Here is a 54,049-nt window from a genome sequence, read left to right on the forward strand (position 1 = left end):
ATCCCAACCCCCCCCCAAAAAACATCGAGAGCTGCTAACGAGCTATCGCTCACCCCGTTGAGTGGTGGAAGAGCGTGCGGTCGGCTTTTGTTTTTTCCCACGCAAAAGAAAACCCCCGGCAAACCTGAGGTCTGTCGGGGGTTTTTGATTCAAGCGTCTTGCGGCGCCTGACTCAGCTCAGCTTATTGGCAAGCTTCGCAATCCGGCTCGTCGATCGCGCAAGCCTTTGGCACTGGAGCAGGACCGGCAGGTGCTGCCAGAACCGAATCGTCGCCGTGGTTGCCGCCGCTGGAAACAGCGTTCAGCTTGCCGGTGTTGATGGTCGACTTCTCGGTGCTGGTCGCGGCCAGGGCACGGAGGTAGTAAGTGGTTTTCAGACCACGGTACCAGGCCATGCGGTAGGTCACGTCGAGCTTCTTGCCCGATGCGCCGGCGATGTACAGGTTCAGCGATTGGGCCTGGTCGATCCACTTCTGACGACGGCTGGCGGCGTCAACGATCCACTTGGTGTCCACTTCGAACGCGGTCGCGTAGAGCTCTTTGAGTTCTTGCGGGATGCGCTCGATCTGCTGAACCGAACCGTCGTAGTACTTCAGGTCGTTGATCATGACCGAGTCCCACAGACCGCGAGCTTTCAGGTCGCGAACCAGGTACGGGTTGATCACGGTGAATTCGCCCGACAGGTTCGATTTCACATACAGGTTCTGGTAGGTCGGTTCGATCGACTGCGATACGCCAGTGATGTTGGCGATGGTCGCGGTCGGTGCGATGGCCATGATGTTGGAGTTACGAATGCCTTTCTGTACACGGGCGCGAACCGGTGCCCAGTCGAGGGTTTCGTTCAGGTCGACATCGATGTACTTCTGGCCACGGGCTTCGATCAGGATCTGTTGCGAATCCAGCGGCAGAATGCCTTTGGACCACAGCGAACCCTGGAACGTCTCGTACGCGCCGCGCTCGTCAGCCAGGTCGCAGGAAGCCTGGATCGCGTAGTAGCTGACCGCTTCCATCGACTTGTCGGCGAACTCGACGGCAGCGTCGGAACCGTAAGGGATGTGCTGCAGGTACAAAGCGTCCTGGAAGCCCATGATGCCCAGACCGACCGGACGGTGCTTGAAGTTGGAGTTCTTCGCTTGTGGCACCGAGTAGTAGTTGATGTCGATCACGTTATCGAGCATGCGCACGGCGGTGTTCACGGTGCGTTCCAGCTTGGCGGTGTCCAGCTTGCCGTTGACGATGTGGTTCGGCAGGTTGATCGAGCCCAGGTTGCAAACGGCGATCTCGTCCTTGTTGGTGTTCAAGGTGATCTCGGTGCACAGGTTCGAGCTGTGAACCACGCCGACGTGCTGCTGCGGGCTGCGCAGGTTGCACGGGTCTTTGAAAGTCAGCCAAGGGTGGCCGGTTTCAAACAGCATGGAGAGCATTTTGCGCCACAGGTCTTTGGCCTGGATGGTCTTGAACAGTTTGACCTTGCCTGGGTATTCGGTCAGCGCTTCGTAGTACTCGTAGCGCTCTTCGAAGGCTTTACCGGTCAGGTCGTGCAGGTCCGGCACTTCGGATGGCGAGAACAGGGTCCACTTGCCGTCATCGAAGACGCGCTTCATGAACAGGTCAGGGATCCAGTTGGCTGTGTTCATGTCGTGGGTACGACGACGATCATCACCGGTGTTCTTGCGCAGTTCGATGAACTCTTCGATGTCCATGTGCCAGGTTTCCAGGTAGGCACACACAGCGCCTTTGCGCTTGCCACCCTGGTTAACGGCTACCGCGGTGTCGTTCACCACTTTGAGGAACGGAACCACGCCTTGCGACTTGCCGTTGGTGCCTTTGATGTACGAACCCAGTGCACGTACCGGCGTCCAGTCGTTGCCCAGACCGCCAGCGAATTTCGACAACATGGCGTTGTCGTGGATCGCGTGGTAGATGCCCGACAGGTCATCCGGCACGGTGGTCAGGTAGCAGCTCGACAGCTGTGGACGCAGGGTACCGGCGTTGAACAGGGTCGGAGTCGACGACATGTAGTCGAAGGACGACAGCAGGTTGTAGAACTCGATCGCACGGTCTTCTTTCTGCTTCTCTTCGATCGCCAGGCCCATGGCCACGCGCATGAAGAAGATCTGCGGCAGTTCGAAACGCACGCCATCCTTGTGGATGAAGTAACGGTCGTACAGGGTTTGCAGGCCCAGGTAGGTGAATTGCTGATCACGCTCGTGGTTGATCGCCTTGCCCAGTTTTTCCAGGTCGAAGGTGGCCAGCACAGGGTTCAGCAGTTCGAACTCGATACCTTTGGCGATGTAGGCCGGCAGTGCCTTGGCGTACAGGTCGACCATTTCGTGGTGAGTGGCGCTTTCGGCCACACCGAGGAAGCCCAGGCCTTCGGCACGCAGGGTGTCCATCAGCAGGCGGGCGGTCACGAACGAGTAGTTCGGCTCACGCTCAACCAGGGTACGGGCGGTCATCACCAGAGCGGTGTTGACGTCGGTCAGAGCCACGCCGTCATAGAGGTTTTTCAGGGTTTCGCGCTGGATCAGGTCGCCATCGACTTCTTCCAGACCTTCGCAGGCTTCGGTGACGATGGTGTTCAGACGACCCATGTCCAGCGGTGCCAGGCTGCCGTCAGCGCGGGTGATGCGGATCGACGGGTGCGCGTTGACCGCTTCTTCGGCCGGCGCGTGGGCAGCGCGTTCTTTCGAACGACCGTCACGGTAGATCACGTAGTCGCGCGCAACTTTCTGCTCACCGGCACGCATCAGGGCCAGTTCGACCTGGTCCTGGATTTCTTCGATGTGGATGGTGCCACCCGACGGCATGCGACGCTTGAAGGTCGCGGTGACCTGTTCGGTCAGACGGGCCACAGTGTCATGGATTCGCGACGAAGCGGCAGCGGTGCCGCCTTCAACTGCGAGGAACGCTTTGGTGATAGCGACGGTGATCTTGTCATCGGTGTAAGGAACGACAGTGCCATTGCGCTTGATCACGCGCAGTTGACCAGGCGCGGTAGCAGCCAGATCCGAATTCGAATCGGCGGCCTGCGGCAAGGTGCCCTGCGGGTTCTCGCGAGTTGTGTCGGTTTGCATGGGGGGTGGTCTCCACATTCTCTATGTTTGTTTGGCACCGTCATGGTGCTCACCGTTCTGTACCGAAGCACTGCAACCGACAAGCGTCGGCGTAACAACTTCGGAACAGTAGGAAAAAGGCTTGTAACGCCGCATCCTTGCCGAAGTCTTTGGCGCCGAGCCAAGGCTCGAGCCAAACTCCTTCCAGGGTGACAGTAATGACTGCAACACCCGTACCGTTCCGGTCGTTTCCGACCCAAAAAACGGTGCCATCCGCAAGTGCGGTTTGGGCTTTGAAAAACTTGCTTGGTTCAACCGGAAACTGGCAATAAAGCACTTGAGTTTCAGGCCCTAAATGTGGTTGGGCGTTTGAGCGGAAAACCCCATATGTAGGGTCTCTCCTCGCGCCGTGCTACAAGATAATGCGTTTCACGGGTGCTTGCAACGTACTAGCTGTGGATAAACCTGTGCGTAAATTGTGTAAGAAATCCGGAATTCGCGTGTAGGCCGCGAACCTGCTGAGCTAGACCGTCTGTCACCGTTTTTTCACCGGGAAAAACGCTTCAGCGGATTTTTAAGGGCGCGAACCCTATCACAAAAAACCGCCTTGTCCGAACGCATTTACCGACTTGTGTTCTGGCTGTACGCCGTTTATACAATCGGCCCATGCACAGGCATTCTTATCCTCCAGAAACATGACAAAAGGACGGGGGAATTCAAAATTGTGGGAGCGAGCCTGCTCACGAATGCGTCGTTAGGTTCAGCATCGATGTTGAGTGATCCGACGCTTTCGCGAGCAGGCTCGCTCCCACAGGGATTGTGTCGAGTCAGATGTTCTTCCTTTATTAATAACAATAGAAAGCAGAGGTCACCGGTGGAGCAACAAGCCTTTCAGGTATTGATCGTCGAGGATGACCAGCGACTGGCCGAACTGACGCGTGACTACCTGCAAGCCAATGGATTGCGCGTGGACATCGAAGGCAACGGTGCGCTGGCCGCAGCGCGGATCATCAAGGAGCAGCCGGACCTGGTGATCCTCGACCTGATGTTGCCCGGCGAAGATGGCCTGAGCATTTGCCGCAAGGTGCGCAATCAGTACGACGGGCCGATCCTGATGCTCACCGCACGCACCGACGATGCCGATCAGATCCAGGGCCTCGACCTCGGTGCCGACGATTACGTGTGCAAACCGGTGCGCCCACGCCTGTTGCTGGCGCGAATCCAGGCGTTACTGCGACGTAGCGACACACCTGAACCGGTCACCGAAAAATCCCGCCGTCTGCAGTTCGGCCCGCTGGTGGTCGACAACGCCTTGCGCGAGGCGTGGCTGAGCGACAACGGCATCGAGCTGACCAGCGCCGAATTCGACCTGCTCTGGCTGCTGGTGTCCAACGCCGGGCGCATTCTGTCCCGCGAAGAAATCTTCACCGCACTGCGCGGTATCGGCTACGACGGACAGGACCGTTCGATTGATGTGCGCATTTCGCGGATCCGCCCGAAAATCGGCGACGACCCCGACCATCCGCGCCTGATCAAGACCATCCGCAGCAAAGGTTATCTGTTCGTTCCTGAAGCCTGCGTAGACCTGCCGCTGTGAACTCGATCTTCCTGCGCATCTACGGCGGCATGTGCGCAGCGATCATTCTGGTGGCGGTGCTCGGCGTGCTGGCGCTGAATCTGCTCAATCAGGTGCGCAGCGAGCAGTATCGCGAGCGGCTGGCCCACGGCACGTTTTCGCTGATGGCCGACAACCTGCAACCGATGAACGAAACCGAGCGCCATCGTGCGCTGTTGGTGTGGGAGCGGTTGCTGGGGATTCCGCTGGCGCTGAAGAAATTTGCCGAAACCGATCTTGATCTGTCCCAGCGCACTCGCGTGCAGCGTGGCCAGGCGTTGGTCGAGCAGACCGGGCCGCACGCGGCGAAAGTCTATCGAATGGTCAGCGACAAAGAGCAGTTGGTTCTCACCGGCGAAGTGCAGCAGATCAGCGAGCAACTGGCGCGCGCGACCATTTACCTGCTGGCCGATGAACTGGTGCGCGTACCGGTCGGCGAACAACCCAAGCGCCTTGCACAGATAAAGGAAGAGAAGGGCTTCGGTTTCGATCTGCGCCTGGTCACGGTGAACGACGCTGACATGGACGAAGACCAGAGTCGCCGCGTGGCCGAAGGCGACACGGTCATGGCATTGGGCAAGGGTGGCGACTCGATCCGCGTATTTGCCGGAATGGTCGGCACGCCATGGGTACTGGAAATCGGGCCGTTGTATCAGATGAACCCGTATCCGCCGGAATGGCTGGTGCTGATTGCGGCGCTCGGCCTGACCCTGATCGGCCTCATTGTTTATCTGTTGGTGCGTCAGCTCGAGCGCCGTTTGCGCGGCCTTGAAGCGGCGGCCACGCGGATTGCCAAGGGCAGTCTGGAAACCCGTGTGCCGGCGCGCGGTGCCGACTCGGTCGGGCGTCTGGCGGCGGCGTTCAACGGTATGGCCGAGCACTTGCAACAGTTGCTGGCAATCCAGCGCGAATTGGTGCGAGCGGTCTCTCATGAACTTCGCACGCCGGTGGCGCGTCTGCGTTTCGGTCTGGAAATGATCGGCTCGGCGACCACCCCGCAAGCGCTGGAGAAATACCGCGAAGGCATGGATCACGACATTGAAGACCTCGATAAGCTGGTCGACGAGATGCTCACCTATGCGCGCCTGGAGCAGGGCTCGCCGGCGCTGACGTTCCAGCGCATCGATCTGGATGCGCTGGTTAATCAGGTGATCGAGGAACTGGCGCCGTTGCGCGCCGAGGTCACGGTGCAGCGGGGATTGTGCCTGTCTGCTGCGGATAACGATGATGCCTGGGTCGAAGCTGAGCCACGCTATCTGCACCGCGCATTGCAGAATCTGGTGAGCAACGCCATGCGTCATGCGCGTTCGAGCGTGACGGTGAGTTATCAGGTCGGGCAATTGCGCTGTCGCGTGGATGTCGAGGATGACGGCCCGGGCGTGCCGGAAGTGGCGTGGGAGCGGATTTTCACGCCATTTCTGCGCCTGGACGACAGTCGCACGCGGGCGTCGGGCGGGCATGGTCTGGGCTTGTCGATTGTGCGGCGGATCATTCACTGGCATGACGGTCGGGCGATTATTGGCAAGAGCAAGAGTCTGGGTGGGGCTTGCTTTAGCCTGAGCTGGCCGAGGAATCAGGAACGCCGGTAATTCTTGTGTTGGCCGCGATGCCGCCTTCGCGAGCAAGCTCGCTCCCACATTTGAAATGCGGTTTCCTGTGGGAGCGAGCTTGCTCGCGAAGAGGCCCTTGCAGGCACCGAAAGATTTCAGGCCTTGATGCTGACCAGACTCAACAACTGCCCATCCTGCACCCCGAACTGCGCGTCCAGTTCAGTGCCGTTGCGCCACTCGGCCGACAAGTCCGTCAGCAGCCGCAAGCGCACATGGCCCGCTTCAGTCCATTCCAGCACTTCAGCATGCTCGAAATAAAAGCGCTGCTGCACAATCGGATACAGCGCTTTGAACAGACTTTCTTTCACCGAAAACGTCAGCGTCACCCACAACGCCAACTGATCTCGTGAGGCGGCCGTCATGCGCTGCATTTCGGGTGGTGTCAGAATCTCCCCCGCCAGGCGCTCGGCGCGTTCGGTATTGAGCAGGTTTTCCAGGTCCATGCCCAAACCGCGCCAGTGTTGCTTGTTGGCGACAATCGCTGCCGCGCGTCCGGTGCTGTGGGTGATCGAGCCGCAAATGTGCGCGGGCCATATCGGCGCGCGATCTGCACCAATCGCCGGAACCACGCCGCTGCCTTCCAGTTGCTGCAAGGCCTCCCGGGCGCAGATCCGGCCGGCCAGAAATTCCGCCTGACGCTTGGCCACCGAACGCTGAATGCTTGGCGGCGCAACCACGGCGCTGCGTTGAAAATCATCGCCAAGCAGTTGAGCAGGATCGAAGTGGGTGCTGAGCAGCACGGTGTCGGCCAATACCGTCGGCAACGGCCAGTGGCTGTCGAGCGCGGTGCAGCAGGCGGGGAGAGTGGGGGTGAGATTCATGGCGGGCATTTTGCCGGTTAGTCGGGCCAAGGTCGAGATTGGCGGTGAAGCTTTCGCGAGCAGGCTCGCTCCCACACTGGATCTATGCCGCCCAGAAGATCCCCTGTGGGAGCGAGCCTGCTCGCGAAGGCCGCGCCGCGGTGTTCCTGTTCAGCCAAAGATTTTCTGCAAGAACGCTTTCATGTCCGCCCAGGATTTTTCATCCGCTGCCTTGTTGTACCCGATGTCCGGGCCACCGTGCTCGCCATGGCTCAGGCGATCGGCATCCGGATTGGTAAAACCGTGCTTGGCGCCATCCAGACTAACGAACTTGTAGTCAGCCCCGGCCTTGTCCATTTCCGCCTTGAACGCCGTGACGTTGTCCGCCGTAACCATGCTGTCCAGCGCGCCATGCTCGACCAGAATCTTCGCCTTCACGCTGCCAGGCGTTGCCGGCGTTTTCGTCGCCAGTGCACCGTGGAAACTCACCACACCCGCCAGCGGCACACCCTGTCGCGCCGCGTTCAACACCACCGCACCGCCGAAGCAGTAACCGATGGCGGCAATTTTATTCACGTCGGTCTGCGCCTGCTTCTTCAACAAATCCAGCCCGGCCTCAAATCGCTTGCTGGAAGCCGCCGCATCCTGAGTCGCCGCCTGCATGAACGCCATCGCGTCTTTCGGGTGCTCGGTGTTCTTGCCTTCGCCGTACATATCGATCGCCAGAGCGCTGTAGCCGAGTGCAGCCAGATCCCGCGCGCGGCGCTTGGCGTAATCGTTCAGGCCCCACCATTCGTGCACCACGACGACACCCGGACGCTTGCCTTTGATGGCGTCGTCATAGGCGTAGTAGCCGATCAGCTTTGTGCCATCGGCACTTTGGTAGGGAATTTCCTCGGTCTTGATCGCAGCCTGAGTGAGGCTGCTGACGGCCAGCAAGGTGAGGGCAAGGAACAGGCGCATGGTCGGGTCTCCTGACAATAAAAGGTCAGATCAGCCTAGTTCATTTGGTTCAGGTCAGGTTCAGAGACGGTTCAGGGGCGGTACAGGGGAGGGTCAGTAACCTTGCGCCATACCCAAACAGCACTGTGAAAGAGGAAATACCCATGACTTTTAACAAACTGTTGCTGGCATTGACCGTAATGAGCGCCAGTATCGCGGCCCAGGCCGATACCACTTCGAACTTCGCCGGCCTGTCCTTCGGCCAGACCAGTGACAAGATCAACAAGTCCCACGCACTGAACAACAACCTCGACCACCCGAACGCCACCGGTGCCATCGACGGCAACAACACCTACGGCGTACGCCTTGGCCAGCAAAACAGCCAGGGTCGCTACTACGCCACCTACGACAACGTGTCGGGCTCGCACAATGGCATTAAACTGCGTCAGGAAAATCTGCTGGGCAGCTACGATCTGTTCTACCCGGTCGGCGGCAGCACCAAGTTGTTCGGCGGTGCGACGGCGGGTTTGACCAAGCTGACCCAGGAATCGCCAGGCTTCAGCCGCGACAGTGATATCGGTTATGCCGTCGGCGGTCAGTTGGGTGTGTTGCAACAAGTATCGCAAAACACTTCGGTCGAACTCGGTTACCGTTATCTGCGCAGCAACGCCAGCACCGAGATGAGCGAGCGCGGCGGCAGCAAGCAAGGCTCGCTGGATTTGACCAGCAGCGCGCAGACTTACCTGTCGGCCAACTACAATTTCTAAGGAGCGAATCGCCTTGGAACCCTGTGGGAGCGAGCTTGCTCGCGAAAGCGATGTTTCATTCAACATCATCGTTGACTGAATAACCGCCTTCGCGAGCAAGCTCGCTCCCACAGTGGTTGTGGAGATTTCAAGTGATTAGGAGAAGTCATGAAACTGTTGGTCGTCGAAGATGAAGCGCTGTTGCGCCATCACCTGCAAACCCGCCTCACGGAGAGCGGTCACGTGGTCGAGTCCGTGGCCAATGCCGAAGAGGCGCTGTACCAGACCGGACAGTTCAACTTTGACCTGGCGGTGATCGATCTTGGCCTGCCGGGCATGGGCGGTCTCGACCTGATTCGCCAGTTGCGCGCGGGCGGCAAGACCTTCCCGATCCTGATCCTCACCGCGCGCGGCAACTGGCAGGACAAGGTCGAAGGCCTCGCCGCCGGCGCCGACGATTACGTGGTCAAACCGTTCCAGTTCGAAGAACTCGATGCGCGTCTGAACGCCTTGCTGCGCCGCTCCAGCGGTTTCACCCAGTCGACCATCGTCGCCGGGCCGCTGCTGCTCGACCTCAATCGCAAGCAGGCGACCCTCGACGAGCAACCGCTGGCGCTGACTGCTTACGAATACCGCATCCTCGAATACCTGATGCGTCATCACCAGCAAGTGGTGCCCAAGGATCGCTTGATGGAGCAGCTCTACCCGGACGACGACGAGCGTGATCCGAATGTCATCGAAGTGCTGGTCGGCCGTCTGCGCCGCAAACTCGAAGGCCCGGCCGGGTTCAAGCCGATCGACACCGTGCGCGGCCTCGGCTACCTGTTCAATGAGCGCTGCACTTGATTCGTTCTCTTCGCGTTCGCTTGATGCTCGCCGCCACCACGTTGGCGGTGTTGTTCATGCTCGCCTTGCTGCCGGCGATGCAAGGTGCGTTCAGCCTGGCGTTGCAGGATTCGATCGAGCAGCGCCTGGCGTCGGACGTGACCACGCTGATCTCTGCCGCGCGCATCGAAAACGGTCGGTTGGTGATGCCCAATCAGTTGCCGGATGAGCGCTTCAACCTCACCGATTTCCGTTTGCTCGGCTACATCTACGACCGCGAGGGGCACCTGGTCTGGCGCTCGAAAGCTACCCAGGAAGAACAGATCAACTACAAACCGCGTTATGACGGCCTCGGTAATGAGTTCGCGCGGATCCGTGAAACCAACGGCCAGGAATTCTTCGTCTATGACGTTGAAGTCAAACTGCTCGGCGGCAAAAGCGCGGCGTTCAGCATCGTCGCTCTGCAACCGGTGCGCGAATACGAAACCACCCTCGAAGGCCTGCGCGAAAATCTCTATCTGGGCTTCGGCGCAGCGTTGCTTGTGCTACTGGCATTGCTGTGGATCGGCCTGACCTGGGGCCTCAAAGCCTTGCGCCGGCTCAGTCAGGAACTCGACGAAATCGAAGGTGGCACCCGTGAGAGCCTCACCGAACAACATCCCCGCGAACTGCTGCGCCTGACCGGCTCGCTCAACCGTTTGCTGCACAGCGAACGCCAACAGCGCAGTCGTTATCGCGACTCTCTCGATGACTTGGCGCACAGCCTGAAAACCCCGTTGGCGGTGTTGCAAGGCGTTAGCGAGGACATGGCTCAACGTCCCGAAGAACGCGATCAGGCCTGGGTGCTGCAAAGCCAGATCGAGCGCATGAGCCAGCAGATCAGCTACCAATTGCAGCGGGCCAGTTTGCGCAAAAGCGGTCTGGTGCGCCATCAGGTGCGCTTGCAACCGGTGCTCAAAAGCCTCTGTGACACACTGGACAAGGTTTACCGCGACAAGCATGTGCGCGTGGCATTCGATCTGCCTGAGCACTGTTATGTGCCGATCGAGCAGGGCGCGCTGCTGGAGATGATGGGCAACTTGCTGGAGAACGCTTATCGCCTGTGTCTGGGCGAGGTGCGCATCAGCGTGCGCGAGACCCTGGCCGGGATTGAATTGTGCGTCGAAGACGACGGCCCGGGTGTGCCACCGGATCAGCGTGCGCGGATTCTCGAGCGTGGCGAACGGCTGGATGCCCAGCATCCGGGGCAGGGGATCGGGTTGGCGGTGGTCAAGGACATCATCGAAAGCTACAACGCCAAATTGGCGCTGGGCGATTCGCCGATGGGCGGGGCGGCGTTCAGGATTCATTTTCCGGCGGTGTGATCGGGATTGCCCTCACCCTAACCCTCTCCCAGAGGTAGAGGGGACTGACCGAAGTGTCTTTGGAAAGTTATCGACCTGAGCGATCAGCAGCGAATATGGATTCAATAAAGAGCTTTCAGGTCGGCGTATTTCTCAAACATCCCCCAATCAGCCCCCTCTCCCTGAGGGTGTCTGGCGTTTTACATAGACCTGAAATAGCCAGTCAACTACGGATTCAGTAGCGATGTTTCAGGTCGGCGTATTTATTGAACATCCCCCAATCAGTCCCCTCTCCCTTTGGGAGAGGGTTAGGGTGAGGGGCTTTTGATGTAGTGCCTCACTGCTCCTGCGCCCGATAAGCCCCCGGCGTCAGCCCTGTCCACTTCTTGAACGCCCGGTGAAACGCCGACGGTTCGGAAAACCCCAGCTGTTCGGCAATCTGCTGTAACGACAGATCCGCCCGGCCCAAATGATAAATGGCGATATCCCGCCGCAACTGATCCTTCAATTCCTGAAAACTCGTGCCTTCTTCACGCAAATGCCGGCGCAGCGTTTGCGGACTGATGTGCAAGTGCGCCGCGACCGCTTCCAGATCCGGCCAGTTCGCACTGTCACGGCTGAGCAAACGACGCAAACGGCTACTCAGACTGTCACCGTCGTCCGGGCGGGAGAGCAGGTCGGCGGGGGAGCGTTCGAGGAAATGTTTGAGCGTGCGTTCGTCTTGCAACAGCGGCATAGACAGATAGCGGCTGTGGAATAAAAGGCTGCTTTGCTCGGTGCCAAACGTCAGCGGGCAAGGGAACAGCAGATCGTACTCGGCGCCATGCTCGGGGCGCGGATAGCTGAAGCTCGCCTGTTCGAGGCGAATCCGCTGGCCAATCAGCCAACTGCCCAGACGATGCCAGATCACCAGCAAACTCTCGGTGAGAAAGTGATCCGGGTCCCACATTTGCGAATCATCGAGGCTCAAACGCACCCATTCGTCTTCGCGTGTCAGGCTCAGGCGCGGGGCTTCGGGGAATAGGCTATAAAACAATAAACCCCGTTGCAGCGCTTTCTCCAGATTGCGGCAGTGGATCGAGGCGTGGCACATCATGGCGAAACTGCCGGGCTTGCTCGGCGCGTTGCCGAAACCCAGGTATTCGTCGTCCAGCGCCAGCCACAGGCCCTGAATCAACCGGGTGAATTGTTCCGGAGCAATGCGCGCGCGAGGTTCGTCGAGCAATTCCGGGCTGATGCCCAGTTGCAACAACAGGCCAGAGTAATCAAAACCCATGCGGCGCGCGCCACCGAGGGCGGCACGGGCGAAATGACTGGCAATGGTGCGTTCGCGCATAAGCGGCAGATCCTTCCTCAGGCGCCGGATGGTAGCGGCGGGCTGGACGCATCGACAAGGCGGATTTCCGCCAAATTGTAGGACGAGAAGCGGCGAGTTGGCGGAAATCCGCCACACTTGAGTCACAGGATGGTGACATCCGCGGACCTGTTAACCCTGATATCAAAAGGCTTGCAGCTAATCGCACCAAAGTGGCACGACGTTTGCGATACAAGCCACAGAAGCGTGCGTTTCGCCCTGATGGAAAACGCTGCTCCAACAACAAATCCCTCCAGTGCAGGAGGGTTCGCAATTCAGGTTTCGCGGTCAACAGATGGATGTTGCCACGCGAGGCTCTTGAGGAAACCTGCAATGACGACTCGTCAGCCACTGTACAAATCCCTGTATTTCCAGGTGATCATCGCAATCATCATCGGTATTGCGCTCGGTCATTACTACCCGCAGTTCGGTGTCGCGGTAAAGCCACTGGGTGACGGGTTCATCAAGCTGATCAAAATGATCATCGCCCCGATCATCTTCTGCACCGTGGTCAGCGGTATCGCTGGCATGCAGAACATGAAATCGGTCGGCAAGACCGGCGGTTACGCACTCCTGTATTTCGAAATCGTTTCGACCATCGCGCTGCTGGTTGGTCTGGTCGTGGTCAACATCGTACAACCGGGCGCCGGCATGCACATTGACGTCGCCACCCTCGACGCTTCGAAAGTCGCCACCTACGTAGCCCAAGGTGCTGACCAAAGCGTTGTCGGTTTCTTGCTCAACGTGATCCCGACCACCATCGTCGGTGCGTTCGCCACCGGTGACATCCTGCAAGTGCTGATGTTCTCGGTGATCTTCGGTTTCGCCCTGCATCGCCTGGGTGCCTACGGCAAGCCGATCCTCGACTTCATCGATCGCTTCGCCCACGTGATGTTCAACATCATCAACATGATCATGAAGCTTGCGCCGATCGGTGCCTTCGGTGCGATGGCCTTCACCATCGGTGCCTACGGTGTCGGCTCGCTGGTGCAGCTGGGTCAACTGATGATCTGCTTCTACATCACCTGCCTGGCGTTCATCCTCGTTGTCCTTGGCGGTATCGCCCGCATGCACGGTTTCAGCGTACTGAAGATGATCCGTTACATCCGTGAAGAGCTGCTGATCGTCCTCGGCACCTCGTCGTCGGAATCGGTACTGCCACGCATGCTGATCAAGATGGAACGTCTGGGCGCGAAGAAATCGGTAGTGGGTCTGGTGATCCCGACCGGTTACTCGTTCAACCTCGACGGTACTGCGATCTACCTGACCATGGCTGCTGTGTTCATTGCTCAGGCCACCGACACGCACATGGACATCACTCACCAGATCACTCTGCTGGTGGTATTGCTGCTGTCCTCCAAAGGTGCGGCCGGTGTGACCGGTTCGGGCTTCATTGTGTTGGCAGCGACCCTGTCAGCAGTAGGTCACCTGCCGGTGGCCGGTCTGGCGCTGATCCTCGGTATCGATCGCTTCATGTCCGAAGCTCGCGCACTGACCAACCTGGTCGGTAACGCTGTTGCGACCATCGTGGTTGCCAAGTGGGTCAAGGAGCTGGACACCGACACGCTGCAAACCGAGCTGGCTTCGGGCGGTCGCGGTATCATTGATACTCGCCCTGAAGACGACCTGGGTGTCGCTGAAGGCGCAACCCCGAGCAATGTGAAGTAAGCACTGCCTGAATTGAAGAAACCCGCTTCGGCGGGTTTTTTCTTGCCTGCGATTTGAGCGTAACGGTCACACCCGCTGACATTTCCGGTGATTGCCGTGCGCGGTATCGCTGCCTAGGCTGAGTGCATCGCCCAAGGAGTTCGCTCATGTCCGCACCGCTGGCCTCACTGAAAATCCTCGATTTCTCGACGTTGTTGCCGGGACCGTTCGCCTCGTTGTTGCTGGCGGACATGGGCGCGGAAGTGCTGCGCATCGAATCACCGACGCGCCTGGACCTGCTGCGCGTGTTGCCGCCGCATGATGGCGGAATATCGGCCAGTCATGCCTACCTGAACCGCAACAAACGCAGCCTGGCGCTGGATCTGAAGCAGCCCGAGGCGCTGGAAGTGGTCAAGCAACTGCTGGGCGATTACGACATCGTTCTGGAACAGTTTCGCCCCGGCGTGATGGAGCGTCTGGGTTTGGGCTATGAAGCGCTGAAGGCGATCAACCCGAAGCTGATTTATGTGTCGATCACCGGTTACGGCCAGACCGGGCCGTACAAGGATCGCGCCGGGCATGACATCAACTATCTGGCGCTGGCGGGACTTTCCAGTTACACCGGCCGCGCCGACAGCGGGCCGTTGCCGCTGGGCATGCAGGTGGCGGATGTCGCCGGTGGTTCGTTGCACGGGGTGATTGGCTTGCTGGCGGCGGTGATTGCCCGTCAGCAAACGGGGCAGGGTACACATCTGGACGTGAGCATGACTGACTGTGCGTTCAGCCTGAATGCCATGGCGGGGGCCGGCTATCTGGCTTGCGGCGAAGAGCCTGAGTGGGAAGACCAGATGCTCAACGGCGGCAGCTTCTACGATTATTACCGTTCTCGCGATGGTCGCTGGATGTCGGTGGGCAGTCTGGAACCGGGCTTTATGCAGCAACTGTGTACAGCGTTGGGGCGGCCGGAGTTGGCGGCGCAGGGTTTGTCCCCAAAGCCTGAGCAGCAGCGGGCGTTGAAATACGCGCTGACGGTTGAGTTTGAAAAGCATGACTTTGCTGAGTTGTGCGAAATGTTTGCCGGGATCGATGCATGTGTCGAGCCGGTGTTGAGTCTAGGGGAGGCCGTGCGCCATCCGCAGTTGCAGGCACGGGAGCTGGTGACGCAGGTGCCGCGCGCGGATGGCACGACGCAGGCGCAGATGGCCTGTCCGTTGAAGTTTTCCGAAGCGTTGCCGGCGCCGCGGCATGTCGGCGCGGCGTTGGGGCAGCATACGGATCAGGTGTTGGCGGAGTTGGGGTTGAGTCCTGAGCGGATTGCCGAATTGCGTGCTTCCAAAGTGATTCTCTAGTGCCTGTACCGGCTCCTTCGCGAGCAGGCTCGCTCCCACAGTGGGCCGCATTCCAAATGTGGGAGCGAGCCTGCTCGCGAAGGGGCCGGCACAGGCACCGCAAATCCGGGCTATTCGACGCGCATCTCACCACTGAACACCAAGGTATTGCGGCAGCGCCGACACAAATACCGCCGCCCCTGCCTGACCAGACTATGGCGCTGCGCCGAAAACGGGAAATCACTGTCGGCACACGGGCATTTATAGATATAGCGGGTCACGCTGCGGCGCTTGATTGCATAGGTGTGGCAGCGATCCGGCGGCAGTTCGTAAACCCCGCGCATGATCAGTTGCCATTCTTCGCCATGGGGCTGAATGCGCTCGCCAAACAACTGATGGGCGATCAGGTGCGCAACTTCGTGGGCCACGGTCTGCTTGAGGAAGTGTTCAGCGTTTTCCCGGTACAACTGCGGGTTGAAGCGCAGCAGATTCTCGTGCAAATGCGCGACACCGGCTTTTTGCCCGCGCAGCTTGAGGCTGACGACAGGGCGAGGGAAGGAACGTTTGAAAAAGGCTTCAGCGAGTTGGTAACAATCTTCGACGCGGGTATTGAGTTGCTCGGGCATGCTTGATGGATCTCCAGAGGCGTTGAGTATGCCGCAACCCTGTGGACTTGCGAATCGCCGAGCTGCCGAATGGTCATCCGTGAAACGACAAGGCCGCCTTGCGGCGGCCTGTGATCAGCCTGTCGAGTCAGTTCGTATACACAGGCCCGACGCCCAGCCCCCAGACAATCACGGTGAATGCCATGATGGCGACCAGCACCACCAGACCCACCGCCAGCACCGAGCTGGAAAACAGGAAGCCCTCGTCCGACGGAATATTCATGAACGTCGGCAGCCCCACATACAACAGATAAACCGTGTAGCAAATGGCCGCCGTCCCGACGATCATCCCCAGCCACATATGCGGATACAGCGCTGCCAGTCCACCAACAAACAGCGGTGTTGCGGTGTAGGTGGCAAATGCCACGCAACGGGCCAGGCTCGGATTGGCGTCATAGGTGCGCGCCATCCAGTGCACGAAAGCACCCATGACCGCGACCCCGCCGAGCATGGCCAGGTACGACATGATCGTCATCCACAGTGCGCTTTCAAAGGTAAGCATCACCGGTGCGCGGTTGCCGATCACCCAGCCGACCTGAGTAGTGCCGATAAATGCCGAGACAGCGGGGATCGCCGCCAGAATCAGCGTGTGGGTGAGGTACATGTGGCTGATGCTTTCCTCTTGGTCGCCACGGATTTCCTTCCATTCCTGATCGGGGTGGGTAAAAAGTCCCACTACGTGATGGATCATGCCAGTCACTCCTCTTGTTATTGCCATCGCCCCCCAGCGGAGCGCCTACGGGCCAAGGTGGCCGAGCAAATACAGGTCTTCAGATTGTGTGCGACCTTATGTCGCAGTATAGAAAGGTCTTACCCGCACAGGTATTAGGGGCTTAGAGCAAATCGCGCTGTAAACACGGGGCTTAATCGCCTCGGGGTCTGTAAAAATGGCAACCTTGAGCCACGACAACCTGTGCCCACAACCCCGGGGTTTTTGCGTAAAATGCCGGCCTTTCGTCACACCTCACGGATTTCGCGTCATGGGCACTCTTACGGTCAACCAGAACAAACTGCAAAAGCGCCTGCGCCGCCTGGCCGGCGAAGCGGTTGCTGACTTCAACATGATTGAAGACGGCGACAAGGTCATGGTCTGCCTGTCCGGGGGCAAGGACAGTTACACCATGCTCGACGTGCTCCTGCACCTGCAGAAGGTTGCACCGATCAAGTTCGAGATCGTCGCGGTGAACATGGACCAGAAGCAGCCGGGGTTCCCCGAGCATGTGCTGCCGGCCTATCTGAAAGAGCTGGGCGTCGAGTATCACATCGTCGAGAAAGACACCTACTCGGTGGTCAAGGAACTGATCCCGGAAGGCAAGACCACCTGCTCGCTGTGCTCGCGCCTGCGTCGTGGCACGCTGTACACCTTTGCCGATGAAATCGGCGCGACCAAAATGGCCCTCGGTCATCACCGTGACGACATCGTCGAGACATTCTTCCTCAACATGTTCTTCAACGGCTCGCTTAAAGCCATGCCGCCGAAGCTGCGTGCCGATGACGGTCGCAACGTGGTAATCCGTCCGCTGGCGTACTGCAACGAGAAAGACATTCAGGCGTACTCGGATTTGAAAGAATTCCCGATCATCCCGTGCAACCTCTGCGGTTCGCAGGAAAACCTGCAGCGGCAGGTGGTCAAGGAAATGCTGCAGGACTGGGAACGCAAGACCCCGGGTCGAACCGAAAGCATCTTCCGCAGTTTGCAGAACGTAATCCCGTCGCAACTGGCCGACCGCAACCTGTTCGACTTCACCAGCCTGAAGATCGACGAGACTGCGGCTTCGCGCTTCGTCAACGTCGTCAACCTGTAAACCCGATCCATGTGGGAGCGAGCTTGCTCGCGAAGGCGTCGTGTCAGCCGACATCCATGTTGAATGACAGACCGCTTTCGCGAGCAAGCTCGCTCCCACAATGTTTTGTGTTCAACGATAAATTTTCATTTTCAGTTCTCAGGAGAGGGCATGCGCGATTACAAGTGGCTGCACGAATACTGTTTGAACCGCTTCGGTTCGGCGGCTGAACTGGAAGCCCATCTGCCCGTTCCCAAGACCCCGGCGCAACTGCGCAAGATCAGCGACGACCGCTACCTATCAACCATGGCCTTGCGCGTGTTCCGTGCCGGCCTCAAGCACAGTCTGGTCGACGCCAAGTGGCCGGCATTCGAGGAAGTGTTCTTCAAGTTCGACCCGGAAAAAGTCGTGCTGATGAGTGCCGAACACCTCGAGCGTCTGATGCAGGACGCGCGGATCATTCGCCATCTTGGCAAACTGAAAAGCGTGCCGCGCAATGCGCAGTTCATTCTTGATGTCGAGAAAGACAAGGGCAGTTTCGGTGCATTGATCGCCGACTGGCCGGTCACCGATATCGTCGGTTTGTGGACGTACCTGAAAAAGCACGGCCATCAACTGGGCGGGCTGTCGGCGCCACGGTTTTTGCGCATGGTCGGCAAGGACACATTCGTGCCGAGCTACGACGTGGTGGCGGCGCTGAGCGCACAGAAGATCGTCGACAAGGTGCCGACCAGTCTGCGTGATCTGGCGATTGTGCAGGATGCGTTCAACCAGTGGCATGAACAGAGCGGTGGGCGGCCGATGAGCCAGATTTCGATGATGCTCGCTTACACCGTCAACCATTAAGACCGCGTCGCCCCATTTGCGAGCAAGCTCGCTCCCACAGTTTGGAATGCTTTCCCCTGTGGGAGCGAGCCTGCTCGCGAAGGCGTCCGTTTAGGCGACGGAGATTTCTCCTTCACCAGCCAGTTTGCGATTCAACTGATACCGCCACCGCACATACAACAGCGCCGAGCAGAACACCGCCAGGCTCGCGATCATCTCCAGCACACCAAACAACTGCCGGCTCGGGTCATACGCCGCCAGTGCGCCTTTGATGAAATACAAATTCACCACAAAACACATCCACGAATGCCCACGGGCGCTGCCCATGATCATCGCCGGCGCGAGAACGATCCAAGGGATCAACTCGACCAGCAGAATCACCCACGGTCGCGCGCCGTGCAGATCGGCGAATAGCAGATAGTAGGCCGCCAGCAAGCCGGCGAGGGCGAAAAAGCTCAGCAGGCTGATCACCCGCATCGCCTTCACCCGTGGCTCAAGCCACTCGACACTCGGCAGAATCTTCGGCTTCTTCGCCATCTCAGCCCACCAGTTTCTGGGCGGTTTTCGCCAGCCGCAGACCCAGCGCGCGACACAGCGCCACTTCATGCTGATCGAGACCACTTTTGCCGTCAGCCCCGGCGTGATGGCTGGCACCGTAAGGCGTACCGCCACCCTGGGTTTCCAGCAGCGCCGATTCGCTGTACGGCAGACCGGTGATGAGCATGCCGTGGTGCAACAGCGGCAGCATCATCGACAGCAGCGTGGTTTCCTGACCGCCGTGCAGACTGGCGGTGGAGGTGAATACACCCGCCGGTTTGCCGACGAGGGCGCCGGTCAGCCACAGATTGCTGGTGCCATCGAGGAAGTATTTCAGCGGTGCGGCCATGTTGCCGAAACGCGTCGGGCTGCCGAGGGCGAGGCCGGCGCAGTTCTTCAAGTCATCGAGGGTGGCGTAGAGGGCGCCTTCGTCCGGTATGGCCGGGGCCACGGCTTCACACTCGGTGGAGATTGCCGGCACGGTGCGCAAGCGCGCTTCGAGGCCAGCCTGCTCGACGCCACGGGCAATCTGCCGGGCCATCTCGTTAGTCGAGCCGTTGCGGCTGTAATACAACACCAGAATGTACGGCGCGCTCACGGCAACAACTCCAGGATATTTTCCGGCGGACGACCGATCACGGCTTTGTCGCCGACTTCGAGAATCGGTCGCTCCATCAGTTTCGGGTGCTGAGCGATGGCTTCGATCAATTGCGCTTCGCTGAGGCTTTCGTCTGCCAGATGAAGCATTTTGTATTCATCTTCCCCGGTGCGCAGCAACTGGCGTGCGCTGATCCCGAGCTTGCCGAGCAGGGCCTTGATTTGCGCCGCATTCAGCGGGGTTTCGAGGTAACGCACGACGTTCGGGGTCAGGCCGCGGCCTTCAAGAAGCTCCAGTGCGCTGCGGGATTTCGAGCAGCGTGGATTGTGATAAAGCGTCAGATCGGTCATGTCGGGTCGCTTCTGGCGTAAAGTGGCGGCTATTCTAACTGTGCAGCGCGCAATCCAGAACCTTCGGAGGCAATGGGTCGCAGGCGCCTTCAAATTTTCACAAGGAACACGACATGACACGGCGATTGGCAGCGGCATTGACGATAATCGGGGCGTTGATGCTGGGGGGCTGCGGCAATGATTACGGTATCGACCAGAACGGTCAGAAAGTGGCGTCCGAGCGTTTGGACAAACAATGGGTGGTGCTGAACTACTGGGCCGAATGGTGTGGTCCGTGCCGCACCGAGATCCCGGAGCTCAACCATTTGGCTGATGAGTTGAAGAGCAAGAACGTCGGCGTCTTCGGGGTCAACTTCGACAATGTGCAGGGTGTGGAACTGAAAGACGCCAGCGAAAAACTGGGCATCAAGTTCACCGTGCTGGCGCAGGATCCGGCGGAGTTGTTCGAGTTGCCGCGCAGTGAGGCATTGCCGGTGACGTACATCATCGACAACAAGGGCAAGGTGCGTGAGCAGTTGATGGGGGAGCAGACGGCGGCGGGGGTGATGGCCAAGCTTGAGGCTCTGCAGGCGACCCAGTAACGTCAAAAGCCCCTCACCCCAGCCCTCTCCCAGGGGGAGAGGGGGCCGACCGAGGTGTCTGGCGAGGTACATCGACCTGAGAGATCGAGTCGATTATAGATTCGCTAAAACAGAATCGAGTTGATTGTAGATTCGCCAAAGCAGAATCGAGTTGATTGTAGATTCGCCAAAGCAGAATCGAGTCGATTATGGATTCGCCAAAGCAGAATCGAGTCGATTATGGATTCGCCAAAGCAGGATCCAGTCGATTACGGATTCGGTGAAGACCTTTCAGGTCGGCGTAGCTCCCCAATATCCCCCAATCGGTCCCCTCTCCACCTGGGAGAGGGCTAGGCGGGCGGCGTTGCGATGAGGGCTTTGGCGTGAGGCTTAACCCTCTTCCAGCCACCAGCGCAACGGCTTGCCTTCAGCCGGCCAAAAACGCATCTGCTCGATCGGCGAGATGTCCCAGCGCTGGACATGCTCCAGCGCCTGCAGGAAGCGCTGCTCCTGCTCCATCAGTGCCGGTGCACAGAGCTTGCGGGTCTTGCCGATCTTGCCGAAAGTCAGCTTGTCACCGTCCAGCGTGTACGGCGCGAACCAATGGTTGCAGCCACCGTTGCCGTAAGCGCGGCCATCATCGCCCAAGGTCACGGTCAAATGGCTGTAATCCATCAGCGGCCGCTCACCGATCCACTCCAGAATGTAGCTGCGGTTCTGTTGCAGTTGCACTGGCTCTGCCGCGCACCCCACCAGACCCACACCGACCATAGCGGTCAGGGCAAAGCGTTTCATCACGCAGGCTCCTGGCATTTCGGGCACAAGTGCTTGTCGCCAACGGCTTTCCAGCCCAACTCGGCAATGCGCGCGGTAGCCGCTGGTTTCTCGGCGGCTTTGCCGAGTTTGGCGTCCACGGCGAATTCGAAGCTCAGCTCTTTGGCGCAGCTGTCGCAGTTGACCTGCCAGGTGTGGATCGCCAGTTCACCAAACACCGGACCTGTGGTCATCGCGGTCCATTGGCCCGGCGGATTGATCAGGTGGCGGACGGTTTCAACGGTCAGGCGCATGGACAAGTCCTTGCTGCCTTTGAGGGTGACCAACAAGGCGTCACCGATGCGAATCGAGCCACCATTGCCGGTGACCTGATAGCGGCCCGGAACAAGGGCGCGGCATTCGGTGAGGGTGTGTTGCGGGTTCATCAGGTTGTAGCGGAAATCGTGTTCGACCATGGGTCCTCCAAATATGCGCGACATGCTAGCACGGGCTTGATTGCAGAATGATGCGCGCGTGTGACCTTCGATCAGGTTCAATTGAGGCGACGCTCATGGCAAACTGCCGGCCTCGACTCTGAAGGAACGGAACATGGCGCTGATCGAATGTTATGAATGCAAGAAGAGCATCAGCTCCGAAGCCAACGCGTGCATTCATTGTGGGGCTCCAATGGCGGAGCAAGCAGAACACGCGCAGACCATAGCCGCGCCTGTTCAGGCCGCGACAATCTCGTTCGGCAGCTTGCCGCGCAACAAGTCTGTGCCCGAGGCCATCGCCCCGGCACCCGCACCACAACCTTTGCCGAAAGTCATGCCGGCTGCCGCGCGGCGCCGGCGCCAGCAGCCCACCGAGCAACCGGTTACCGAGCAGGCCAATGCCGACGGCAGTCGTCCGGTGGAAGGCTGGCTGAAGATCATGATCTTCCTGCTGCCGATGTTTTTCGTCTGGTTCCTGCTGCGCTACGGCCATTCGATGAAACAGCGCTTTTTTGGCTTCGGCTGGCTGGCGATGCTGATTCTGGCGTCTTCGCTTTCACCGAAATAAGCTGAAAAGATCTCAGCCCTCGACCTGGTTCTGTGGCGTTCCCGCCGCCCAGGTCGCGATGTTGTGCAGGGTGGTTGCGGCAATCGCACCCAGTGCTTCACGGGTCAAAAAGGCCTGATGCGCGGTGATGATCACGTTGGGAAAAGTCAGCAATCGCGCCAGCACATCGTCCTGCAAGGGCAGGTCGGAGCGATCCTCGAAAAACAGTTGCGCCTCTTCTTCATAGACATCCAGACCCAGATAGCCGAGTTGGCCGTCCTTCAAGGCGTCAATCAGGGCCGGGGTGTCCACCAGTCCACCCCGCCCAGTATTGATGAGCATGGCGCCCGCTTGCATGTGCGCCAGCGAGTCGCGGTTGATCAGGTGTTTGCTCTGCTCGTTGAGCGGGCAGTGCAGGCTGATGATCCGCGACCGCGCGAGCAGCTCCGGCAGGCTCAGATAGCGCGCGCCCAACGCCAGTACATCGGGGTTCGGGAACGGATCGTAGGCCAGCAGCTCGCAGCCGAAACCGTGCATGATTTTCGCGAAGGCCGCACCAATCTGACCGGTGCCGACAATCCCGACGGTTTTGCCAACCAGGTCGAAACCGGTCAGACCGTGCAGGCTGAAATCGCCTTCACGGGTGCGGTTATAGGCGCGGTGCAGACGACGGTTGAGGGCCAGGATCAGCGCCACGGCGTGTTCGGCCACCGCATGCGGCGAGTAGGCCGGTACGCGTACCACGGCCAGTCCGAGACGTTTCGCCGCGGGCAGATCGACATGGTTGTAACCGGCCGAGCGCAGGGCAATCAGGCGTGTGCCGCCAGCGGCCAGTCGCTCGAGTACCGGTGCGCTAAGGTCGTCGTTGATAAACGCACAGACCACTTCATGCGCTTCAGCCAGCGCCGCCGTATCGAGGCTGAGCCGGGCTGGTTGAAAGTGCAGTTCGATACCCGCCGGGCAATCGACGGCGAGGAAGCTGTCGCGGTCGTAGGTCTGGCTACTGAAAACGATCGTGCGCATGAAAACCTCCTGGAACATCGACACGGATTGAATCACCCAAGCTCACTTTAGCGGTGCTGGCGTTGATCGGCATTGCCGTGGATCAGGCACTGATCTTCGCTTGCGCCGCGAGCCGGTTGATCGCGCGCTCCAGTTCTTCCAGCGCTGCCACGGCCTTCGGGTCACCCTGCTTGAGCAGGGTTTCGCTGCGCTGGCAGGCCGCGCGCAATTGCGGTACGCCGCAATAACGGGTGGCACCGTGCAGGCGATGGACACGCTCGATCAATGCGTTCTGGTCGCGGTTTTCGCACGCCGCGCGGATGGCTTCACGGTCGGCCTCCAGTGAGGCAAGCAGCATGGCCAGCATGTCCGCAGCGAGATCAGCCTTGCCGGCGGCCAGGCGCAAACCTTCCTCGTGATCGAGCACCGGCAGTTCATTGTTGCCAGCGGAATTCTCGCTGGTCCGCTCCGGCCCCTGATTGCGCAAGGCCAGGCCGGTCCATTTCAGCACCACTTGCGCCAGTTGCCGCTCGCTGATCGGTTTGGTCAGGTAGTCGTCCATGCCGCTTTGCAGCAGCGCGCGTTTTTCGTTGGCCATGGCGTGGGCGGTAAGCGCGACGATCGGCAGCGGCGTGCAGTGCCGCTCGCTTTCCCACTGGCGAATGGTTTCGGTGCTCTGGCGACCGTCCATGCCTGGCATCTGTACGTCCATCAACACCAGATCGAAGGATTCGCTCTGCACCGCTTTGACCGCGGCGTAACCGCTTTCCACGGCAAGCACCTTGGCGCCCATGTCTTCGAGCAGGGTTTGCACCAGCAGCAGGTTGGCCGGGTTGTCGTCGACGCACAGTACTTTCGGCGCGCGGCTCGACAACGGTTCGCCCGGCTCGGTGCGAGGTTGGCGGGGATTGGCCAGATCGGACAACGCCCGACGCAATTTGCGCGTACAGGCCGGTTTGGCTTGCAACTGACTGTGCGGGTTGGGCACCGACAGATGAAACAGTGTCTGTTCGGTGGTCGGGCATAGCACCAGCACTTTACAGCCGAGGTGTTCGAGATCCCAGATGTGCTGGTTCAAGCGCTCGGGGAGCATGTCGTTGCTGGTAATGCCGATCACCGCCAGATCAATCGCCTGATCGGTCTGATGCGCGCCAGTGACGCCATTGGTCAGGCTTTCCAGGGTATTGAACGGCGTGACATCGAGGCCGCAGTCTTCCAGTTGATGCTGCAAGGCCTGGCGCGCCAGTTCATGGTTTTCCAGGACTGCCACCCGGCGTCCGAGCAGCGGCGCCGAGGGCAAGTCTTCGGCATCGTCGCGGGTCTTGGGCAAGCTCAGGCTGATCCAGAATTCCGAGCCTTCGCCCGGTGTGCTGTCGACGCCGATTTCACCGCCCATCTGTTCGATCAGGCGTTTGGAAATCACCAGCCCCAGACCGGTGCCACCCGGCTGGCGCGACAACGAGTTGTCGGCCTGACTGAACGCCTGGAACAACGCGCGCACGTCCTGATTCGACAGGCCGATGCCAGTGTCCTGAATGCTGATGCGCAGTTGCACACTGTCTTCGTGTTCTTCTTCCAGCATCGCTCTGGCGACGATGGTGCCTTCGCGGGTGAACTTGATCGCGTTGCTCACAAGATTGGTGAGAATCTGCTTCAGACGCAGCGGGTCACCGACCAGCGACAGCGGCGTGTCGCGATACACAAGGCTGACCAGCTCAAGCTGCTTGGCGTGCGCAGCGGGGGCGAGGATGGTCAGGGTGTCCTGCAACAGGTCGCGCAGGTTGAACGGAATATGATCGAGCACCAGTTTGCCGGCCTCGATTTTCGAGAAGTCGAGGATCTCGTTGATGATCCCCAACAAACTGTCGGCGGATTTTTCGATGGTGCCCAGATAATCGAGCTGGCGCGGGGTCAGTTCGCTTTTCTGCAACAGATGGGTGAAGCCGAGAATGCCGTTGAGCGGCGTGCGGATCTCGTGGCTCATGTTGGCGAGGAATTCGGACTTGATCCGGCTGGCTTCCAGTGCTTCTTTGCGCGCCAGATCCAGTTCGATGTTCTGGATCTCGATGGTTTCCAGATTCTGGCGCACGTCTTCGGTGGCCTGGTCAACACTGTGCTGCAGTTCTTCGCGGGCGTTTTGCAGGGTGCCGGCCATGCGGTTGATGCCCGACGCCAGTTCATCCAGCTCCTGACTGCCGAGCGGCGGCAGACGCGTTTCCAGATGGCCGTCCTTGAGTTGCGCGACGGCTTGTTTGATCTGGCTCAGCGGACGATTGATGGTGCGGCCCATGCGTAACGCCAGCAATGCCGCGCCCGCCAGACCGGCGGCAATCAGCAGCAGGCTGGCAAACAGGCTGCGATAACCGCGCAGCAGCATGCCGTTGTGCGACAGTTCCAATTCGACCCAGCCGAGCAGTCGGTCGGATTCTTGCGGGATCAGTTCGCCGGCGAGGTTGCGATGTTTGCCGAACACCGGCATCAGGTAACGCGTCGCGTCATTGCCGCTGCGCCGTTGCAAATGCGCGCTGTCGCCGCTGGGCGCCTGATTGAGCATGGTCGGGCCGGCGTGGGCCAGCGGCGAGCGATCCGGGGCGAGGAAGGTCACCGCGCGCACATCCGGTTGTTCAAGGGACTGAGTGGCGATGCGCTCCAGCAGCTCGCTGTTGCCGTGGCCCATGGCGGGTGCCACCAGCGGCGCCAGTTGCTCGGCGATCATCTCGCCGCGCTGCATCAATTGGCTCTGCAAGTCGGACTGCTGCGTCCAGGTGAAATAACCACCGAGCACCAGTGCCATCAGGCTGGTCGGCAACAAGGTCAGCAACAACACGCGACCTTTGATTCCCAGTTTCTTGAGCACGCCTATCTCCTGCATCCCGCTGATCTGTTGACTCATGCGTGCATCCGGCACGCGGCATGGGCGCAGTGTAGCGATTTGCTCGCAGGCAATCTCCGGAAAAATGCGCTCAGGGTGGGTCAGGGCGCCGGTGCTCGTTTGTCAGAAAGGGTAGCCTTGTGTTGCCCGCTGCCTGGCAATCTTGAATAATCGCGCTCAACTGAGAATTACTTGCAGATACTCATGACTCCTGTTTCCGTCGGCCAGCCACGCATTCTTTCTATCGAAGACGATCCGGTTCTCGGCGCCTATGTTCACGAACATCTGGGCCGCAGCGGCTTTCAGGTGACCTGGTGCCAGAATGGTCAGGAAGGCCTGAGCATCGCCAAACGCCAGCCGTTCGACGTGGTGCTGATGGACATCCTGTTGCCGGGCATGGACGGTTTGAATGTGTTGACGCAATTGCGCCAGAGCCATTCGACACCGGTACTGCTGATGTCGGCCCTCGGCGCCGAGGCGGATCGCATCAGCGGTTTCCGTCTGGGCGCCGATGACTATTTGCCCAAGCCGTTCAGCATGGCCGAGTTGCATGTGCGCATCGAAGCGATCCTGCGCCGGGTTGCTCTTGATCGGCGTCCGGCATCGCTGGCGGCGCCAGTGGCGGCCGGTACGCTGCGTTTTGACGACGAACAGTGCGATGTGTTTTTCCGCGAGCAAGCCGCCGGGCTGACCCGTAGCGAATACCGTTTGCTGGAAACCCTCAACCGTAATGATGAAGAAGTGTTGAGCAAAGCCTTCCTTTATCAGCACGTTCTGCAGCGCGGTTACGCGGCCCACGACCGCAGCCTCGACATGCACATCAGCCAGATCCGCCGCAAGCTCAAAACCATCGGCTATACCGAGCGCGAAGTGCGCACGGTGTGGGGCAAGGGTTATGTCTTGAGCGCCTGCGATGAACATCTCTGAATTGCCGGGGCGGCATTCGCTGTTCTGGAAACTGGCCTGTCTGCTGGTCGCATTCTGTCTGCTGATGATCTGGCTGAGCTGGTCGTGGGGACGTTATATGGAGGAGCGCAACCAGTTCCTCTCCGACGAAGCACGCGGCACCCTTTCACGTTATGCGATGCAAGCCGAGCAAGCGTGGCAGCACGGCGGCCGCAGCGGGGTCGATGACTGGTTGCAGAGTATGGAATTGCGTGAGGCCAGTTGGGTCGGCGTCATCGGCGGCAACTTGCAGTCGCTGAGCAGTGATCCGCTGAATGAACAGGAAATCCAGCACCTGACGTTCCTGCGCGGCCTTGACTGGCCGATTCACAAAAAGAACCGGCCGTGGTTGCGTGTGCCGTTTCCCAAAGAGCCGTCTGCCGGCAGCCTGGTGATCGAGCTACCCGAACGTTTCCTGCCGGGCAAGTATCGTGTGTTCTGGCGCGTTATCACTAACGGCGTGATTCCGGGCCTGTTCACCTTGTTGCTGTGCGTGGGTCTGTATCGTTTATTGGTGGTGCCGCTGAACAACTTGCGCGAACAGGCCAACGCCTGGCGCGCCGACCAGTTGAATGTGCGGTTGTCGAGCGGCATCACCCAGCGCCCGGACGAACTCGGCGAGTTGGCCCGGGCGTTCGATTCGATGTCCGAACGCTTGCAATCGACCGTCGCCCTGCAACAGCAATTGCTGCGCGACCTGTCCCACGAATTGCGCACACCGCTGAGCCGCTTGCGGGTCGCCAGTGAAAGCGAACAAAGTCTGCTGCAGTTGCGCGAGCGCATCGGTCGCGAAGTCGACGGTATGCAAAGACTGGTCGAAGACACCCTGCAACTGGCCTGGCTCGATACCGACCGCACGCCGCTGCCCGACGAGGCGATCCAGATTCAGGCCCTGTGGGAAATGCTCACGGATAACGCCTGTTATGAAAGCGGCTGGCCGAGTCTGCAATTGCAGTGCGCTGTGGACTCGTCGTGCTGGGTGCGTGGCAACTTGAATACGCTGGCGCAGGCGTTGGAGAACATTTTGCGTAACGCGATTCGGCATTCGCCGGCGGGCGGGATCGTGCGACTGGATGGACGGCGCGATGGCGATTTCTGGCACCTGTGGCTGGAAGATCAGGGCGGCGGCGTAGCAGAAGGGGATCTGGAACGTATCTTCTCTCCGTTCACCCGACTCGACGGCTCGCGGCCCGGCGACGGTGGATTTGGCTTGGGGCTGAGCATCGCGCGCAATGCCGTGCAGCGTCAGGGCGGAAGTATTTGGGCGGAGAACAGCGGGGCGGGGTTGCGGTTGAATTTGCGATTGGTAGCGGATGACGGTGTTGCGCCGACTGACGCCTTCGCGAGCAGGCTCGCTCCCACATTGGAACTCGGTTCGCCGCAGGTTGTGTGATCAACAGTTAATAGTGTCATCACTGCTGACACTATTCTGCGAATGACACTACTCCCTGTGGGAGCGAGCCTGCTCGCGAAGAGGCCATACGCATCACCGCCAATTAAGATGACCCAGCGTAAAAGTCTCACCAGTGGTGAGACTATTGCTGCTTATTCCCATAAACCATAAGCACCGCACTTTGCGTGATATGGCCTGCGCGGGTTTGCCGGTATGATAGGCGCCCCCGCACGTCTGGATTGCGAATACGCCATGACCCTGCAGTACCCAACCATCGCCGATTGCGTCGGCAACACGCCGCTGGTGCGTTTGCAGCGCCTGCCCGGTGCTACCAGCAACACCCTATTGCTCAAGCTCGAAGGGAATAACCCGGCGGGTTCGGTCAAGGACCGTCCGGCGCTGTCGATGATCACTCGCGCCGAGTTGCGCGGGCAGATCCACGCCGGCGATACGCTGATCGAAGCGACCTCGGGCAACACCGGGATCGCGCTGGCCATGGCCGCTGCGATCAAGGGTTACAAGATGATCCTGATCATGCCGGACAACTCTAGCGCCGAGCGTAAAGCGGCGATGACCGCTTACGGTGCCGAGCTGATTCTGGTCAGCCAGGAAGAAGGCATGGAAGGCGCCCGCGATCTTGCGCAGCGTATGGAAGCCGAAGGCCGTGGCAAGGTGCTCGATCAGTTCGCCAATGGCGATAATCCTGAAGCGCACTACACCACCACCGGTCCGGAAATCTGGCGTCAGACCCAAGGCACCATCACCCATTTCGTCAGTTCGATGGGCACCACCGGCACCATCATGGGCGTGTCGCGCTACTTGAAAGAGCAGAGCGACAGCGTGCAGATCGTCGGTCTGCAACCGATGGAAGGCTCGGCCATTCCCGGCATCCGCCGCTGGCCGCAGGAATACCTGCCGAAGATTTATCAGGCTGATCGTGTTGATCGCATCGTCGACATGGCGCAAAGCGAAGCCGAGGACGTCACCCGGTGTCTGGCCCGCGAAGAAGGCATCTTCTGTGGCGTGTCCTCGGGCGGTGCAGTGGCAGCGATGTTGCGCCTGTCCAAAGAAGTTGAAAACGCGGTGATCGTCGCGATCATCTGCGACCGTGGCGACCGTTACCTGTCGACCGGCATTTTCGACGCGCCCAACTGATGGCCAAGCACGAGAGAGGCCTGCGCTTCCAACCCACGGGTGGCAGCAAGGCCGCGCAAATCCCGACCGGCAAAAAGCAGCGCTTGAGCATCGAGCGCCTGGCCAATGACGGTCGCGGCATCGCGTTTTTCGAAGGCAAAACCTGGTTCGTCCTCGGCGCCCTCGCGGGTGAAGAGGTCGAAGCGCGGGTGCTCGGCGCCCACGGCAAAGTGGTCGAGGCGCGCACCGAACGCGTGTTCAAGGCCAGCGAACTGCGCCGCCCCGCACCGTGTCAGCACGCCGGTCGTTGCGGCGGTTGCAGCGTGCAGCATTTGCCCCACAGCGAACAGCTTGCCCTGAAACAGCGCATGCTCGCCGAGCAATTGTCGCGCGTTGCCGGTGTCGAACCTGAAGAGTGGGCAGCACCGCTGACCGGACCTGAATTCGGCTATCGCCGTCGCGCCCGCATCGCGGTGCGCTGGGACATGAAGGCGAAGAAACTCGAAGTGGGTTTCCGTGCCGCCGGCAGTCAGGACATCGTCGCCATCAACGAATGCCCGGTGCTGGTACAGCCCTTGCAACCGATCATGACCCGTTTGCCTGAGATGCTCCGCCGTTTGAGCAAGCCGCAGGCTTTGGGCCATGTCGAGTTATTCAGTGGCTCGTCTCTGGCCGTGTTGCTGCGGCACATGGCGCCGTTGTCCGAAGCGGATCTGACGATCCTCAAGGACTTCTGCCAGTTCCATGAAGCGCAACTGTGGCTGCATGGCGAAGGTGAGCCGCAACCGGTAGATGCCACCCAGTCGCTGGGTTATCGCCTGGAGCAGTGGGGTCTGGATCTGGCGTACCGACCGGGTGACTTCATTCAGGTCAACGCTGGCGTCAACGAAGCCATGGTCGCCCAGGCACTGGACTGGCTGAAACCCGGCAGCGACGAGCGCGTGCTCGATCTGTTCTGCGGCCTCGGCAACTTTGCCTTGCCACTGGCCAAAACCGTGCGCGAAGTCGTCGCGGTCGAGGGTGTGCAAACCATGGTCGATCGCGCTGAAGCGAACGCCGCCAGTAACAATTTGCATAACACAAAGTTTTTTCAAGCCGATTTATCCCAGCCTTTGACCGATGCCCAGTGGATCGGAAACGGCTTTTCTGCGGTACTCTTGGACCCACCGCGTGACGGTGCTTTCGAGGTGGTTCGCAAGCTGGCGACCCTGGGTGCCAAACGGTTGGTGTACGTATCGTGCAACCCTGCAACTCTGGCGCGCGATACGGTCGAATTGATCAAGCAGGGCTACCGGTTAAAACGTGCCGGGATTCTCGATATGTTTCCTCAGACGGCACATGTCGAGGCCATGGCGTTATTTGAAGCGAGCCAGGATGGCTCGTCTGAATCCGTCTGATCTGTCCGCGCAGCGCTCGCTTTAGCCCCGCGAGCGCAAACGGGCGATAAGGATCAGCGATTTGACGCATTGAATCTGCGTCGTAGGGAAGGTAAAGCAAGATGGTACAGGTGAGAGCACACCAGCCGATCAACACTGACGGCAGTATCAATCTCGAGGCTTGGCTCGATCACGCGGTCAGTGTCGATCTGGCACTGGATCGCGAAGCCTTGAAAGAAGCCTGCGAGTTCGCTCGCGAGGCCGAACAACAGTCCAATGCCAAGAAGAATCTGTGGGCCGAAGGCTCCGGCAGTTTCAGTACTGGCCTGGAAATAGCCGAGATTCTCGCCGACCTCAAGCTCGATCAGGATTCGCTGGTCGCCGCGGTCCTGTATCGCGGTGTACGCGAAGGCCAGATCGAACTCACGGCCGTCGGCCAGCGCTTCGGCCCGGTGGTCGCCAAGCTGATCGACGGCGTGCAGCGCATGGCGGCCATCAGTGCCAGCCTCAGTCCGCGCCAGTCGATGGTCATGGGCACGCAAGGGCAGGTGGAAAACCTGCGCAAGATGCTTGTGGCGATGGTCGACGACGTTCGTGTTGCGTTGATCAAACTGGCCGAACGTACCTGCGCCATTCGCGCGGTGAAAACCGCCGACGACGAAAAGCGTAACCGTGTCGCCCGCGAAGTCTTCGACATCTATGCGCCGCTCGCGCACCGCCTCGGCATCGGTCATATCAAATGGGAACTGGAGGATCTGTCCTTCCGTTATCTCGAGCCTGATCAATACAAGCAGATCGCCAAGTTGCTCCACGAGCGACGGCTGGACCGTGAGCGCTTCATCGCCGACGTGATGACCCAGCTCAAGGATGAACTGCAGGCCACCGGTGTCGATGCCGACATCAGCGGCCGCGCCAAACACATCTATTCGATCTGGCGCAAAATGCAGCGCAAAGGGCTGGAATTCAGCCAGATCTACGACGTGCGCGCGGTGCGTGTGCTGGTGCCGGAAATGCGCGACTGCTACACCGCACTGGGCATCGTCCACACCTTGTGGCGGCACATTCCGAAAGAATTCGACGACTACATCGCCAACCCGAAAGAGAACGGCTACCGCTCGCTGCACACGGCGGTGATCGGCCCTGAGGGTAAAGTGCTTGAGGTGCAGATCCGTACGCACTCGATGCACGAAGAAGCCGAACTCGGTGTCTGCGCGCACTGGCGCTACAAAGGCACCGACGTCAAATCCGGTTCGAACCACTACGAAGAGAAAATCTCCTGGCTGCGTCAGGTCCTCGAGTGGCATGAAGAACTGGGCGATATCGGTGGTCTGGCTGAACAGCTGCGTGTCGATATCGAGCCGGATCGGGTCTACATCTTCACCCCCGATGGCCACGCCATCGACCTGCCGAAGGGCGCGACACCGCTGGACTTCGCTTATCGCGTGCACACCGAAATCGGCCACAACTGCCGTGGCGCGAAGATCAACGGGCGCATCGTGCCGCTCAATTACAGCCTGCAGACCGGCGAGCAGGTCGAGATCATCACCAGCAAACACGGCACGCCGAGCCGCGACTGGCTGAACTCGAACCTCGGTTATGTCACCACCTCGCGGGCGCGGGCGAAGATTGTTCACTGGTTCAAATTGCAGGCGCGCGACCAGAACGTTGCCGCCGGTAAAACCCTGATCGAGCGCGAACTGACGCGCCTCGGCCTGCCGGCGGTGGACTTCGACAAACTGGCCGACAAGGCCAACATGAAAACCGCCGAAGATATGTTCGCCGCCCTCGGTGCCGGCGACTTGCGTCTGGCGCAACTGGTCAATCTGGCGCAGCAACTGGTCGAGCCGGAACGCGGCAACGAACAACTGGAGCTGATTCCGCGCAAAGCCACCGGCTACAAACCGGGCAAGCGCGGCGACATTCAGATCCAGGGCGTCGGCAACCTGATGACGCAGATGGCCGGCTGCTGCCAGCCGCTGCCGGGCGATGCGATTGTCGGTTACATCACTCAGGGCCGTGGCGTGAGCATTCACCGTCAGGACTGCGCCTCGGTGCTGCAACTGGGCGGGCGCGAACCGGAGCGGATCATTCAGGTCAGCTGGGGCCCGGTGCCGGTGCTCACCTACCCGGTGGACATCGTCATCCGCGCCTACGACCGCTCCGGTCTGCTGCGCGACGTTTCGCAGGTGCTGCTCAACGAGCGTATCAATGTGCTGGCGGTCAACACCCGCTCGAACAAAGAGGACAACACCGCGCTGATGTCGCTGACCATCGAGATCCCGGGGCTGGATGCGCTGGGGCGGTTGCTCGGGCGGATTTCGCAGTTGCCGAACATCATCGAAACGCGGCGTAACCGTACCCCGTGAGGATTGGCGCTCTCGAATGTTAACCGCCGATCCAATGTGGGAGCGAGCTTGCTCGCGAAGACGGTATCGCATCCAGCAGTGATGTGATTGAAAGTCCGCCTTCGCGAGCAAGCTCGCTCCCACAGGGATCTATGTAGTGAGTGAAATGATGTACAGCCTTGAAGACCTGCTCCACCTGATGAACCGTCTGCGCGATCCGCAGTACGGTTGCCCGTGGGACATCAAGCAAACCTACGCGACCATCGTCCCGCACACCCTCGAAGAAGCTTACGAAGTCGCCGATGCCATCGAGCGCGGCGACTTCGATCATCTACAGGGTGAGCTGGGCGATCTGCTGTTCCAGGTCGTCTATTACAGCCAGTTGGCCAAGGAAGAAGGGCGCTTCGAGTTTGCCGGGGTGATCGACAGCATTACCCGCAAGTTGATCCGCCGTCATCCCCACGTGTTCCCAACCGGTGATCTTTACGCGCCGCTGGATGTGCCGCGCTTGAGCGAAGAACAGGTCAAGCAGCGCTGGGAAGAGATCAAGGCCGAGGAGCGCGCGGAAAAATCCGTCGCGCCCGAGCAACTGTCACTGCTCGATGACGTGCCGGCGACGTTGCCGGCCTTGTCGCGTTCGGCCAAGCTGCAGAAGCGCGCAGGGCAGGTCGGTTTTGACTGGCCAGACGCCTTGCCGGTGCTCGACAAGGTGCGCGAAGAACTCGATGAAGTCCTCGAAGCCATGTCCGAAAACGATTCGGTGGCCGTGGCTGACGAGATCGGCGACCTGCTGTTTTCCGTGGTCAATCTGGCCCGGCATCTGAAGGTCGATCCGGAAACTGCACTGCGTGGCGCCAACGGCAAGTTTGAAAGACGTTTCCGTTTTATCGAACAGGCATTGCGCGACACCCACCGTCCCATAGAAGATTGCACCCTCGAAGAGTTGGACGCCCTGTGGGGTGAAGCCAAACGTCAGGAAAAGAATGTGCCCGGCTGCGGCTGAGCAACTGCCCAAGTGAGTAAGTCCCATGAGTATTTCCCTTCGCGACCAGTTGCTCAAAGCAGGCCTGGTCAACCAAAAGCAGGCCAAGCAGGTCAGCAAGGACAAGCAGAAGCAGCAGCGTCTGGCCCACAAAGGCCAGATCGAACTGGATGACTCGCAACAGCGCGCGGCCCAGGAAGCCATGGCCGAGAAGGTCAAGCGTGACCAGGAGCTGAACCGTCAGCAGAAAGAGAAAGCCGAGGCCAAGGCGCGTGCGGCGCAGGTCAAGCAACTGATCGAAGTCTCGCGTCTGCCGAAGCTGACCACCGAGGACTACTACAACTTCGTCGACGACAAGAAGGTCAAGCGCATCTCGGTCAACACGCTGATGCGCAACAAGCTCAGCAGCGGTTCGCTGGCGATCGTCCACCATGCCGGCGGCTACGAAGTAATTCCGCGTGAGGCGGCCTTGAAGATTCAGGAGCGCGATCCGCAGCGTATCGTCCAGCTCAACGTGCAGACTGAAGAGGTCAGCACCGAGGACGATCCGTACGCGGCGTATCAGATCCCTGATGATCTGATGTGGTAAATCGATAAAGCTGTAACAACGACAAACCCCGCTCATGGCGGGGTTTGTCGTTTTCAATGCTGTGGTTGAATCAGGCGGATTTCAGATCCCGTTGCTGTTCTTGCACTTCCAGTTCGGCCTTGTAGTTGTGGGCGTCGATCTCGTTGTGGAACATGCCGACCAGCAAGTCTTGTTGATGCACATCCCAGATGCGGATACCGGCGGCTACGCCTTCGTGGGACATGTGTGAATCGTCGCGTTCAGTTACTTTTACAGTCATCTGCTAGCTCCAAATCTCAAGTTATCTGCAGCAAGGCGTGTGCAGGACTCTTTTATATGATTTGTTAGCTTGCTAAGTAAACGGCTGATTTGCGCAAGGTGTTATTGCGTTTTTTGCAACAGTGCTGCAGACCGCGTAATCCGCGACATTCGGTCGCAGGGCAGTAAGTTTCATGACAGAAGTTTCATTTTCAGAAGCGCCGAAACCCATTGTGGGAGCGAGTCTGCTCGCGAATTCGGTGGGTCAGACGACGATAGGGTGACTGGAATATCGCATTCGCGAGCAGGCTCGCTCCCACAGGGTTTTGCGGTGTACCTGCTATTTTCTGCAGGCGAAAAAAAACGCCCCGAACCAGTCGGGGCGTTTTCATGTGTGGCTCAAGCGGGGGGAATTACTTGCCTTCCCAGCGCTTCAGTACCAGCGTGGCGTTGGTGCCGCCGAAGCCGAAGCTGTTGCTCATCACGGTGTTGATGGTGGCGTTTTCGCGGGTCTTGGTCAGCACCGGCAGATCGGCCACTTCCGGGTCCAGCTCGTCGATGTTGGCGGAACCGGCAATGAAGTTGCCTTCCATCATCAGCATGCAGTAGATCGCTTCATGAACGCCGGCGGCGCCCAGAGAGTGACCGGACAGGCTCTTGGTCGAGCTGATCGCTGGAGCCTTGTCGCCGAACACTTCACGCACACCTTTCATTTCCGCGACGTCGCCGACCGGAGTCGAGGTGCCGTGGGTGTTCAGGTAGTCGATCGGCGTATCAACGGTGGACATCGCCATCTGCATGCAGCGGATCGCGCCTTCGCCACTTGGGGCAACCATGTCGTAACCGTCGGAGGTCGCGCCGTAGCCAACGATTTCCGCGTAGATCTTGGCGCCACGGGCCAGAGCGTGTTCCAGCTCTTCAACCACGACCATACCGCCACCGCCAGCGATGACGAAACCGTCACGGTCAGCGTCGTAGGCACGGGAAGCTTGCTCCGGGGTGTCGTTACGCTTGCTGGACAGAGCGCCCATCGCGTCGAACAGGAACGACTGGCTCCAGTGCTCTTCTTCACCGCCACCGGCGAAAACGATGTCCTGCTTGCCCATCTGGATCTGTTCCATGGCGGTACCGATGCAGTGAGCACTGGTGGCGCAGGCAGAAGCGATGGAGTAGTTCAGGCCTTTGATCTTGAATGGCGTGGCCAGGCAAGCGGAAACGGTGCTGCTCATGGTCCGCGTTACGCGGTATGGGCCAACACGTTTCACGCCTTTCTCGCGCAGGATGTCCAGCGCTTCCATCTGGTTCAGCGTGGAAGCACCGCCGGAGCCGGCGATCAGGCCGGTACGCGGGTTGGACACTTGCTCTTCGGTCAGGCCGGAGTCAGCAATAGCGTCTTTCATGGCCAGGTAGGCGTAAGCCGCTGCGTGGCCAACGAAGCGATAGATCTTGCGATCGATCAGCTCTTCAAGGTTGAGGTCAATGGAGCCGGAAACCTGGCTACGCAGACCCATTTCGGCATATTCCGGGTTGAACCGGATGCCAGGGCGGCTTGCACGCAGGTTAGCGGAGACGGTCTCTTTGTCATTGCCCAGGCACGAAACAATGCCCAGACCAGTGATAACGACGCGGCGCATGCGAATAACCCTTAGAAGTTGTCAGTGGAGGTGAACACGCCGACGCGAAGGCCTTCGGCGGTGTAGATTTCGCGACCGTCGACAGTCACCGAACCATCGGCAATGGCCAGGTTCAGCTTGCCCTTGAGGACGCGTTTGATATGAATGTTGTAGGTGACTTTCTTGGCGGTCGGCAGAACCTGACCGAAGAACTTCACTTCGCCCGAACCCAGCGCACGGCCACGGCCCGGCAGGCCTTGCCAGCCCAGGAAGAAACCGACCAGTTGCCACATGGCGTCCAGACCGAGGCAGCCCGGCATCACCGGATCGCCTTCGAAGTGGCATGCGAAGAACCACAGATCAGGGTTGATATCCAGCTCGGCGACCAATTCACCTTTGCCGTACTTGCCGCCTTCTTCGCTGATCAGGGTGATGCGATCAACCATCAGCATGTTCGGGGCGGGCAGTTGCGCGTTACCTGGGCCGAACAGCTCACCGCGACTGCAGCGCAGCAGATCTTCCCGAGTAAAGGCGTTTTGTTTGGTCATGCGAGCTCCTCAATAATCCCATGCGGCAGGTGGGGCAAATCTTCCCGACCGTTCGAAGCGTTCATGCCTCGAACCGGCAGCCTACTCATAGACTATTGCGTTGTGGTGAAAGTCACAGCACCAAGGACATGAATGTACACTTGTGCACTGAAATTTTTATTCAAGCCCCTTTTGAGGCTCGTTCGGGTGCCTAAGACTGCCGCACTTTCGCTTTTCACGCCAGTCGCAGATGGTCGAAAGGCCCACGTCACGACACCCAGCGCTGCAGAATCTGCTGCAGATCATTACGTTTGAACGGCTTCGCCAGATAATCGTTCATGCCCGCCGCCAGACAGGTTTCGCGGTCGCCCTGCAAGGCGTTGGCCGTCAGCGCGATGATCGGCACCTCACCGCGTCCGGGCAGTAGCCGGATCTGCCGGGTAGCCTCGTAGCCATCGATAATCGGTAACCGGCAATCCATCAGAATCACCTCAAAGTCGCTGCCCTCGGCACTGCGCACCGCTTGTGCGCCATCAGTGGCGACACTGACAGTAAAGCCCAGACTGCGCAGCATCGCTTCAATAACCGTCTGGTTTACCGGATTGTCTTCGACCAGCAAGACATTGCGCCCTTCACCATGCTCTTTGCCGTTCAGTGCACGCGGCGCGGCCAATGGCGGCAGCGCCTGCTTATAGAGTGCCAGCGGAATTTCCAGGGTGAACACCGAACCACGGCCTTCCTCGCTCTGCGCGCGCAAGGTGCCGCCCATGCGTTCGGCCAGCGTACGGGCGATCGGCAAACCGAGACCGGTGCCGCCATAACGCCGTGAAATCGAACTGTCGGCCTGCTGGAAAGCGTTGAACATCAATTCCAGACTTTCGGAAGAAATACCGATGCCGCTGTCGCGCACCGAGCAGGTGAACCACAGCAGTTCGTGATCCAGCGACTGCCACTGCGCCTCGATGCTGACCCGACCCTGTTCGGTGAATTTCAGCGCGTTGCCAACCAGATTGACCAGAATCTGCCGGATCCGCGTCGGATCGCCCTGCACCTGCAAACCGCGCATGTCGTCCGGGATGCGCAGGTTCAGCGCCAGACCGCGTTGCACTGCACTGTGCTGGAACGACTGGGCGCAGGCGCCAATCAGTTCGGCGAGGTTGAACGGGATGTATTCCAGTTCCAACTCCGAGCGTTCGATGCGCGAGAAGTCGAGAATATCGTTGATGACTTTCAGCAGGTGTTCGGTGGACTCCGAGGCGAGGGCGGCGTATTCGACCTGCTCCTCGGTCATATCGGTGGTTTCCAGCAATTGCAGCATGCCCAGCACGCCATTCATGGGCGTGCGCAGTTCATGGCTCATCATCGCCAGGAAATCGGACTTGGCATTGTTGGCCTTTTCCGCTTCTTCACGGGTCTGAATCAGTTGCGCCATGGCTTGATGCTGCTCGCGACTGGCCTGTTCCAGCGCCTGCGCGAGGTTATTGATGTGCTGCGACAGCGCGCCGAGCTCGGTGTCATCGACGATCGGCAGCGGGGTTTTGTAATCGCCGTCCTGAATCGCTTTGACCGCATCGCCGATATCGCGAATCGGCTGCGACAGACTGCCGGCCAGGCGCCGTGCCAAGACAAAGGTGAAGAGCAGGGCGAACAGCGCGAGAATCCCGGCCTTGAGCATAATCTCCTGCTGGCGCTGGCTGAATGCGTCGTTGGACAGACCGACGATCACCCGGCCCAGATAATCTTCGCTGGCCCCGCTATTGCTGACTTTGCCGTCCTGGAAGAAATCATTGTGCAGGGCGATGCGTTGCAGGCGCACCGGTGCCTGGAACACTTCGACCTGATGCGGCCGACCGTGCGCCGCGGCGGGTTGTTCGACGTACACCAGAATCCGGTTGGCGCTGTCCTGTACTTCGAGAAAACGCACGTTGGGCGTGGCCAGTGTGGCTTTGAGCAGGCTTTCCAGCACTTCGTTGTTGCCGGAAATCACCCCGTATTCGGTGGCAGGCGCCAGTTGGTTGGCGATCAATTGGCCGGTGTGGTTCAGCTCCTGACGCAAATCCTGAATGCGCACGAAGGTGAAGAAGCTGATCAACAGCAAGGTCAGCAACAACGCCGGGCCCAGGCTGATCAGCTGGGTGCGGGTATTGATGTCCCAACGGCGACGGAAACTCATGGGCGGCGTTCTCCTTCAGCCAGTGCGCTGGCAACAGATGCGTCATTGAGCGGTTCGATACCCAGTGAACGAGCGACCTGCGCATTACTTGAGACTTTAAAACGTGCGGGGTAGAGCGTCCGCGGCCAATTGGCCGGCGGTTGATCAAGCAATTGATCGAGGATTGCCAGCCAGTCGTTCTGGTCGCTGTAACTGCTGGCCAGGCTGCCAGCGCGGACAAACGCAACGTTCGGGCCGACCAGTGCGACTTGCCGTGAGTAACTGCTGAGCAGCAGGTTTTTCGCGGTTTTCGGGTTGTACAGATCGGGATCGTCGAGCCCGAGCAGCACGTCGCTGTTTTTCAGCACGGTTTGCAGCGGGCGGCTGTCGTGGGTGTTGTCCCAGCGCTGGCTGATGACTTGCAGGTTCAGCGGCGCGGCGGCGAGATTCAGCTCCTTGAGGAGGAATTCGCTGTGCTCATCGAACAGCACGCCGATCCGCCGGGCCTGGGGCAAAATGCGCCGGATCAACTGCAACTGGCGGCTCAGCGGCGGATCACTCCAGAGCAAACTCAGATGTGCCGGTTGCGTGCTGCCGAGACGCTGGCGAGCCTGCAGGCGACTGATGCGCAGCACCAGCGTCGCCGGGCCCTGGTTTTCTTGCAGACGCCAGTCGAGGCTCGGCAGGTCGAGCAGAATCAGGCGCAGACTGACGGGCAGTTTCCCCGGTGCCGGCAGGCTGGCCAGCGGTTGGAAACGCACGTTGTCGGTCGGGCGCAGTTCGCTGAGTGCCTGCACGAACGCCTGGACGCCGGGGCTTTCCTCAGCGCCGGTCAACAGAATATCGGCAGCCTGCACCGCCACGCCGTGCAGCCATGCGGTCAGAAACAGGCAGAGCCCGGCCAGCCAGTGGCCAAGGGTTGGCATCTTCCGTGACGGCCAGTAGCGCACCCCTAGAACTCCAGCTCGGCACTGAAGTACATCACCCGGCGTTCATCGTAATTGTTGTCGACGAAAGTGCTCGGCTCGTGGTCGAGACGCTGTTGCAGCACGCCAGCCAGTTGCAATTGTGCTTTGCCCAGCGCGATGCGTTTGGCGATGCGCGTGTCGACGCGCTCGAAACGGTAGCCGTTGAGCGCGTTGTCGCCGTAATAGAAGAGGGCGCTGTTCCAGCCATGACCCCAGTCGCGCAGCCAGCCGGCCGAACCGCTGTTGCGTGAAGTGAACTGCTGATCGAGGGGATTGCTCGCCTCGGCATCGACAAAGGCGTAGGTGAAGCGCAAACGGTCGGCCAGGCTCACGCGCCAGTCGAGCTGGGTTTCCGTGCCACGAAAACGTGAGCTGTTGGCATTGCTGGCGATGTACTGGTTGTTACGCAGCGGCTCACTGATCATCCCGGTGATCTCGTCGTAGAACAGCTTCACATCGAGGGCCAGGCCCAGTTCGGCGAAATAGCCGTTGTAGCCCAGTTCCCGCGAGCGCATGTGTTCCTGATCGAGATCGCCGGGGCCGCGAGTCTTGACGAAGTAGCGCGCCGAAGACTGGCCATAAGCCGAGGGGCGCAGGTTGCTGACCTGATAGCTCCAGTTCACGTTGTTTTCGAACATGTCCGGCGAGCGGATCGCTTCCGAATACACCGCACGCAGGCCGTGGCGCGGGTTGATCAGGTAATTGACGGCGAAGCGCGGGGTCAGCGAACTGCCGATCAGTTGCGTGTTTTCGAACATCGCACCGCCCTGCAACAGCCAGTGTTCCGTGGCGCGCCATTCCAGTTGGCCGAACGCGCGCCAGGTGGTGTCGTCCAGCGTGCCATTGAAGTAAGTCTCGGAGTCGGCGCGGTCGTAACGATAGTTCATGCCGCTGACCAGACGCAGGCTGTCGGACAGGCTGAGGGTGTCCTGCAACTCGAGGTCGTAGCGCGATTCGCGGGCGCTCTGGTCGATGTCGCCGCACAGGGTTCGGCTGGCGCCGTTGCGCCATTGATCAAGCACCTGATTGGCCAGGGCCATTTCCTGTGGCGTGCCGGGCGCCGCGCCGGGGCCGGTGAACTGCGTGATGTTGCGCGCCAGACGTTCGGTGTAATTGGGATTGAGCTGCCACAGTTGCGTCAGTTCGGGGCTGAACGATACCTCGGCATCGCAGGCGCGCCAGGTTTGCTGACGATCCCAGTGTTGCGCCGAGCCTTGTATATAAAGGCTGTGTTCGGGATTGATGTCGAGATTCCAGCGCACCGAGCCGGCGTAATCCTTGGCGACTACATCGGAATTGTTCCCGGCGGCGGTAATCCCGGAGAACACCGGGCGGTAGGTGTAGGGCCGCTGGTTGGTGCCGTCCTTAGCGTTGACCTGCCAGTCGAGGCTCTGGTTATCGCTGAGGGTGTGACTGACCGCGAGACTGAAGCGGTTCAAGCGGCGGCTGTCACGGTAGTCGGCACCGCTGCGATCGCTGTCGAAGCCGTCATCTTCCTGACCGGACAGCGACAAGCGCAGATCACCACCATTCCAGCCGGTGCCCTGGCTGGCATAAAAGTCATTGATGCCACGCTGGCCACGGGTGTACTTCAGGCGAGTGCCGTGGCTGTCTGCCGGGTGGCGGGTGATGATGTTGACCACCGCCATCAACGCGTTGGCGCCGTAACTGACGGTGTTCGGGCCGCGAAACACTTCGATGCGCTCGATGTCTTCCATGGCCACCGGAATATCGCTCCAGTCCACCGTGGACAATCCGGCGCGGTACACCGAGCGGCCGTCGATCAGCACTTGCATGCGCCGTGCTTCGCTGGCGTTGGTGCCGTGGTAATTGACTGCCGCCTGATTGCCGCTGATGTTGCCGACCATCATCCCTGGCACGAGGCGCAGCAGTTCGCTGATGTCGCGGGCGCCGCTGGCGTTGATCAGTTCGCTGTCGAGTACGGTCATGCTCCCCGGCACTTCCGCTGGCGTCTGTTTCAGGCGCGTGGCGGTCAGCACCTGCGGCAGTGCTTCGTTGTCCATGAACAGGTCGTCCGCCAGCACTAGCGGGCTGAACAGCAGCGCCAGCAAAAGGGACGAACGGGGAGGGGGAGGAGCGAAAAACACGACGCAGCCTTGATCGTAAAGATTTGGCGCGCATGTTAACCGAGCACCGTGACTTTTCCATTCACGTTAGTAGCATTTTCCTAGGTTTTATTGGTCTTCTTCCTACAAGTGTCGGTAATTGTTGCGGGGGCTGGCCGCGACCGGGCTGCCCCGTATAATGCCGCCATCGCCACTGGTATGGATTAACGGATTGCATATGACTGAACAGCGCCCGATTGCGGTCCTGGGAGGCGGAAGTTTTGGTACCGCCGTGGCCAATCTTTTGGCCGAGAATGGCCATCAAGTCCGGCAGTGGATGCGTGACCCCGAGCAGGCCGAGGCCATCCGGGTCAATCGCGAAAACCCGCGTTACCTCAAAGGCATCAAGATTCTGCCGGGGGTGACCGCCGTCACCGACCTGCAGGAAACCCTCGACGCCTGTGATTTGTGCTTCGTCGCGCTGCCGTCCAGCGCATTGCGCACGGTACTCGCCGCCCACGCCGAGCGGTTGAGCGGCAAGATGCTGGTCAGCCTGACCAAAGGCATCGAAGCCCAGACCTTCAAACTGATGAGCCAGATTCTTGAAGAAATCGCCCCGCAAGCGCGTATCGGCGTGCTGTCCGGTCCGAATCTGGCGCGGGAAATCGCCGAACATGCGCTGACCGCCACGGTGGTCGCCAGCGAAGACGAAGAGCTGTGCAAAGCCGTGCAAGCCGCGCTGCATGGCCGCACCTTCCGCGTTTACGCCAGTGCTGACCGTTTCGGTGTCGAGTTGGGCGGGGCGTTGAAAAACGTCTACGCGATCATCGCCGGCATGGCGGTGGCGCTGGAAATGGGCGAGAACACCAAGAGCATGCTGATCACTCGCGCCCTCGCCGAGATGACCCGCTTTGCCGTGAATCAGGGCGCGAACCCGATGACCTTCCTCGGTCTGGCCGGTGTTGGCGATCTGATCGTCACTTGCTCGTCGCCGAAGAGCCGCAACTATCAAGTCGGTTTCGCCCTTGGCCAGGGCCTGAGCCTCGACGAAGCGGTGTCGCGTCTTGGCGAAGTCGCTGAAGGCGTCAACACGCTGAAAGTGCTCAAGGCCAAGTCCCAGGAAGTCGGCGTGTACATGCCGCTGGTCGCCGGGCTGCACGCGATCCTGTTCGAAGGACGCACGCTGGAGCAGGTCATCGGTCTACTGATGCGTGCCGAGCCGAAAACCGACGTCGATTTCATTTCCACCAGCGGTTTCAACTGATTCAGCTTTTATACGGACAGGAAGCAAGCCATGAACGATCCGAAAACCGAAGCCAAGTACGAATCCATCCTCCTGCGCGTGTTGTGGATGATCGTTTACGTGCTGGTCTGGCAAGTGGCGCAGTTCATCCTCGGCGCGGTGGTGCTGGTGCAACTGATCTATCGTTTGATCTATGGCGCCCCGAGCGCCAGCCTGATGAACTTCGGCGACAGCCTGAGCCAGTTTCTGGCGCAGATCGGCCGCTTCGGCAGTTTTCACAGCGACCAGAAACCCTGGCCGTTCGCCGACTGGCCAGCGCCGCGTACCCCGGAAGGTGAAGCGCCACACGCCGTCGCGCCAGCGCCGCATCCGGTCCGGGATGAGGAACCCAAACTATGAAACTCTGGGTATTGCGTCACGGTGAGGCCGTGCCTTACGGCTCGTGCCCCGATTCCGAGCGGGAACTGACCGACCACGGTCGCAAAGAAGCCTTGAGCAGCGCCGCGCGGTTGATCGGCCAGCCGCTGACCGCGATTTACGCCAGCCCTTATCTGCGCGCGCAGCAGACTGCGCAGATTGTCCGTGAGGCGCTGGGTTTCGAGCCGGAGATTCGTACGGTCGAGTGGCTGACACCGGAAGTTGATCCGGACAAGGTTACCGATCAACTGGTGTCGGTGAGCAATGTGTTGTTGGTCAGCCACAACCCGTTGGTGGGCAATCTGCTCAGCTATCTGCAGCATGGCGCCGGGTATCCGCCGGAGAAGGTCAGCACCGCCGGTCTGGCTGAGCTGGAAAGCCCAGAGCTGCTGATCGGTTCGATGACCCTCAACAGCCTCAGACATCCGTAACGCTGATCCCTTGTGGGAGCGAGCTTGCTCGCGAAAGCGGCGTGTCATTCACCCTTTATGTGTCTGACACACTGCATTCGCGAGCAAGCTCGCTCCCACATTGGTTTCTGCAAACGGCAATGAAATTATTTGTTTGAATTTTCCAACCAAGCACTTGCTTGGTTGACTACGCTTGCTCCAGACCCAAAAAACAGGAGCGAGTCGCATGTCTGCCGCCTTCCGTTTGCCGCTGGACGTGTTCTACGAACGTGAAGCCCGGCACCCGCGCCAGCGCTTCCTCGTGCAGCCCACCGGCGGCGGCCAGGTCGAGACGCTGAGCTGGGCCGACGTCGGCCATCAGGCCCGCTGCGCTGCGCATTGGTTGCGTGCGAGGGAGTTACCGCAAGGCAGCCACATCGCCCTGATCTCGAAGAACTGCGCGCACTGGATCATCGCCGACCTGGCGATCTGGATGGCCGGGCACGTCTCCGTTCCGCTGTATCCCAACCTCACCGCCGACTCCGTCGCGCAAGTGCTCAACCACTCGGAAAGCGTTCTGGCCTTTATCGGCAAACTCGACGATTGGCCGGGCATGGCCAAAGGCGTGCCGACCGATTTGCCGACCATCAGCCTGCCGCTGCATCCGCCCGGGGATTTCGATTTCAGTTGGGCAGACTTGCAGCGCAGCTCACCGATTCAGGACGATCCGCGCCCGGCGGGCGAGCAACTGGCGACGATCATCTACACCTCCGGCACCACCGGCCTGCCCAAAGGCGTGATGCACAGTTTTGCCAATCTCGGTTTTGCCACGACCCGTGGCACGCAACTGTTTGGGCTCAACGAGAACGACCGGCTGCTGTCGTACCTGCCGCTGTGCCACGTTGCCGAGCGAATGTTCGTTGAACTGGCCTCGATCTATACCGGGCAGACAGTTTTTTTTGCCGAGAGCCTCGACACCTTCATAACCGATCTGCAGCGAGCGCGGCCGACCGCGATGTTCGGCGTGCCGCGCATCTGGACCAAATTCCAGATGGGCGTGTACAGCAAGATCCCGGCCAAGCGCCTCGACTTCCTCCTCGGCCTGCCATTCATCGGCAAGCGGGTCGGGCACAAAGTGCTGGCGGGGTTGGGGCTGGATGCCTTGCGTGTGGCGTTGTCCGGTGCCGCGCCAGTGCCACAGACCTTGCTTGCCTGGTATCAGAAACTGGGCCTCGATGTATTGGAGGTCTATGGCATGACCGAGGGCTGCGGTTATTCGCACATCTGCCTGCCGGGGCAATACAAGCAGGGCTGGATCGGCAAGCCGTGTCCGGATGTCGAGGTGCGCATCGATGAATCGGGCGAGGTGCAGGTACGCAGTCAGGCGAACATGCTCGGCTATTTCAAGGAGCCGCTGAAAACCGCAGAAACGCTTACCGAGGATGGCTTCCTGCGCACCGGTGACAAGGGCGAGCAGGATGCCGAAGGGCGCCTGCGTCTGACCGGCCGGCTCAAGGAAATCTTCAAGACCAGCAAGGGCAAATACGTCGCCCCGGCACCGATTGAAAACCGTTTGGCCGTGCATTCGCGGATCGAACAGGTGTGCGTGGTCGGTGACGGTTTGAGTGCCCCGTTGGGTTTGTGCGTGCTGTCGACGGTCAATCAGGAGGAGGGCCGGGCGAGCCTGCATTCGAGCCTGGAAAAACTCCTCGAAGAGGTCAACGCCGTGCTCGACAAGCATGAGCGCCTGCGCCGGCTGGTGGTGGTCAAGGACAGTTGGGCGGTGGAAAACGGCTTTCTCACGCCGACCTTGAAGATCAAGCGCAATGTCATCGAAGACACCTATGGCGCCCGTTTTGAAGAATGGAGCGAGCGCAGCGAGGCGGTGCTGTGGCAGGATTGAGCGACGACTAAAACAACAAAGGAAGTCTGCGATGAGCTTGTGGCGTACCACTCCCGACATCGAGCAGTTGAATGCGATCCAGAAAAACACCATCGGCGAAGTACTCGACATCCGCTTCGAAGCGTTCGACGAAGAATCGCTGACCGCGAGCATGGTCATCGACCATCGCACCCACCAGCCCTACGGTTTGCTGCATGGCGGCGCATCGGTAGTGCTGGCGGAAACCGTCGGTTCGATGGCCAGTTATCTGTGCATCGATGCCAGCAAGTTTTATTGCGTCGGCCTTGAGATCAATGCCAACCATTTGCGCGGCTTGCGCACTGGCCGGGTGACGGCGGTGGCCAAGCCGATTCACATTGGTCGCACCACCCATGTGTGGGATATCCGTTTGACCAGTGATGAAGGCAAGGCCAGCTGCGTGTCGCGGCTGACGATGGCGGTGGTGCCGCTGGGGCAGACGCCACCTTCGCAATGAATCAGGTGCTATTTCACCGCCCCAGTACTCTCATGGGCAGATCAATCTCGCTGCGCATCTCGGGATGATAGCTGTCAGGTGTTGAACTCCTCCAGAGGCTGTTCTCGGCTGTGAACTGGTCGAGGGTGAAGTCTGCGTCATCGGCCCTGTACAGCTCGAAGGCGCCGCGCTGCACGTGTTGACCCAAGTAAGTCCGGGCCTCGGTGTGCGCACTGAAACTGGCGACGACACCTGTCCGTACGGGATCGTCGATAGCATTTGTCAACGGCGCGGCGAGTAATGTCAGCGAGGCGGTCGCCATTGCTCCGGCGGTGCGTGTCGTTGCGCCGAATAGCAATTCCACCCCGTTCGGCATCGACAGCTGATGTTGTTCCGGGACACGGTATGCACCACCTCGCAATGAATGGATCGCCGTGATGGACATACCGTTCAGGCCCTCTACGACTGCGCTGGCAGCGACTCCGGCGCCGGCTGCCATCTCTGCTCTGCCGGCGCCGCCCGCGAAAAGCAGCGCCGCATAAGGCACAGCTCGAAACACCGCTGTGGTGCCTGACGGGGCAAGTGTGACACTGGCGCCGATGTTGGCGAGCGTACGTTGGCCGGCTTCTCTCGTCAGGTTCCCCGGCATGCTCGCAAGAATACCGATGGCGGTGAGGTTCAACGCTTCCCGGTCGGCCAGATACGCATACAGCGGCGCCGCCGCTCCTGCTGCGGCGCCCGCAAGGCCAAAGACACCCGCCACGAGGGTCTGTACCGTGCGGCTCTGAGTGCGACTGTTGGCAATCCGGCTGCCTGCCCCGACGCCCATGGCGCCGCCGACGAGCGCGCCAGCCAAGGTGCCAGCGATGGTCAATCCCAGGTTGGCCCCGGGGTCGGGCGCCGAGTCGGGGTTGTCTGATGCCCATTGCTGCATGCCCTGCGCGGCAAAGTATCGAACGGTGCCTCCCGCCAGGGCACTCAACCCATCACGGGCAAAGGTGGCTAACGCCGCGCCGGTTCCCTCTCTGACGGTGATCAGCCCATGAAAATCCACGTGTCCGATCGGGTTGCCGTGGACCATGGCGAACAGATTGAGCCCGTCCTGCACGCCAAGCGGGTCGGCATTGAGCCAACGCTGAAGCCACGGCGCGTAGTAACGGAAACCGTAATAATACAATCCGCTGGCATCCCGTTCCTTTCCCGAATAGCGTAGCGTTTTGTAGCTCGCCTCGACCTGACTGCGTCCTGCCCACCAGCAGGTGCCGCCGTAGGGGTAGTAGCTTTCCTGCGAGATGATCTGTGCCCGGGCATCCAGTTCCACTGTGCTGGAATTCAAGTGATCGGTGAAGTTATAACGCTGCTGATGCCGGGGCATGTCGTGCGGTGGTTCTGTTTCGAAATGCAGCACCTGTACGGTCGCACGGCCGGCCTTGATGGTGATGACGTGAACCGTCTGTTGCGGGTCGGTGCGGATTTCCAGTCCCGGCAGGTAACGGGTTTCACTGAGTCGTTGCAATGTCCCTGTGTAAGCCCCGTGGAGTTTTCGCTGGCGCTGACCATTAGCGTCATACACGTGATAGTCGATGTCATCCGGCTCATCTTCCCGGAGCACATGATCGACTTGCTTCAATCTGTTGCGTAGATCCCACTGCAAAGCTTGCCCGTCATGGAGAGCCACGCGGTTGCCATTGGCATCATAAGCGGCAGCGATGTCTTTTTCGCCGGGGAGCTGGCCGTCGGGTTTCTCCGGCAGGCTGCGATTGCTCGAACTGGCGACAACCGTGCGCTCGGTGTGGTTGCCACTGGCCGCACGGTGTTCCATCAGCAGCATGTTGCCGGCGGGATCATAGGTGTAGGTACGCGTGTAATTTTCCAGTTGTTGCGGATCGACCGGAGAAATGAATTCCGGCAACAGTGGCCCGCCGGGTGCATTGCGAATCTGCCGGCCACTGGCTTCGATCAAGCGCGAGAGGCTGTCGTAACGGTAGCGGCAGAGCGCTTCGGTACGCTGGTTGCGGTGATGGGTGGCCGCAGCCGCACGATCGCTGATGCAGGTGATATTGCCGACCGCGTCATATTCGTAGCTCAGATCCTGCAGGATCGGCCCGTTGGGAGCGCGAGTCAGCAGGTGCTGCAGGCGCCCGTCTTCAATACTGAACGTCACGCTGGACTCCACACCATTGCCCGCTCGCTGATGCTCCAGATGGCCGAAGGCGTTGTAGCGGATGTCGTTGACCAGTGGCTGGCTGTCGGCGTCGCTGGCCAGTTTCAGAAGGGTGGCTTTCAATTGGCCTGCCCGATCTTGCAGGAGCGTTTGCCGGTTGCCCATTGCGTCAATCCGGGCAATCAATTCACTCATGGCGTTGTAGCCGAATCGGGTAGTGGCGGGACCGGGCTCCAGAAATACCTCGCGATCGGCTTCCAGCTCCGGCCAGTCCACGGTCCAGCGGGGTTCAGCGTTGAAAGTACGGCTCAGTTGCAGAGGTTGGCCGCTCATTGTGAAGTCAGAGAAAAGCAGGGTGCCTGCCGTATCGTCATGCCGAATCAAACGGCCGCAACGGTTATGGCCGTCCTCACCTGTGCCTTCGAAGTAAGTAAAACGTTCGGTGCAGTACTCAGGTTCACCCTCTGATTGCTCGTACGTAGCGCTCGGACGCCGCAGGGCGTCATGGCGGGTACTGCTGTGGTTGCGCTTCTGGTCCCAGCCTTCAAGGTGAATGCCGTCTTCTGCGTTGAGGCGCAAGCGCCAGCCGGCGTCAGTGTTTTCGCTCAGGAGCACGGCGCTCGACAGACTGAATACATTCCGGTGGTTCGCAGGCATGTCCTCGAGGAAGAGTCTGGGGTCGCGATGGAGCACCGTACGACCGGCTGCATCATGAGCCTGTTGAGTAATGTAACCCTCAGGCGCCGAGATGCTGTCGCGACGGTGGTAACTCACATGTCGCAGAACCAGCCCGCGCGGGTCGAACGCCTGGATGGCGGGTGTATGAGCGTGCGTCATGGGGCCAGCAATCGGGTCAATGAGGATGAGTTTCTTATCGGGTCGCGCGCGACAACTGTCAACTGACAGAACTGACAGTTGACAACCCACACTTTCATGGCGGTGGATAAGGTATAGCCGTGGCGCGACTGTCATCATTCCTGGCAGTTACGGTCATTGCTCCAAGGCGCGGTCTTACGGACAATCAACGCCACGTTCTCCGCTCATGGATTTGCCCGTATGTCGCAACCGATCTTTTTCGCCCACGCCAACGGCTTCCCTTCGGGCACCTATGGCAAGTTGTTCGCGGCGCTGGCGCCCGAGTATCGGGTTGCGCATCTGGAGCAGCACGCGCATGACCCGCGCTTTCCGGCGGATGACAACTGGTACAACCTCGTCGACGAGTTGATCCACCATTTGCAGCAGCAGGATCAGCCCGTGTGGGGCGTTGGCCACTCGTTTGGCGGTGTGTTGCATTTGCACGCAGCGCTGCGATGTCCTGAGTTGTATCGCGGCGTGGTGATGCTTGATTCGCCCGTTTTGACCCGCACCGATCAGTGGGTAATTCGCGCGGCCAAGCGCTTTGGCTTCATCGACAGACTGACCCCGGCGGGCCGTACTCTGGGCCGGCGTGAAGAGTTCGCCGATCTCGACAGTGCGCGCAGCTATTTTGCGGGCAAGACGCTGTTTCGCGGTTTCGATCCGGAATGCTTCGACGCCTATCTGCAGCACGGTTTGCACAGGGTCGGCGACAAGCTGCGCCTGCGCTTCGATCCGGCGACCGAAATCAGCATCTATCGCGGCGTGCCGCACACCAGCCCTGGCCATACCCGGAAATTGCAGGTGCCACTGGCGGTGGTGCGCGGGCACAAGAGCCGCGTGGTCATGCGCCATCACACCCGTTTCGTTGCACGTCTGGCCCAAGGCGAGGCACTGAGCATGCCCGGCGGACACATGTTCCCGCTTGAGCGTCCGCAGGACACCGCACGGTTGTTGAAGAATCTGTTTACTCGCTGGGAAAACCGGCAGGACAAGGATTGCGCATGAGCCCGACCTTCGAAGAAGTGCGCCTGAGCCTGCCGCATATCGAACTGGCGGCGCATTTGTTCGGTCCCGAGGATGGTACGCCGGTAATCGCCCTGCACGGCTGGCTGGATAACGCCAACAGCTTTGCCCGTTTGGCGCCGAAGCTCAAAGGCCTGCGCATCATTGCTTTGGACATGGCCGGGCATGGGCACTCTGGGCATAGGCCGAACGGTGCTGGGTATGCGCTGTGGGACTACGCCCATGACGTGCTGCAAGTCGCCGAGCAACTGGGCTGGAAGCGGTTCGGCCTGCTTGGACATTCGATGGGCGCCATTGTCTCGATGGTGTTGGCGGGTTCGTTACCGGAACGCATCAGCCATTTGGCGTTGATCGACGGCGTGATTCCTCCGACGGACAAAGGCGAAAATGCGGCCGAGCGTATGGGCATGGCCCTGCAAGCACAACTGGATCTGCGCGAGAAGCGCAAACCGGTCTACAACACCCTCGACCGTGCCATCGAGGCGCGCATGAAAGGTCTGGTGGCGGTCAGTCGTAAGGCGGCTGAATTGTTGGCTCAGCGCGGTTTGATGCCAGTGCCCGGCGGCTACACCTGGCGCACCGACAATCGCCTGACCTTGCCATCGCCGCTGCGTCTGACTCAGGAACAAGCAATGGCGTTCGCGCTTCGAGTCAGTTGCCCGGCGCACCTGGTGGTCGCGGCTGACGGCATGCTGGCCAAACATCCCGAGCTGCTGGAGCGTCTACCCTTTAGCCGGGAACAGTTGGCGGGCGGGCATCATTTGCACCTGAACGATGAGGCCGGGGCGGACCTTGTCGCAGACTGTTTCAATCGGTTCTTCGCCATTCCTTGACTTGCTGCGGGCAACTGTCGAGGCTGGTCGGGTTGAAATGGGAGACAACCACGATGGATTTTTACACCGCTGCGACCTCGAATTACCCAGCATTGCCGATCCGATGAGCCTGACTATGCGGTCACTCAGTCTGTTGGCACTGTGCTGTTTCAGTACCGTTTCATTCGCCGCCGATGTGCCGGGCAGTCAGGATCTGCAGATCGTGCCGCGTCTGGCCGATGCACAGATCGTCGACTATCGCCCTCCGGTTGAACTGGAGCGGATCTATCCGCTGGGCTCGATCCGCAAGATCAGCGGGCAACTGCGCTTCGACGGCCAGGTCACCGCCCGTGGCCATACCACTTCGGTGACCTACGAATTGCCTCCCGAACACTCCGCCACCGAAGCCTTTACCGCTGCTCGCGAAGCCCTGCAAAAACAGGACGCCGAATTGCTGTTCTGGTGTCAGGCCCGTGATTGCGGCGAAAGCAGCCTGTGGGCCAACGAGGTGTTCGGTAACTCCAAACTGTATGGTGCCGACGAACAGCAGGCCTACTTGCTGTTGAGGCTGGCCGCGCCACGGGATAACACGCTGGTGGCGCTCTACAGCATCACCCGTGGCAATCGCAAAGCCTATCTGCATGTCGAACAGTTCGAGGCGATTGCACCGCTGGGTGAACTGCTGCCGACCTCGGCGACCCTGTTGCGCCAGCTTAAAAGCACCGGTGAACTGGATTTCCCTGATCGGGTGAATGAGCCTGATGACACCTGGCTCCGGCTGATTTCCCGTGGTCTTAACCTCGACACGACGTTGCGGGTGACGGTGTCCGGGCCCAAGGCCGAAGCCTGGCGCCAGGCGCTGATCAATCAGGGCGTGCGGGCGGCACGCATGGAAACCGGCAGTGTCGAAGGCTCTGGCCTGCGCATCGATCTGTTGCGTTAAGCTGTTGCGGGCGAGCACGAACCGCGTGTTCGCCTACTCTTTGCCTGACTGACTTTTTCGAGACCTTACATGCTCAATAACGATCGCCTGCTGGTGCAGATCCTGCTGCTGGTGTTGTTTGGTGCCAGCCTGTGGGTGATGGCGCCGTTCTGGTCGGCGCTGTTCTGGGGCGCGGTGCTGGCGTTTGCCAGTTGGCCGCTGATGCGCCTGTTGACCCGTTGGCTCAATGGTCGTGAGTCCTTGGCTGCGGCGATTCTGACGTTGGGCTGGATGCTGCTGGTGGCGGCGCCGTTGGTGTGGCTGGGGTTCAACCTGGCCGATCATGTGCGTGATGCTACGGCGTTTATCAAGGATGTGCAGGTCGACGGTCTGCCTGAGGCGCCGGCATGGCTGGGGACTGTGCCGTTTGTGGGGGAGCGGTTGGTCGGGCTGTGGAACAGCATTGATCAGCAGGGCGCCGCACTGATGGTGTCGATCAAACCCTATCTGGGGCAGGTCGGTAACTGGCTGCTGGCGCGCAGTGCGCAGATCGGCGGCGGGATTCTCGAGCTGACGTTGAGCATCGTCTTTGTGTTCTTTTTCTATCGTGACGGGCCTCGGCTGGCGGCGTTTGTGCACAGTCTGCTGGAGCGCTTGATTGGTGATCGCGCGGGCTATTACATCGAGCTGGTCGCCGGGACTGTGCAGCGGGTGGTCAACGGGGTGATCGGCACGGCGGCGGCGCAAGCGGTTCTGGCGTTGATCGGGTTTTTGATTGCCGGGGTGCCGGGGGCGTTGGTGCTCGGGATCGTTACCTTTCTGTTGAGTCTGATTCCGATGGGGCCGCCGTTGGTGTGGGTGCCGGCGACGGCCTGGCTGGCGTGGAAGGGTGAGTATGGGATGGCGGTGTTTCTCGGGATCTGGGGGACGTTCATCATCAGTGGTGTGGATAACGTGCTCAAGCCGTATCTGATCAGTCGCGGGGGGAATTTGCCGTTGGTGATTGTGTTGCTTGGGGTGTTTGGCGGGTTGATTGCTTTTGGGTTTATCGGGTTGTTTATTGGGCCTACGTTGTTGGCGGTGGCTTATAGTTTGTTGACGGATTGGAGCAAGAGTCAGTCTCGGGTTGAGGATCGGCGGTAGCTGTTTTGGGTTTTGGGTTTTGGGTGAATATCCGTTCCTGCGGTAACGGCGGCTTAGGGTTCCGCCCTTACGGCGGGTCACTTTTGACAAACGCCTCAAAAGTAACCAAAAAGGCTTGCTCCTGCGTGCGGCCCGCTCGCT

General features: G+C 60.0%; 47 protein-coding genes. 27 read left to right on the forward strand and 20 right to left on the reverse strand.

All coding sequences use genetic code 11. The features are described 5' to 3' along the window. Positions 1–182: 182 nt before the first annotated feature. On the reverse strand, positions 183–3,077 hold the full coding sequence (locus tag F8N44_RS16660; protein WP_150651061.1) for a ribonucleoside-diphosphate reductase subunit alpha: 2,895 nt from the start codon (positions 3,075–3,077) through the stop codon (positions 183–185). Between the two features lie 853 nt (positions 3,078–3,930). Here F8N44_RS16660 and F8N44_RS16665 point away from each other — a divergent pair. Then, positions 3,931–4,653, forward strand: coding sequence for a response regulator (locus F8N44_RS16665; protein ID WP_127929412.1), 723 nt, complete (start codon positions 3,931–3,933; stop codon positions 4,651–4,653). Next, positions 4,650–6,260: an ATP-binding protein gene (locus F8N44_RS16670; RefSeq protein ID WP_150651062.1), complete on the forward strand. Its 1,611-nt coding sequence runs from the start codon at positions 4,650–4,652 to the stop codon at positions 6,258–6,260. Before F8N44_RS16665 ends, F8N44_RS16670 begins: the two co-directional genes overlap by 4 nt. A 116-nt stretch (positions 6,261–6,376) precedes the next feature. Here the strand turns inward: F8N44_RS16670 and F8N44_RS16675 are convergent, their stop codons facing one another. Together F8N44_RS16675 and F8N44_RS16680 are read right to left on the reverse strand one after the other, a co-directional pair. Then, the gene (locus F8N44_RS16675; RefSeq protein WP_150651063.1) at positions 6,377–7,102 is read right to left on the reverse strand and encodes a 4'-phosphopantetheinyl transferase family protein; all 726 of its coding nucleotides are present in this window, start codon (positions 7,100–7,102) and stop codon (positions 6,377–6,379) included. A gap of 150 nt (positions 7,103–7,252) precedes the next feature. Further along, positions 7,253–8,044, reverse strand: a complete 792-nt coding sequence (locus F8N44_RS16680; RefSeq protein WP_150651064.1) for a dienelactone hydrolase family protein — start codon at positions 8,042–8,044, stop codon at positions 7,253–7,255. Between the two features lie 143 nt (positions 8,045–8,187). Between F8N44_RS16680 and F8N44_RS16685 the strand changes: the two genes are divergently transcribed. From F8N44_RS16685 to F8N44_RS16695, 3 genes are all read left to right on the forward strand, one after another. Next, positions 8,188–8,790, forward strand: coding sequence for an outer membrane beta-barrel protein (locus F8N44_RS16685; RefSeq protein ID WP_116256252.1), 603 nt, complete (start codon positions 8,188–8,190; stop codon positions 8,788–8,790). Between the two features lie 147 nt (positions 8,791–8,937). Continuing rightward, complete coding sequence (locus F8N44_RS16690) at positions 8,938–9,615, forward strand: response regulator transcription factor (protein ID WP_016987432.1); 678 nt, start codon at positions 8,938–8,940, stop codon at positions 9,613–9,615. Then, positions 9,612–10,958 carry an ATP-binding protein gene (locus F8N44_RS16695; protein WP_016987433.1) on the forward strand — a complete coding sequence of 449 codons (1,347 nt, stop codon included), beginning with the start codon at positions 9,612–9,614 and terminating at the stop codon, positions 10,956–10,958. Before F8N44_RS16690 ends, F8N44_RS16695 begins: the two co-directional genes overlap by 4 nt. 316 nt (positions 10,959–11,274) lie before the next feature. Here F8N44_RS16695 and F8N44_RS16700 read toward each other — a convergent pair whose 3' ends face one another. After that, positions 11,275–12,273 carry an AraC family transcriptional regulator gene (locus F8N44_RS16700; RefSeq protein WP_150651065.1) on the reverse strand — a complete coding sequence of 333 codons (999 nt, stop codon included), beginning with the start codon at positions 12,271–12,273 and terminating at the stop codon, positions 11,275–11,277. A 351-nt stretch (positions 12,274–12,624) separates the two neighbouring features. On the opposite strand from F8N44_RS16700, the gene F8N44_RS16705 reads away from it, so the two are divergent. Together F8N44_RS16705 and F8N44_RS16710 are read left to right on the forward strand one after the other, a co-directional pair. Further along, positions 12,625–13,959 (forward strand): dicarboxylate/amino acid:cation symporter, encoded by a 1,335-nt coding sequence (locus tag F8N44_RS16705; RefSeq protein WP_150651066.1) that lies wholly within the window; start codon positions 12,625–12,627, stop codon positions 13,957–13,959. Positions 13,960–14,105: 146 nt separating this feature from the next. Beyond that, a complete protein-coding gene (locus F8N44_RS16710) occupies positions 14,106–15,287 on the forward strand; it encodes a CaiB/BaiF CoA transferase family protein (protein WP_150651067.1) in 1,182 nt (393 codons plus the stop codon). Positions 15,288–15,397: 110 nt separating this feature from the next. Here F8N44_RS16710 and F8N44_RS16715 read toward each other — a convergent pair whose 3' ends face one another. Further along, positions 15,398–15,892: a SprT family zinc-dependent metalloprotease gene (locus F8N44_RS16715; RefSeq protein ID WP_150651068.1), complete on the reverse strand. Its 495-nt coding sequence runs from the start codon at positions 15,890–15,892 to the stop codon at positions 15,398–15,400. A gap of 127 nt (positions 15,893–16,019) precedes the next feature. Further along, complete coding sequence (locus F8N44_RS16720) at positions 16,020–16,622, reverse strand: Yip1 family protein (RefSeq protein WP_016773629.1); 603 nt, start codon at positions 16,620–16,622, stop codon at positions 16,020–16,022. Between the two features lie 289 nt (positions 16,623–16,911). Between F8N44_RS16720 and ttcA the strand changes: the two genes are divergently transcribed. Next, on the forward strand, positions 16,912–17,736 hold the full coding sequence (ttcA, locus tag F8N44_RS16725; RefSeq protein ID WP_007917513.1) for a tRNA 2-thiocytidine(32) synthetase TtcA: 825 nt from the start codon (positions 16,912–16,914) through the stop codon (positions 17,734–17,736). Positions 17,737–17,886: 150 nt separating this feature from the next. Then, positions 17,887–18,561, forward strand: coding sequence for a DNA-3-methyladenine glycosylase I (locus F8N44_RS16735; protein ID WP_150651070.1), 675 nt, complete (start codon positions 17,887–17,889; stop codon positions 18,559–18,561). Between the two features lie 90 nt (positions 18,562–18,651). Here F8N44_RS16735 and F8N44_RS16740 read toward each other — a convergent pair whose 3' ends face one another. Genes F8N44_RS16740 through arsC form a run of 3 tightly spaced genes read right to left on the reverse strand, consistent with a single transcriptional unit; the run spans position 18,652 to position 20,025 of the window. After that, positions 18,652–19,077 (reverse strand): DUF2069 domain-containing protein, encoded by a 426-nt coding sequence (locus F8N44_RS16740; protein ID WP_150651071.1) that lies wholly within the window; start codon positions 19,075–19,077, stop codon positions 18,652–18,654. Between the two features lies 1 nt (position 19,078). Then, complete coding sequence (gene wrbA, locus F8N44_RS16745) at positions 19,079–19,675, reverse strand: NAD(P)H:quinone oxidoreductase (RefSeq protein WP_127929376.1); 597 nt, start codon at positions 19,673–19,675, stop codon at positions 19,079–19,081. Continuing rightward, positions 19,672–20,025, reverse strand: a complete 354-nt coding sequence (gene arsC, locus F8N44_RS16750) for an arsenate reductase (glutaredoxin) (RefSeq protein ID WP_150651072.1) — start codon at positions 20,023–20,025, stop codon at positions 19,672–19,674. The genes wrbA and arsC overlap by 4 nt, the downstream gene beginning before the upstream one ends. Before the next feature lie 113 nt (positions 20,026–20,138). Between arsC and F8N44_RS16755 the strand changes: the two genes are divergently transcribed. Continuing rightward, a complete protein-coding gene (locus tag F8N44_RS16755) occupies positions 20,139–20,606 on the forward strand; it encodes a TlpA disulfide reductase family protein (RefSeq protein WP_102901697.1) in 468 nt (155 codons plus the stop codon). 369 nt (positions 20,607–20,975) lie between these two features. On the opposite strand, the gene F8N44_RS16760 is transcribed toward F8N44_RS16755, so the two are convergent. Together F8N44_RS16760 and F8N44_RS16765 are read right to left on the reverse strand one after the other, a co-directional pair. Continuing rightward, positions 20,976–21,380 (reverse strand): META domain-containing protein, encoded by a 405-nt coding sequence (locus F8N44_RS16760; protein ID WP_122597270.1) that lies wholly within the window; start codon positions 21,378–21,380, stop codon positions 20,976–20,978. Beyond that, complete coding sequence (locus F8N44_RS16765) at positions 21,380–21,814, reverse strand: hypothetical protein (protein ID WP_150651073.1); 435 nt, start codon at positions 21,812–21,814, stop codon at positions 21,380–21,382. The genes F8N44_RS16760 and F8N44_RS16765 overlap by 1 nt, the downstream gene beginning before the upstream one ends. A gap of 133 nt (positions 21,815–21,947) precedes the next feature. On the opposite strand from F8N44_RS16765, the gene F8N44_RS16770 reads away from it, so the two are divergent. Next, entirely contained in the window at positions 21,948–22,400 is a 453-nt protein-coding gene (locus F8N44_RS16770) for a hypothetical protein (protein WP_150651074.1), read from the forward strand. 12 nt (positions 22,401–22,412) lie between these two features. Here F8N44_RS16770 and F8N44_RS16775 read toward each other — a convergent pair whose 3' ends face one another. Both F8N44_RS16775 and F8N44_RS16780 read right to left on the reverse strand, forming a co-directional pair. Then, on the reverse strand, positions 22,413–23,402 hold the full coding sequence (locus tag F8N44_RS16775) for a 2-hydroxyacid dehydrogenase (protein WP_150651075.1): 990 nt from the start codon (positions 23,400–23,402) through the stop codon (positions 22,413–22,415). 82 nt (positions 23,403–23,484) lie between these two features. Beyond that, a complete protein-coding gene (locus F8N44_RS16780; RefSeq protein ID WP_150651193.1) occupies positions 23,485–26,238 on the reverse strand; it encodes a response regulator in 2,754 nt (917 codons plus the stop codon). 219 nt (positions 26,239–26,457) lie between these two features. Here F8N44_RS16780 and F8N44_RS16785 point away from each other — a divergent pair, with 219 nt between their 5' ends. The 7 genes from F8N44_RS16785 to F8N44_RS16815 all read left to right on the forward strand — a co-directional run bounded on the left by F8N44_RS16785 (position 26,458) and on the right by F8N44_RS16815 (position 35,017). Then, a complete protein-coding gene (locus F8N44_RS16785; protein WP_150651076.1) occupies positions 26,458–27,180 on the forward strand; it encodes a response regulator transcription factor in 723 nt (240 codons plus the stop codon). Continuing rightward, positions 27,167–28,591, forward strand: coding sequence for a sensor histidine kinase (locus F8N44_RS16790; RefSeq protein ID WP_150651077.1), 1,425 nt, complete (start codon positions 27,167–27,169; stop codon positions 28,589–28,591). Before F8N44_RS16785 ends, F8N44_RS16790 begins: the two co-directional genes overlap by 14 nt. Before the next feature lie 252 nt (positions 28,592–28,843). Then, positions 28,844–29,746 carry a cysteine synthase CysM gene (gene cysM, locus F8N44_RS16795; RefSeq protein ID WP_191630911.1) on the forward strand — a complete coding sequence of 301 codons (903 nt, stop codon included), beginning with the start codon at positions 28,844–28,846 and terminating at the stop codon, positions 29,744–29,746. Next, complete coding sequence (gene rlmD / locus F8N44_RS16800) at positions 29,746–31,122, forward strand: 23S rRNA (uracil(1939)-C(5))-methyltransferase RlmD (protein ID WP_150651079.1); 1,377 nt, start codon at positions 29,746–29,748, stop codon at positions 31,120–31,122. The genes cysM and rlmD overlap by 1 nt, the downstream gene beginning before the upstream one ends. A 101-nt stretch (positions 31,123–31,223) precedes the next feature. Further along, a complete protein-coding gene (relA, locus tag F8N44_RS16805; protein ID WP_150651080.1) occupies positions 31,224–33,467 on the forward strand; it encodes a GTP diphosphokinase in 2,244 nt (747 codons plus the stop codon). A gap of 148 nt (positions 33,468–33,615) precedes the next feature. Beyond that, positions 33,616–34,449, forward strand: a complete 834-nt coding sequence (mazG, locus tag F8N44_RS16810) for a nucleoside triphosphate pyrophosphohydrolase (RefSeq protein WP_150651194.1) — start codon at positions 33,616–33,618, stop codon at positions 34,447–34,449. Between the two features lie 25 nt (positions 34,450–34,474). Next, complete coding sequence (locus tag F8N44_RS16815; RefSeq protein ID WP_016987455.1) at positions 34,475–35,017, forward strand: DUF2058 domain-containing protein; 543 nt, start codon at positions 34,475–34,477, stop codon at positions 35,015–35,017. A 70-nt stretch (positions 35,018–35,087) separates the two neighbouring features. Here the strand turns inward: F8N44_RS16815 and F8N44_RS16820 are convergent, their stop codons facing one another. The 6 genes from F8N44_RS16820 to F8N44_RS16845 form a co-directional block, all read right to left on the reverse strand. Then, positions 35,088–35,276, reverse strand: coding sequence for a hypothetical protein (locus F8N44_RS16820; protein WP_007917473.1), 189 nt, complete (start codon positions 35,274–35,276; stop codon positions 35,088–35,090). Between the two features lie 391 nt (positions 35,277–35,667). Beyond that, positions 35,668–36,888 carry a beta-ketoacyl-ACP synthase I gene (gene fabB / locus F8N44_RS16825; RefSeq protein WP_003227152.1) on the reverse strand — a complete coding sequence of 407 codons (1,221 nt, stop codon included), beginning with the start codon at positions 36,886–36,888 and terminating at the stop codon, positions 35,668–35,670. 11 nt (positions 36,889–36,899) lie between these two features. Beyond that, positions 36,900–37,415, reverse strand: coding sequence for a 3-hydroxyacyl-[acyl-carrier-protein] dehydratase FabA (fabA, locus tag F8N44_RS16830; RefSeq protein ID WP_003227150.1), 516 nt, complete (start codon positions 37,413–37,415; stop codon positions 36,900–36,902). A 247-nt stretch (positions 37,416–37,662) separates the two neighbouring features. Beyond that, on the reverse strand, positions 37,663–39,567 hold the full coding sequence (locus F8N44_RS16835) for an ATP-binding protein (RefSeq protein ID WP_150651081.1): 1,905 nt from the start codon (positions 39,565–39,567) through the stop codon (positions 37,663–37,665). After that, positions 39,564–40,496 carry an ABC transporter substrate-binding protein gene (locus F8N44_RS16840; protein WP_150651082.1) on the reverse strand — a complete coding sequence of 311 codons (933 nt, stop codon included), beginning with the start codon at positions 40,494–40,496 and terminating at the stop codon, positions 39,564–39,566. Before F8N44_RS16840 ends, F8N44_RS16835 begins: the two co-directional genes overlap by 4 nt. Positions 40,497–40,498: 2 nt before the next feature. Further along, positions 40,499–42,622 (reverse strand): TonB-dependent receptor plug domain-containing protein, encoded by a 2,124-nt coding sequence (locus F8N44_RS16845; protein WP_150651083.1) that lies wholly within the window; start codon positions 42,620–42,622, stop codon positions 40,499–40,501. Positions 42,623–42,818: 196 nt separating this feature from the next. On the opposite strand from F8N44_RS16845, the gene F8N44_RS16850 reads away from it, so the two are divergent. From F8N44_RS16850 to F8N44_RS16870, 5 genes are all read left to right on the forward strand, one after another. Beyond that, positions 42,819–43,844: an NAD(P)H-dependent glycerol-3-phosphate dehydrogenase gene (locus F8N44_RS16850; RefSeq protein ID WP_090285290.1), complete on the forward strand. Its 1,026-nt coding sequence runs from the start codon at positions 42,819–42,821 to the stop codon at positions 43,842–43,844. A 30-nt stretch (positions 43,845–43,874) separates the two neighbouring features. Continuing rightward, on the forward strand, positions 43,875–44,222 hold the full coding sequence (locus F8N44_RS16855) for a DUF4389 domain-containing protein (RefSeq protein WP_122592244.1): 348 nt from the start codon (positions 43,875–43,877) through the stop codon (positions 44,220–44,222). Beyond that, entirely contained in the window at positions 44,219–44,671 is a 453-nt protein-coding gene (gene sixA / locus F8N44_RS16860; protein ID WP_150651084.1) for a phosphohistidine phosphatase SixA, read from the forward strand. The genes F8N44_RS16855 and sixA overlap by 4 nt, the downstream gene beginning before the upstream one ends. 205 nt (positions 44,672–44,876) lie before the next feature. Then, complete coding sequence (locus tag F8N44_RS16865; RefSeq protein ID WP_150651085.1) at positions 44,877–46,532, forward strand: AMP-binding protein; 1,656 nt, start codon at positions 44,877–44,879, stop codon at positions 46,530–46,532. Positions 46,533–46,563: 31 nt separating this feature from the next. Continuing rightward, on the forward strand, positions 46,564–47,007 hold the full coding sequence (locus F8N44_RS16870; protein WP_150651086.1) for a hotdog fold thioesterase: 444 nt from the start codon (positions 46,564–46,566) through the stop codon (positions 47,005–47,007). 13 nt (positions 47,008–47,020) lie between these two features. Here the strand turns inward: F8N44_RS16870 and F8N44_RS16875 are convergent, their stop codons facing one another. After that, positions 47,021–49,987 (reverse strand): RHS repeat-associated core domain-containing protein, encoded by a 2,967-nt coding sequence (locus tag F8N44_RS16875; protein WP_150651087.1) that lies wholly within the window; start codon positions 49,985–49,987, stop codon positions 47,021–47,023. Positions 49,988–50,206: 219 nt separating this feature from the next. On the opposite strand from F8N44_RS16875, the gene F8N44_RS16880 reads away from it, so the two are divergent. The 4 genes from F8N44_RS16880 (at position 50,207) to F8N44_RS16895 (ending at position 53,908) form a co-directional block, all read left to right on the forward strand. Next, complete coding sequence (locus F8N44_RS16880) at positions 50,207–51,013, forward strand: alpha/beta fold hydrolase (RefSeq protein ID WP_150651088.1); 807 nt, start codon at positions 50,207–50,209, stop codon at positions 51,011–51,013. Continuing rightward, positions 51,010–51,864 (forward strand): alpha/beta hydrolase, encoded by an 855-nt coding sequence (locus F8N44_RS16885; protein WP_150651089.1) that lies wholly within the window; start codon positions 51,010–51,012, stop codon positions 51,862–51,864. The genes F8N44_RS16880 and F8N44_RS16885 overlap by 4 nt, the downstream gene beginning before the upstream one ends. Before the next feature lie 115 nt (positions 51,865–51,979). Beyond that, positions 51,980–52,786, forward strand: a complete 807-nt coding sequence (locus tag F8N44_RS16890) for a DUF4892 domain-containing protein (protein WP_150651090.1) — start codon at positions 51,980–51,982, stop codon at positions 52,784–52,786. Between the two features lie 69 nt (positions 52,787–52,855). Beyond that, on the forward strand, positions 52,856–53,908 hold the full coding sequence (locus tag F8N44_RS16895; protein ID WP_150651091.1) for an AI-2E family transporter: 1,053 nt from the start codon (positions 52,856–52,858) through the stop codon (positions 53,906–53,908). The last annotated feature ends 141 nt before the right edge of the window (positions 53,909–54,049 follow it).

Source organism: Pseudomonas fluorescens (genome assembly GCF_902497745.1).
Lineage (GTDB): Bacteria > Pseudomonadota > Gammaproteobacteria > Pseudomonadales > Pseudomonadaceae > Aquipseudomonas > Aquipseudomonas fluorescens_BM.

Excerpts from the sequence above, each read along its gene's own strand:
- F8N44_RS16735 (WP_150651070.1), top strand. The coding sequence starts at position 17,887 with ATGCGCGATTACAAGTGGCTGCACGAATACTGTTTGAACCGCTTCGGT.
- fabB (WP_003227152.1), bottom strand. The coding sequence starts at position 36,888 with ATGCGCCGCGTCGTTATCACTGGTCTGGGCATTGTTTCGTGCCTGGGC.
- F8N44_RS16835 (WP_150651081.1), bottom strand. The coding sequence starts at position 39,567 with ATGAGTTTCCGTCGCCGTTGGGACATCAATACCCGCACCCAGCTGATC.
- F8N44_RS16690 (WP_016987432.1), top strand. The coding sequence starts at position 8,938 with ATGAAACTGTTGGTCGTCGAAGATGAAGCGCTGTTGCGCCATCACCTG.
- F8N44_RS16790 (WP_150651077.1), top strand. The coding sequence starts at position 27,167 with ATGAACATCTCTGAATTGCCGGGGCGGCATTCGCTGTTCTGGAAACTG.
- cysM (WP_191630911.1), top strand. The coding sequence starts at position 28,844 with ATGACCCTGCAGTACCCAACCATCGCCGATTGCGTCGGCAACACGCCG.
- fabA (WP_003227150.1), bottom strand. The coding sequence starts at position 37,415 with ATGACCAAACAAAACGCCTTTACTCGGGAAGATCTGCTGCGCTGCAGT.
- F8N44_RS16700 (WP_150651065.1), bottom strand. The coding sequence starts at position 12,273 with ATGCGCGAACGCACCATTGCCAGTCATTTCGCCCGTGCCGCCCTCGGT.
- F8N44_RS16775 (WP_150651075.1), bottom strand. The coding sequence starts at position 23,402 with ATGCGCACGATCGTTTTCAGTAGCCAGACCTACGACCGCGACAGCTTC.
- sixA (WP_150651084.1), top strand. The coding sequence starts at position 44,219 with ATGAAACTCTGGGTATTGCGTCACGGTGAGGCCGTGCCTTACGGCTCG.
- F8N44_RS16865 (WP_150651085.1), top strand. The coding sequence starts at position 44,877 with ATGTCTGCCGCCTTCCGTTTGCCGCTGGACGTGTTCTACGAACGTGAA.
- F8N44_RS16770 (WP_150651074.1), top strand. The coding sequence starts at position 21,948 with ATGGCGCTGATCGAATGTTATGAATGCAAGAAGAGCATCAGCTCCGAA.
- F8N44_RS16870 (WP_150651086.1), top strand. The coding sequence starts at position 46,564 with ATGAGCTTGTGGCGTACCACTCCCGACATCGAGCAGTTGAATGCGATC.
- F8N44_RS16755 (WP_102901697.1), top strand. The coding sequence starts at position 20,139 with ATGACACGGCGATTGGCAGCGGCATTGACGATAATCGGGGCGTTGATG.
- ttcA (WP_007917513.1), top strand. The coding sequence starts at position 16,912 with ATGGGCACTCTTACGGTCAACCAGAACAAACTGCAAAAGCGCCTGCGC.
- F8N44_RS16875 (WP_150651087.1), bottom strand. The coding sequence starts at position 49,987 with ATGACGCACGCTCATACACCCGCCATCCAGGCGTTCGACCCGCGCGGG.
- F8N44_RS16715 (WP_150651068.1), bottom strand. The coding sequence starts at position 15,892 with ATGCCCGAGCAACTCAATACCCGCGTCGAAGATTGTTACCAACTCGCT.
- F8N44_RS16680 (WP_150651064.1), bottom strand. The coding sequence starts at position 8,044 with ATGCGCCTGTTCCTTGCCCTCACCTTGCTGGCCGTCAGCAGCCTCACT.
- rlmD (WP_150651079.1), top strand. The coding sequence starts at position 29,746 with ATGGCCAAGCACGAGAGAGGCCTGCGCTTCCAACCCACGGGTGGCAGC.
- F8N44_RS16740 (WP_150651071.1), bottom strand. The coding sequence starts at position 19,077 with ATGGCGAAGAAGCCGAAGATTCTGCCGAGTGTCGAGTGGCTTGAGCCA.
- F8N44_RS16765 (WP_150651073.1), bottom strand. The coding sequence starts at position 21,814 with ATGGTCGAACACGATTTCCGCTACAACCTGATGAACCCGCAACACACC.
- F8N44_RS16890 (WP_150651090.1), top strand. The coding sequence starts at position 51,980 with ATGCGGTCACTCAGTCTGTTGGCACTGTGCTGTTTCAGTACCGTTTCA.
- F8N44_RS16760 (WP_122597270.1), bottom strand. The coding sequence starts at position 21,380 with ATGAAACGCTTTGCCCTGACCGCTATGGTCGGTGTGGGTCTGGTGGGG.
- F8N44_RS16885 (WP_150651089.1), top strand. The coding sequence starts at position 51,010 with ATGAGCCCGACCTTCGAAGAAGTGCGCCTGAGCCTGCCGCATATCGAA.
- F8N44_RS16880 (WP_150651088.1), top strand. The coding sequence starts at position 50,207 with ATGTCGCAACCGATCTTTTTCGCCCACGCCAACGGCTTCCCTTCGGGC.
- F8N44_RS16705 (WP_150651066.1), top strand. The coding sequence starts at position 12,625 with ATGACGACTCGTCAGCCACTGTACAAATCCCTGTATTTCCAGGTGATC.
- F8N44_RS16855 (WP_122592244.1), top strand. The coding sequence starts at position 43,875 with ATGAACGATCCGAAAACCGAAGCCAAGTACGAATCCATCCTCCTGCGC.
- arsC (WP_150651072.1), bottom strand. The coding sequence starts at position 20,025 with ATGACCGATCTGACGCTTTATCACAATCCACGCTGCTCGAAATCCCGC.
- mazG (WP_150651194.1), top strand. The coding sequence starts at position 33,616 with ATGTACAGCCTTGAAGACCTGCTCCACCTGATGAACCGTCTGCGCGAT.
- F8N44_RS16850 (WP_090285290.1), top strand. The coding sequence starts at position 42,819 with ATGACTGAACAGCGCCCGATTGCGGTCCTGGGAGGCGGAAGTTTTGGT.
- F8N44_RS16660 (WP_150651061.1), bottom strand. The coding sequence starts at position 3,077 with ATGCAAACCGACACAACTCGCGAGAACCCGCAGGGCACCTTGCCGCAG.
- F8N44_RS16675 (WP_150651063.1), bottom strand. The coding sequence starts at position 7,102 with ATGAATCTCACCCCCACTCTCCCCGCCTGCTGCACCGCGCTCGACAGC.
- F8N44_RS16820 (WP_007917473.1), bottom strand. The coding sequence starts at position 35,276 with ATGACTGTAAAAGTAACTGAACGCGACGATTCACACATGTCCCACGAA.
- F8N44_RS16720 (WP_016773629.1), bottom strand. The coding sequence starts at position 16,622 with ATGATCCATCACGTAGTGGGACTTTTTACCCACCCCGATCAGGAATGG.
- F8N44_RS16710 (WP_150651067.1), top strand. The coding sequence starts at position 14,106 with ATGTCCGCACCGCTGGCCTCACTGAAAATCCTCGATTTCTCGACGTTG.
- F8N44_RS16785 (WP_150651076.1), top strand. The coding sequence starts at position 26,458 with ATGACTCCTGTTTCCGTCGGCCAGCCACGCATTCTTTCTATCGAAGAC.
- F8N44_RS16685 (WP_116256252.1), top strand. The coding sequence starts at position 8,188 with ATGACTTTTAACAAACTGTTGCTGGCATTGACCGTAATGAGCGCCAGT.
- F8N44_RS16815 (WP_016987455.1), top strand. The coding sequence starts at position 34,475 with ATGAGTATTTCCCTTCGCGACCAGTTGCTCAAAGCAGGCCTGGTCAAC.
- F8N44_RS16895 (WP_150651091.1), top strand. The coding sequence starts at position 52,856 with ATGCTCAATAACGATCGCCTGCTGGTGCAGATCCTGCTGCTGGTGTTG.
- relA (WP_150651080.1), top strand. The coding sequence starts at position 31,224 with ATGGTACAGGTGAGAGCACACCAGCCGATCAACACTGACGGCAGTATC.